General features: G+C 51.7%; 48 protein-coding genes (2 of these 48 running past the window's edge). 25 read left to right on the top strand and 23 right to left on the bottom strand.

The window, feature by feature from the left end:
* Both dnaN and dnaA read right to left on the bottom strand, forming a co-directional pair.
* On the bottom strand, positions 1–229 hold the start of the coding sequence (dnaN, locus tag ACO0LI_RS03330; protein WP_110254682.1) for a DNA polymerase III subunit beta. 878 nt of this gene lie to the left of the window's left edge; 229 of the gene's 1,107 nt are visible here — the first part of the coding sequence; it begins with the start codon at positions 227–229; the stop codon falls past the left edge of the window.
* A gap of 527 nt (positions 230–756) precedes the next feature.
* Positions 757–2,151 (bottom strand): chromosomal replication initiator protein DnaA, encoded by a 1,395-nt coding sequence (gene dnaA, locus ACO0LI_RS03325; RefSeq protein ID WP_422954397.1) that lies wholly within the window; start codon positions 2,149–2,151, stop codon positions 757–759.
* Positions 2,152–2,641: 490 nt separating this feature from the next.
* Here dnaA and rpmH point away from each other — a divergent pair, with 490 nt between their 5' ends.
* From rpmH to mnmE, 5 genes are all read left to right on the top strand, one after another.
* Positions 2,642–2,776, top strand: a complete 135-nt coding sequence (gene rpmH, locus ACO0LI_RS03320; RefSeq protein ID WP_061535510.1) for a 50S ribosomal protein L34 — start codon at positions 2,642–2,644, stop codon at positions 2,774–2,776.
* Between the two features lie 39 nt (positions 2,777–2,815).
* Positions 2,816–3,250 carry a ribonuclease P protein component gene (gene rnpA / locus ACO0LI_RS03315; RefSeq protein WP_162061698.1) on the top strand — a complete coding sequence of 145 codons (435 nt, stop codon included), beginning with the start codon at positions 2,816–2,818 and terminating at the stop codon, positions 3,248–3,250.
* A 20-nt stretch (positions 3,251–3,270) separates the two neighbouring features.
* Positions 3,271–3,567 carry a membrane protein insertion efficiency factor YidD gene (gene yidD / locus ACO0LI_RS03310; protein ID WP_422954398.1) on the top strand — a complete coding sequence of 99 codons (297 nt, stop codon included), beginning with the start codon at positions 3,271–3,273 and terminating at the stop codon, positions 3,565–3,567.
* Between the two features lie 9 nt (positions 3,568–3,576).
* A complete protein-coding gene (gene yidC, locus ACO0LI_RS03305; RefSeq protein ID WP_423030820.1) occupies positions 3,577–5,241 on the top strand; it encodes a membrane protein insertase YidC in 1,665 nt (554 codons plus the stop codon).
* Between the two features lie 318 nt (positions 5,242–5,559).
* Complete coding sequence (gene mnmE / locus ACO0LI_RS03300; RefSeq protein WP_423030818.1) at positions 5,560–6,966, top strand: tRNA uridine-5-carboxymethylaminomethyl(34) synthesis GTPase MnmE; 1,407 nt, start codon at positions 5,560–5,562, stop codon at positions 6,964–6,966.
* A 39-nt stretch (positions 6,967–7,005) separates the two neighbouring features.
* On the opposite strand, the gene ACO0LI_RS03295 is transcribed toward mnmE, so the two are convergent.
* The 3 genes from ACO0LI_RS03295 to ACO0LI_RS03285 are packed head-to-tail and all read right to left on the bottom strand — an operon-like array spanning position 7,006 to position 9,279.
* On the bottom strand, positions 7,006–7,710 hold the full coding sequence (locus tag ACO0LI_RS03295) for a DUF6058 family natural product biosynthesis protein (protein ID WP_423030816.1): 705 nt from the start codon (positions 7,708–7,710) through the stop codon (positions 7,006–7,008).
* A 22-nt stretch (positions 7,711–7,732) separates the two neighbouring features.
* A complete protein-coding gene (locus tag ACO0LI_RS03290) occupies positions 7,733–8,077 on the bottom strand; it encodes an antibiotic biosynthesis monooxygenase family protein (protein ID WP_423030814.1) in 345 nt (114 codons plus the stop codon).
* Positions 8,074–9,279, bottom strand: a complete 1,206-nt coding sequence (locus ACO0LI_RS03285) for a cytochrome P450 (protein ID WP_423030812.1) — start codon at positions 9,277–9,279, stop codon at positions 8,074–8,076. Before ACO0LI_RS03285 ends, ACO0LI_RS03290 begins: the two co-directional genes overlap by 4 nt.
* An 87-nt stretch (positions 9,280–9,366) precedes the next feature.
* Here ACO0LI_RS03285 and ACO0LI_RS03280 point away from each other — a divergent pair, with 87 nt between their 5' ends.
* A complete protein-coding gene (locus ACO0LI_RS03280; RefSeq protein WP_422954404.1) occupies positions 9,367–10,083 on the top strand; it encodes an ArsR/SmtB family transcription factor in 717 nt (238 codons plus the stop codon).
* A 39-nt stretch (positions 10,084–10,122) separates the two neighbouring features.
* On the opposite strand, the gene ACO0LI_RS03275 is transcribed toward ACO0LI_RS03280, so the two are convergent.
* Entirely contained in the window at positions 10,123–10,458 is a 336-nt protein-coding gene (locus ACO0LI_RS03275; RefSeq protein WP_422954405.1) for a hypothetical protein, read from the bottom strand.
* A 279-nt stretch (positions 10,459–10,737) separates the two neighbouring features.
* On the opposite strand from ACO0LI_RS03275, the gene ACO0LI_RS03270 reads away from it, so the two are divergent.
* Positions 10,738–11,529 (top strand): class II glutamine amidotransferase, encoded by a 792-nt coding sequence (locus tag ACO0LI_RS03270; protein WP_422954407.1) that lies wholly within the window; start codon positions 10,738–10,740, stop codon positions 11,527–11,529.
* The gene (locus ACO0LI_RS03265; RefSeq protein ID WP_422954408.1) at positions 11,526–12,452 is read left to right on the top strand and encodes a LysR family transcriptional regulator; all 927 of its coding nucleotides are present in this window, start codon (positions 11,526–11,528) and stop codon (positions 12,450–12,452) included. The genes ACO0LI_RS03270 and ACO0LI_RS03265 overlap by 4 nt, the downstream gene beginning before the upstream one ends.
* Positions 12,453–12,639: 187 nt before the next feature.
* On the opposite strand, the gene ACO0LI_RS03260 is transcribed toward ACO0LI_RS03265, so the two are convergent.
* The 4 genes from ACO0LI_RS03260 to ACO0LI_RS03245 all read right to left on the bottom strand — a co-directional run bounded on the left by ACO0LI_RS03260 (position 12,640) and on the right by ACO0LI_RS03245 (position 17,470).
* On the bottom strand, positions 12,640–13,797 hold the full coding sequence (locus tag ACO0LI_RS03260; RefSeq protein WP_423030810.1) for a BMP family ABC transporter substrate-binding protein: 1,158 nt from the start codon (positions 13,795–13,797) through the stop codon (positions 12,640–12,642).
* A gap of 69 nt (positions 13,798–13,866) precedes the next feature.
* Positions 13,867–14,787 carry an ABC transporter permease gene (locus tag ACO0LI_RS03255; RefSeq protein ID WP_422971846.1) on the bottom strand — a complete coding sequence of 307 codons (921 nt, stop codon included), beginning with the start codon at positions 14,785–14,787 and terminating at the stop codon, positions 13,867–13,869.
* A 6-nt stretch (positions 14,788–14,793) separates the two neighbouring features.
* Positions 14,794–15,861, bottom strand: a complete 1,068-nt coding sequence (locus tag ACO0LI_RS03250; RefSeq protein WP_423030808.1) for an ABC transporter permease — start codon at positions 15,859–15,861, stop codon at positions 14,794–14,796.
* A complete protein-coding gene (locus tag ACO0LI_RS03245; RefSeq protein WP_423030806.1) occupies positions 15,854–17,470 on the bottom strand; it encodes an ABC transporter ATP-binding protein in 1,617 nt (538 codons plus the stop codon). Before ACO0LI_RS03245 ends, ACO0LI_RS03250 begins: the two co-directional genes overlap by 8 nt.
* A gap of 384 nt (positions 17,471–17,854) precedes the next feature.
* Between ACO0LI_RS03245 and ACO0LI_RS03240 the strand changes: the two genes are divergently transcribed.
* From ACO0LI_RS03240 to ACO0LI_RS03220, 5 genes are all read left to right on the top strand, one after another.
* Positions 17,855–18,682 (top strand): AraC family transcriptional regulator, encoded by an 828-nt coding sequence (locus ACO0LI_RS03240; RefSeq protein ID WP_423030804.1) that lies wholly within the window; start codon positions 17,855–17,857, stop codon positions 18,680–18,682.
* A 574-nt stretch (positions 18,683–19,256) separates the two neighbouring features.
* A complete protein-coding gene (locus ACO0LI_RS03235; RefSeq protein WP_422952499.1) occupies positions 19,257–19,982 on the top strand; it encodes an AzlC family ABC transporter permease in 726 nt (241 codons plus the stop codon).
* Positions 19,979–20,299, top strand: coding sequence for an AzlD domain-containing protein (locus tag ACO0LI_RS03230; RefSeq protein WP_422952498.1), 321 nt, complete (start codon positions 19,979–19,981; stop codon positions 20,297–20,299). The genes ACO0LI_RS03235 and ACO0LI_RS03230 overlap by 4 nt, the downstream gene beginning before the upstream one ends.
* A 71-nt stretch (positions 20,300–20,370) precedes the next feature.
* Positions 20,371–21,516 carry a serine hydrolase domain-containing protein gene (locus ACO0LI_RS03225; RefSeq protein WP_423030802.1) on the top strand — a complete coding sequence of 382 codons (1,146 nt, stop codon included), beginning with the start codon at positions 20,371–20,373 and terminating at the stop codon, positions 21,514–21,516.
* Positions 21,517–21,531: 15 nt separating this feature from the next.
* Complete coding sequence (locus ACO0LI_RS03220) at positions 21,532–22,947, top strand: metallophosphoesterase (RefSeq protein ID WP_423030800.1); 1,416 nt, start codon at positions 21,532–21,534, stop codon at positions 22,945–22,947.
* A gap of 58 nt (positions 22,948–23,005) precedes the next feature.
* Here the strand turns inward: ACO0LI_RS03220 and ACO0LI_RS03215 are convergent, their stop codons facing one another.
* The gene (locus ACO0LI_RS03215) at positions 23,006–25,249 is read right to left on the bottom strand and encodes an ATP-binding protein (RefSeq protein WP_423030798.1); all 2,244 of its coding nucleotides are present in this window, start codon (positions 25,247–25,249) and stop codon (positions 23,006–23,008) included.
* 43 nt (positions 25,250–25,292) lie between these two features.
* Positions 25,293–27,005 carry an ABC transporter substrate-binding protein gene (locus ACO0LI_RS03210; RefSeq protein ID WP_423031062.1) on the bottom strand — a complete coding sequence of 571 codons (1,713 nt, stop codon included), beginning with the start codon at positions 27,003–27,005 and terminating at the stop codon, positions 25,293–25,295.
* 402 nt (positions 27,006–27,407) lie between these two features.
* Here ACO0LI_RS03210 and ACO0LI_RS03205 point away from each other — a divergent pair, with 402 nt between their 5' ends.
* From ACO0LI_RS03205 to ACO0LI_RS03180, 6 genes are all read left to right on the top strand, one after another.
* Entirely contained in the window at positions 27,408–29,624 is a 2,217-nt protein-coding gene (locus ACO0LI_RS03205) for a TonB-dependent receptor (protein WP_423030796.1), read from the top strand.
* 342 nt (positions 29,625–29,966) lie between these two features.
* On the top strand, positions 29,967–31,160 hold the full coding sequence (locus ACO0LI_RS03200; RefSeq protein WP_423030794.1) for a hypothetical protein: 1,194 nt from the start codon (positions 29,967–29,969) through the stop codon (positions 31,158–31,160).
* 11 nt (positions 31,161–31,171) lie between these two features.
* Positions 31,172–31,585, top strand: coding sequence for a hypothetical protein (locus ACO0LI_RS03195; RefSeq protein ID WP_423030792.1), 414 nt, complete (start codon positions 31,172–31,174; stop codon positions 31,583–31,585).
* A gap of 217 nt (positions 31,586–31,802) precedes the next feature.
* Positions 31,803–33,518 (top strand): methyl-accepting chemotaxis protein, encoded by a 1,716-nt coding sequence (locus tag ACO0LI_RS03190; RefSeq protein ID WP_423030790.1) that lies wholly within the window; start codon positions 31,803–31,805, stop codon positions 33,516–33,518.
* Positions 33,519–33,587: 69 nt separating this feature from the next.
* Positions 33,588–35,339: a methyl-accepting chemotaxis protein gene (locus ACO0LI_RS03185; protein WP_423030788.1), complete on the top strand. Its 1,752-nt coding sequence runs from the start codon at positions 33,588–33,590 to the stop codon at positions 35,337–35,339.
* Positions 35,340–35,658: 319 nt separating this feature from the next.
* The gene (locus ACO0LI_RS03180; RefSeq protein WP_423030786.1) at positions 35,659–38,553 is read left to right on the top strand and encodes an FAD-dependent oxidoreductase; all 2,895 of its coding nucleotides are present in this window, start codon (positions 35,659–35,661) and stop codon (positions 38,551–38,553) included.
* A gap of 65 nt (positions 38,554–38,618) precedes the next feature.
* On the opposite strand, the gene ACO0LI_RS03175 is transcribed toward ACO0LI_RS03180, so the two are convergent.
* The 4 genes from ACO0LI_RS03175 to ACO0LI_RS03160 all read right to left on the bottom strand — a co-directional run bounded on the left by ACO0LI_RS03175 (position 38,619) and on the right by ACO0LI_RS03160 (position 41,884).
* Positions 38,619–39,374 carry an HNH endonuclease gene (locus ACO0LI_RS03175; RefSeq protein ID WP_423030784.1) on the bottom strand — a complete coding sequence of 252 codons (756 nt, stop codon included), beginning with the start codon at positions 39,372–39,374 and terminating at the stop codon, positions 38,619–38,621.
* A gap of 20 nt (positions 39,375–39,394) precedes the next feature.
* Entirely contained in the window at positions 39,395–40,798 is a 1,404-nt protein-coding gene (locus tag ACO0LI_RS03170) for an AAA family ATPase (protein WP_423030782.1), read from the bottom strand.
* 419 nt (positions 40,799–41,217) lie between these two features.
* Positions 41,218–41,517 (bottom strand): hypothetical protein, encoded by a 300-nt coding sequence (locus ACO0LI_RS03165; RefSeq protein WP_423030780.1) that lies wholly within the window; start codon positions 41,515–41,517, stop codon positions 41,218–41,220.
* A gap of 136 nt (positions 41,518–41,653) precedes the next feature.
* Positions 41,654–41,884 (bottom strand): hypothetical protein, encoded by a 231-nt coding sequence (locus tag ACO0LI_RS03160; RefSeq protein WP_423030779.1) that lies wholly within the window; start codon positions 41,882–41,884, stop codon positions 41,654–41,656.
* Positions 41,885–42,431: 547 nt separating this feature from the next.
* Between ACO0LI_RS03160 and ACO0LI_RS03155 the strand changes: the two genes are divergently transcribed.
* The 3 genes from ACO0LI_RS03155 (at position 42,432) to ACO0LI_RS03145 (ending at position 46,042) form a co-directional block, all read left to right on the top strand.
* Positions 42,432–42,986 (top strand): lipocalin family protein, encoded by a 555-nt coding sequence (locus tag ACO0LI_RS03155; RefSeq protein ID WP_423030777.1) that lies wholly within the window; start codon positions 42,432–42,434, stop codon positions 42,984–42,986.
* A 65-nt stretch (positions 42,987–43,051) separates the two neighbouring features.
* Positions 43,052–44,608: an FAD-binding domain-containing protein gene (locus tag ACO0LI_RS03150; protein WP_423030775.1), complete on the top strand. Its 1,557-nt coding sequence runs from the start codon at positions 43,052–43,054 to the stop codon at positions 44,606–44,608.
* A 33-nt stretch (positions 44,609–44,641) separates the two neighbouring features.
* A complete protein-coding gene (locus ACO0LI_RS03145; protein WP_423030773.1) occupies positions 44,642–46,042 on the top strand; it encodes a DASH family cryptochrome in 1,401 nt (466 codons plus the stop codon).
* A gap of 81 nt (positions 46,043–46,123) precedes the next feature.
* Here ACO0LI_RS03145 and ACO0LI_RS03140 read toward each other — a convergent pair whose 3' ends face one another.
* Positions 46,124–47,266 carry an ABC transporter substrate-binding protein gene (locus tag ACO0LI_RS03140; RefSeq protein WP_423030771.1) on the bottom strand — a complete coding sequence of 381 codons (1,143 nt, stop codon included), beginning with the start codon at positions 47,264–47,266 and terminating at the stop codon, positions 46,124–46,126.
* 372 nt (positions 47,267–47,638) lie between these two features.
* The gene (locus ACO0LI_RS03135; protein ID WP_423030769.1) at positions 47,639–48,172 is read right to left on the bottom strand and encodes a MarR family winged helix-turn-helix transcriptional regulator; all 534 of its coding nucleotides are present in this window, start codon (positions 48,170–48,172) and stop codon (positions 47,639–47,641) included.
* Positions 48,173–48,378: 206 nt separating this feature from the next.
* On the opposite strand from ACO0LI_RS03135, the gene ACO0LI_RS03130 reads away from it, so the two are divergent.
* Positions 48,379–49,638, top strand: coding sequence for a flavin-dependent oxidoreductase (locus tag ACO0LI_RS03130; RefSeq protein ID WP_423030767.1), 1,260 nt, complete (start codon positions 48,379–48,381; stop codon positions 49,636–49,638).
* Between the two features lie 318 nt (positions 49,639–49,956).
* On the opposite strand, the gene ACO0LI_RS03125 is transcribed toward ACO0LI_RS03130, so the two are convergent.
* Genes ACO0LI_RS03125 through ACO0LI_RS03110 form a run of 4 tightly spaced genes read right to left on the bottom strand, consistent with a single transcriptional unit; the run spans position 49,957 to position 53,651 of the window.
* Positions 49,957–51,057 carry a TIGR00266 family protein gene (locus ACO0LI_RS03125; RefSeq protein ID WP_423030765.1) on the bottom strand — a complete coding sequence of 367 codons (1,101 nt, stop codon included), beginning with the start codon at positions 51,055–51,057 and terminating at the stop codon, positions 49,957–49,959.
* Between the two features lie 9 nt (positions 51,058–51,066).
* Entirely contained in the window at positions 51,067–51,747 is a 681-nt protein-coding gene (locus ACO0LI_RS03120) for a TIGR00266 family protein (RefSeq protein ID WP_422952480.1), read from the bottom strand.
* A gap of 9 nt (positions 51,748–51,756) precedes the next feature.
* Entirely contained in the window at positions 51,757–52,416 is a 660-nt protein-coding gene (locus ACO0LI_RS03115; protein ID WP_423030763.1) for a TIGR00266 family protein, read from the bottom strand.
* A 20-nt stretch (positions 52,417–52,436) separates the two neighbouring features.
* A complete protein-coding gene (locus tag ACO0LI_RS03110; RefSeq protein WP_423030761.1) occupies positions 52,437–53,651 on the bottom strand; it encodes a M48 family metallopeptidase in 1,215 nt (404 codons plus the stop codon).
* A gap of 240 nt (positions 53,652–53,891) precedes the next feature.
* On the opposite strand from ACO0LI_RS03110, the gene ACO0LI_RS03105 reads away from it, so the two are divergent.
* Positions 53,892–54,770 (top strand): LysR family transcriptional regulator, encoded by an 879-nt coding sequence (locus tag ACO0LI_RS03105; protein ID WP_422952477.1) that lies wholly within the window; start codon positions 53,892–53,894, stop codon positions 54,768–54,770.
* A 24-nt stretch (positions 54,771–54,794) separates the two neighbouring features.
* Here the strand turns inward: ACO0LI_RS03105 and ACO0LI_RS03100 are convergent, their stop codons facing one another.
* Positions 54,795–55,196 (bottom strand): hypothetical protein, encoded by a 402-nt coding sequence (locus ACO0LI_RS03100; protein ID WP_422952476.1) that lies wholly within the window; start codon positions 55,194–55,196, stop codon positions 54,795–54,797.
* Positions 55,197–55,459: 263 nt separating this feature from the next.
* Between ACO0LI_RS03100 and ACO0LI_RS03095 the strand changes: the two genes are divergently transcribed.
* A protein-coding gene (locus ACO0LI_RS03095) for a DEAD/DEAH box helicase (protein WP_422952475.1) crosses the window boundary here: on the top strand, positions 55,460–57,671 show its 5' portion. 137 nt of this gene lie beyond the right edge of the window; 2,212 of the gene's 2,349 nt are visible here — the first part of the coding sequence; it begins with the start codon at positions 55,460–55,462; the stop codon falls past the right edge of the window.

Raw genomic sequence — 57,671 nt, 5'->3', positions numbered from 1 at the left:
GCAATTTGCGGGCCGCAACTGTCGTGGCAATGCTGTCGCCGCCAGAACCGATGGCTGCCTTGGTCGTGATCTGCACTTCTATGTCGGTCGATAGGAACGACACCTGTTCACCGTCTTTGCGAATGAGGATATTGGCCAGAATCGGCAATGTATGCCGACGCTCGACAATACCACTCACAATTTGCAAAGGCCGGAGCAGGGTGTCCCGGTGGGTTTTAACCAATTGCATTTGAATATCCTCACTATTTTGTTTAAAGGATCGGAGTAAGCTAGCTTGCTCCCTTGCTTCTTTTTTTACTACTTCATCTATTTGCTACTGTCATGCTTGCTGCCTCATAGGGTGCGCCGTGCGCACCTTCAGGGCTTTTGCTACTTTGGTGCGCATGGCGCACCCTACAAATTTGTTCGTCGCTCTGGGCAAACGGTTCTTGCTCAGATGGATCCCAGCCTTCGCTGGGATGACGTTAATACTTTTCTTGTTGCTTTAAACATCTGATACTTCGATGCGATCCGTTTCCTCAAAATCGTCATTCCAGCGCAGGCTGGAATCCCCCGGGCTGGCGCACCAGTGGCGTTCGTTGCTTACGCGTATCGCTGATTCCAGAGCAAAACCCTTGCCAACCCGTAGGGTGCGCCGTGCGCACCGCACTTGTCCGGCTTTACTGCCATGGTGCGCATGGCGCACCCTACAACATTTCTTGCCCGCAACTGAGCACAAAACCATCCCCAATTGCACATCCTACAACATCCAGCCCATCAACCCTTGAGCGTTTGCTCTAATACATGCAGCTCATGATTGCATTCGGGGTTTTTGGTGCGGTCTGCGGTGATCTTGCGGACTGCGTGCAAGACCGTGGTGTGGTCGCGGCCGCCGAAGAGTTCGCCGATTTCTGGCAGGCTCTTTTGAGTCAATTCCTTGGCCAGGTACATCGCAATCTGGCGTGGTCTGGCGATATTGGCCGGACGTTTTTTTGAATACATGTCGGCGACTTTGATGTTGAAAAAATCGGCGACTGTCTTCTGTATGTTCTCTACGGAAATCTGGCGGTTTTGTACCGACAGCAGATCCTTCAGGGCTTCTTTGACCACGTCAATGGTGATTTCTTTACCATGGAAGCGTGAGTAAGCCAAAATCTTGCGCAATGCACCTTCAAGTTCACGCACGTTCGAGCGCAAATGCTTGGCGACGAAGAAGGCGACGTCATCTGAAATATTGACGCCTTCTGAATGGGCTTTTTTGAGCAGAATCGCTACGCGCATTTCCAGCTCTGGCGGTTCAATCGCGACGGTCAGGCCAGAGTCAAAGCGGGAAATCAGACGGTCATCCATGCCGGTGATTTCTTTGGGATAAGTATCACTGGTGATGATGATCTGTTTCTTGGCAGCGATCAGGGCTTCAAAAGCGTAAAAGAATTCTTCTTGCGTGCGGCTCTTGCCGCCGAAGAATTGAATATCATCGATCAGCAACAGATCCAGCGAATGATAATAACGCTTGAATTCATCAAAACCCTTGCGCTGGTAAGCGGTCACTACGTCGCGTACATATTGCTCAGCGTGGATGTAGCGTATCTTGGCGTTCGGGTTATCAACCAGAATCTGGTTGCCGATGGCGTGGATCAAATGCGTCTTACCGAGGCCAACGCCGCCATACAGGAATAATGGGTTATACGATACGCCTGGATTATTTGCCACCTGGATGGCAGCAGCGCGCGCCAGCTGGTTGGCCTTACCGGTGACGAAGCTGTCAAAAGTCAGGTCAGAATTAATACGGCTTTGTTCGCGGCGTGGGGATACTTCTGGTGCAGCAGGTTCAGACATCATTTCTGGCACGCTGCCCTGGGCATCGAGGTCAGCATTCAAGCCTTGCGGGCGTGGCGCGGCCGCTGCTGCGGGAGCAGTTTTTCTGTTACCACGCGGGTCGAGCACGAACTGCACTTCGACATCTTCATCCCAGTACTGGTTAGCCAGGTCGGTGATGCGGTTGGCGAACTGGGCCTTGACCCAGTCGAGTTTGAAACGGTTAGGCGCAGCGATACGCAGCTTGCCGTTTTCAAAGTCAAGCGGTACTAGCGGTTTGATCCAGGCGCTATATTGCTGTGGTGGAAGCTCTTGCTCAAGTTGGGAAGAACAGGCCTGCCAGAAATTTTCCATGTATGACTTTAATTATTAAATGCAAATGCGCGGTGCCGAATTAAATTCTACCCTGGCGATATTTAGTAAGTATTTAGTAAAAATTACTAAGAGGCTGGTAGCCCTATCGCTTGGTAAGTTGTCTGAAAGACATAAAACGGTGCCGCGCTAATCCGCTATTTTAACCCCGCTTGACCGAGTTATCCACAGGTTTGGGTTTAAATTTATTCTTTGCATTGCACCAATAGATGTGCCCTGATTGATTAAAATTTGCGCTAAGTGATTGACACGCAAAGCAAAAATGGTGTCTAATTCAGGGTTCCCTACCCCTCTTTTATTGGTGCGGCTTTAATTATCGGTTTTTTGATGGATTGATGCGCAACACCATGAGCAGCGGTTTTGGGGCAGTAAAGGCGAAAGGCCTGACGAAAATGTGCAAGCCGAAGTCGCACCCAAGACAGCCTTTATCCGTAATTCCGATTTTTTTTATTGCTCAATTAGCGAGACCAACATGAAACGTACTTACCAACCTTCCGTCGTTCGCCGCAAGCGCACTCACGGTTTCCGCGCACGCATGGCAACCCGCGGTGGCCGCGCTGTTCTGAACGCACGTCGCGCCAAAGGCCGTAAACGCCTGGCAGCTTGATTATCAGTTCGTTGATCTGCGCAGCCTTGCTGAATTCGCATGATCAATAATATAACTGAGCCAGTTCAGGCAGGTGCAGGCGGCGCAGATTTTGCCCGCGTCAGGCGCATCGTTAAAACGGATGAGTTTTCATCCGTTTTTCGTTTGCGCCCCGTGCAAAAGACTGCGCATTTTGTGCTTTATACCAGAACCAATGATTTGCCGCATGCCCGTCTGGGTGTGGTGGCCGCCAAGCGTTTTGCGCCACGTGCTGTGACGCGCAATACGATCAAGCGTGTCACCCGCGAGATATTTCGCCATTCAGCCTTGTTGAATGTGGATTGCATCGTGCGGCTGTCTCGCCCTGTTAACAGCAAGGCGGGGCCGGCGACGACCGCCCAGCTCAAGCGTGAGCTCAGGGCGGAAATCTTGCGTCTGTTTGCGGCACCGGCTTGCGCGCCTGTTAGTCATAAGCCACCTGCAAGTAGTACATAAGCGAACTTAGGGCATTTAAGATGAAAACCCTGCTGCTCCTGTTGCTCAGATTTTATAAACTGGCAATTAGTCCTATGTTGGGGCAGAACTGTCGTTTTTATCCGAGTTGCTCTGAATATGCGGCAGAGGCTATCAAAATACACGGTGCTGCCAAGGGTAGCCTGCTGGCAGGCAAACGCTTGTGCAAATGCCATCCCTGGCACCCCGGTGGCGTGGATAACGTGCCGCCCGCTAGTGAAAAATCGCAAACCGCCCCCACATCTGCCCAGTGCTGCCATGATGGCAAGCATAATGGACATTCTTCTCCCCTTTCCTGACATACACAAATGGATATCAAACGTACCGTCCTGTGGGTAATTTTCTCTTTCACGCTGATCATGCTCTGGAATGGTTGGGGCGTGTATAGCGGCAAGCCGTCTATCTTTGCCCCGCCACCACCGAAAGTGGCCAGTGCTTCTGCATCTGCCAACGCGTCTGCCAGTGCATCAAGCGCAGCGGGTAGCGCCAGTGCTGTGACTGGTGCTACGGCAACGGCGGGTACAGATGCTGCCCCTGTCATCAAAAGCGAAACCATCACTATTACTACTGATGTCGTCAAGGCAGATATTGATACCATCGGTGGCGAGCTCAAAAAGCTGGAATTGCTGAAGCATAAAGATGGCACGGACCATACAAAAAACATGGTTCTGTTCGATAACTCGACCAAACGTACTTATCTGGCGCAGACTGGTTTGCTGGGTGGCCCTTTCCCTAACCACAAATCTGGCTTCATCGCCAAACCAGGCGTTCGTACTCTGGAAGGTGGTAACCAGGTACAACTGGTGCTGGAAGCAGAGCAAGGCGGCGTCAAGCTGACCAAGACTTACACCTTCAAAAAAGGTGAATACCTGATCGATGTACGCCATGATGTGACTAACACTGGCACAGCGGCAATCAAACCTTCTTTGTATTTGCAGTTGCTGCATGACGGCACCAAGCCTGAAAGTGGCGGCATGTTCTCTGGCAGCGGTGAATTCTATGCGCCAGCTGTATATACAGAAGCAGAAAAATTCCAGAAACTGGATTTTGAGAAAATCGCCAAGGGTACTGATGGCCATGCCAAAGAATCAGACAATGGCTGGGTAGCAATGCTGCAACATTTCTTTGTGTCTTCTTTCATTCCGCAAGACAAGGTCAAGCGCGAAATTTTCACCAAGAAGGTCGATACGAATCTGTATGCAGTCGGCAATGTCTTGCCTATGGGCACGGTTGCACCAGGCGCAACAGTCAGTATGAATGCGCACCTGTATTCCGGCCCGCAAGAATCTGCGAAGCTGGAAGCGATTGCCCCAGGCTTTGAACTGGTCAAGGATTATGGTGTATTGACACTGATTGCCAAGCCGCTGTTCTGGGTCATGGAACAAATCCACAAAATGCTGGGTAACTGGGGCTGGACTATCGTGGTCTTCACGATTGCCATCAAACTGGCTTTGTTCCCGCTGTCGGCTGCCGGTTATCGTAGCATGGCAAAAATGAAGGTCGTCACACCAAAAATGCAGGCTGTGCGTGAGCGTTTCAAAAACGATCCGCAAAAAATGAACCAGGCCATGATGGAGTTGTACAAAACCGAGAAAATCAATCCTCTCGGCGGCTGCTTCCCTATCCTGATCCAGATGCCTATCTTTTTGGCGCTGTACTGGGTATTGCAAGCCAGCGTCGAAATGCGCGGCGCACCATGGGTGGGCTGGATTACTGACCTGACTTCTCCTGATCCTTGGTATATTTTGCCTGTGGTGTATGCGATTTCCATGTTCATCACGACCAAACTGAACCCGGCCCCGGCTGATCCTGTGCAGGCGAAGATGATGATGTTCATGCCACTGGCATTCTCGGTCATGTTCTTCTTCTTCCCGTCTGGCCTGGTATTGTATTGGGTAGTCAACAATATCTTGTCGATTGCACAGCAATGGGTCATCAACAATAAATTGATACCGCCAGAGCACAAGGCTTAAACGTCAAGATTGAGCAAATGAGAAAGCCCGCAAGTTTGCTTGCGGGCTTTTTTGTTTTTGCAAAGATATGCTCCAACGTAGGTTGGGCTACGGGGTATCAGCCCAACACTGGGCCTCAACAAACGTATACGTCATTTAGATGCCCAGTGTCGGGCAGGAACACGAAGGTAAACGTTATTAAGCGCTGAGTGTTGGGCTGATGAAGCGTAGCCCAACCTACCAGAACAAGTATTTTTGACATACGCCCTGTCGCATTTCCGTCACAAACCCACAGACTAATTTGCACTCATAGTGTGCAAGCACAGATAGAATTTCAACATGATCTACGAACCCATTCCCATCGCTGCCATTGCCACTGCCCCCGGACGTGGTGGCATAGGTGTCGTGCGCATTTCCGGCAAGGACCTTGCGCCTGTCGTCACTGCCCTGTTTGGCACTACCCAATTCAAGCCGCGGCATGCCAGTTACCTGCCGTTTACCCAGGCGGATGGCACGGTAATCGACCAGGGCATCGCGATTTATTTCAAGGCGCCGCATTCTTATACCGGTGAAGATGTGCTGGAACTGCAAGGCCATGGCGGTCCGGTCGTTATGCAAATGCTGCTGTCACGCTGTCTTGAGGCGGGCAAGGATGCAGGTTTGCGGCTGGCAGAACCAGGCGAATTCACCCAGCGCGCCTTTTTGAATGACAAGCTGGACCTGGCGCAGGCTGAAGCCGTGTCTGATCTGATCGAGGCATCGACCGAGGCGGCAGCCAAATCGGCATCGCAATCGCTGTCCGGCGCTTTTTCCAAAGTCATTCATGCCCTGGTAGAAAAAGTCGTGCACTTGCGTATGCTGGTGGAGGCGACGCTGGATTTTCCGGAAGAAGAAATCGACTTCCTCGAAAAATCGAATGCCCGCGGCCAGTTGGCGACCATACAAACTGCCTTGCAAAAAGTGTTTGAGCAGGCAGCCCAGGGTGCCTTGTTGCGCGCTGGTTTGAATGTGGTACTGGCTGGCCAACCTAACGTTGGCAAATCATCGTTGCTGAATGTGCTGGCAGGCGATGATGTCGCCATCGTCACGCCCATCGCAGGTACTACCCGCGACAAGGTGACCGAGACTATCCATATCGAAGGCATACCGCTCAATATCATCGACACGGCAGGCATACGCCATGATCATGATGAAGTTGAAGAAGGCCAGGTCGCCAATGCGATTGATACAGTAGAACGCATAGGCATAGAACGCACCTGGGCAGAAGTGGAAAAGGCCGATGTCATACTGCATTTGCTCGATGCCAGCCGTGGCCCTACGCGTGCTGACGATGCCATCGTCGCCCGTTTCCCGGATGGCGTACCAGTCATACGTATCTGGAACAAAATAGATTTGTCCGGCCACCATGCCAGCGTCGATGAAATGCCAGATGCGACGCATATTTATCTGTCAGCACATGAACACATAGGCATAGATTTGCTGCGCAAGGAATTGCTGCGCATTGCCGGTTGGGAGCAAACTGGTGAATCACTTTACCTGGCACGCGAACGCCACCTGATCGCCCTCAAGCATGCGCATGAACATCTGCAAAACGCAGCAGAGTACGCAGCGCAAAATGATCAGTCGCTGGATTTGTTTGCTGAAGAACTGCGTTTGACACAAGACCGTTTGAACAGCATCACGGGTGAATTTACGTCTGATGATTTGCTGGGTGTGATTTTCTCGCGGTTCTGTATAGGTAAATAAGAAATAGGGCAGGTAGAGCGGACAGCCTGCCCATCACATTTATGCCGCCATGGCAGCTTGCAGTCTTGGCCGCAAATCATCCACCAACCGTTTGCGGCTGCAACGTGGATATTCTGCCGGTGAAAACCACATCGCAGTTTCTGCAAAAGCATCGACTACAGACAGTAATTCTTTTGCTTCGACAGAAGTAAAATTTTCCTTGTTGCCATTGCCAGTAAGATGGGAAAGTTTTTCCTGCAAAATCTCTTTGCGCACTATCGCTGAGACAGAAACAGGATGGGCGACACAAAGACCAAAAGTGCCCAACAAAAAATGCTGCCATGAAAATTCTGCGCGTTGCATGAGGCCAGAAACTATAGGCTGGTCGTCGGCAGTAAAACAATCATCCAGACGCCATGTGCTGTGATGCATGTCAGTCAATGCAGCAATAAAATCCCTGATGAAATTTTCTTTCAGGATAGCTGGTGCGGCGTTTAGACCATGCTCGTCGATAAGCTGCAGTGCCAGCGTATACCAGACTGCATTGGCCGGATGAAAATAAGCACCAGCGCTGGTATTGTCAGCGTCCATCTCACCAAAAACAGCAGAGTGAATTTTTGCATTGTCCGTGACAACATAGGATGGTGCAGCCAGTAGCTGTGCCTGTATCAGTGCATCAATATCAGTCTCTTTGCATAGGCAGGCAGCAGCAAACTGTGCTTTGTTCAGGTAGTGTTTTTTCAGGTAAAGATCAAGTGCTGACATGGTGAGTTCCTGATGAGTTTGATTAGCCATGCACCTGGCGGCTGTCTGCCGGTGCCTGTTCACGTTCAAGCAAACCATAGTCGCGCACAACAGATGCGATGCGCAGACGATAGCCTGCAAAGATGTGACCACGTCCTTGCGACTGCGCTGCCCGGTGCTCTTCAGTATTACGCCAGTTGGCGACTGCCGCTTCATCACGCCAGAATGACAGGGACAAAATCTTTGCAGGATCGACCAAGCTTTGGAAACGTTCTATGGAAAAGAAACCATCCATCTCTCTGAGCAAGGGTGCCAGTCCAGCGGCGATATCCAGGTATTCCTGCTTGTTTTCTGCGTGTGGTATGACTTCAAAAATTACAGCAATCATGTGTTCTCCTGGTTTTGTATATTGGGGGTAAATACAGGGATACGGCCATTCAGTGAAGGCCGGTATGTCCAGCGCAAGGTAGAGAAATCAAATGCAGGCATATTCAGAAAGTGATGCAGGCAATTGCCTGTGATTTGTTCTGCAATGTGCTGGCCAGGGCAGGCGTGGCGACCGTGGCCGAAGGTGAAGATTTTTCTGTCTGGCCTGTTCAGTTGCAAGGCATCAGGATCAGGATTGACTGCCGCATCACGGTTGGCAGCCGCCAGCAAGACGACGATGACATCACCCGCTTGCAAAGCCTGCCCGCTGATTTCGCAAGCCTGAGTGACGAAGCGTCTGGTGTTTTGTACAGATGCATCATGACGGGCGACTTCGGCTACCAGTTCACGCAATTTTTGTGGCAAGTCAGCCCCAGCCTCACAAATGCTTTTCAGTATGTCAAAGTGAGTTTGCAACGCGGTGAGGCTATTGCCCGCCAGGCCAGCAGTGGCTTCATACGTTTGCGACAGCAAGCCTATGAGGTTGGACAAGATGCCGTCAGCATGCTGCCAGCCACATAGCTCAGCTTCGGTTTGCAGGCCCGCCAAAAATCCATAAGGTTTCGACTGACTGTCTTGCAGCAGTTGGCGGAAGCTATTTTGCAAAACCTTGGCTGCCACATGTGCCGCATCAATTTGTTCTGTTGTACTCAAAGGAGAAAGGCAGCGCACGAAATCTGCCATCCAGTTTGCCAGGGCGGGTAAGGTATCTTCTTCAAATCCCAATACACTGCCCATGACATGGATGGGCAAAGCTAACAGGTATTGCGTCAGCCCATTTCCTGTCCTTACATCATATTTGCTCGTGAGTTGAGCAGCATGCTGCTGCGTATATGCAGCGACGCCAGACAAATCCAGCTTGCGCAGCGAGCTTTGTATGACTTGCTTGGGCACCGCATGTGCCCGGCCTTCATTCATACGCACCAGATATGAAAATATTTCTCCCGCTGTGCCACCCGCAATATTGCGCGGCACCGGTTCTGTCACCGGCCTGACGGCGCAGGCCGGAGATTCGAGTACTTGCTGCACGACGGCGGCCCGGCTGGCAATCCAGCATTTGAGTTCAGTATCAAAAACTAGAGCTGGCCCTGCACGCAGGCTGGCGTAATACGGGTAAGGATCTGGGTGGCAAGCGGCGTTCAGGATAGAGATTTTATGTGTCATGGCAGGCTTGATGCTAAGTTTGGTGGCTAAGTAATGAAATGCAGTATAGGACTTGTTTGCATTGAACAATTCGCTTACCATCAAACTATGAATGCAGAAAATTCCACCAATATAGAATACGCAGATACCCAATTAGCCAAGCTGGCCGGGGCCATTGCCGAACCTGCGCGCTCGCGCATGCTGTGCAGCCTGATGGATGGGCGCGCCCGTACCAGTACCGAGCTGGCTGTTGTGGCCGAAGTCAGCCCCTCCACTGCCAGTGTGCACTTGAGCAAACTGCTGGAACAGCATCTGGTGAATGTAGTGGCGCAGGGTAAGCACCGCTATTACCAGCTTGCCAGTAATGAAGTGGCGATTGCACTGGAATCGCTGTTGTTGATCGCCGGTTTGCCCAAGTCACGCTTTGTCCCGAATACACCAGACCGCCTGCGCAAGGCACGTACCTGCTATGACCATATGGCGGGCGAGGTAGCAGTGGGTGTGCATGATTACCTGATGCAGCAAGCCTGGATCAGGCCGGTGGACGGTGAAGAAACCGCTTATGAATTGACAACAGCAGGCAGCAAGGGCCTGGAAGAACTGGGGCTGGATATCGCCACTACCCGCAAGGCAAGGAGGCGTTTTGCCTGTTCCTGCCTGGACTGGAGTGAGCGCACACCTCATCTGGGTGGCGCTTTGGGTGCGGCTTTATTGAATTTGCTGCTGAACCGCGCCTGGCTGGAACGTGACCTGGATAGCCGGGCACTGGCACTGACCAGCAAGGGCAAACGTGAATTTCAAAAAGTGTTTGCCATAAAAACTTGAGGCTGGAAGCCTGAGCTTCGCTTATTTGGTTTACTCGGCTTATTCTTTTGTACCCAGCTTGATCTTGGCAAGGCGGTCTATGATCGCAGGCTTCAACTTGCGAAAGTACACCAGGTCTATCGCAAACATGGAAATCAGGGCCAGACCCACAGTCAGCACGCAACTGATCCATATCGAGTCCGGAGCAGCGATACGGTTGGACAGATAAACAGCCGCAAATATTGTCAGGCCCGTCAGGAATTCACGCCAGAATGGCTTGCGTGTCTTGAATGTTTTCTGCGCTGCCAGCAATACCAGCTCAGGGTAGTGCTTGGGCGCAACATCCTTTAATTCAGGTACGGCCAGTAATAAGGCATCAGTGCTGAAATTGTGCATGATTATCCATCCTTTGTTCACCTGATATCAGGTCTCACAGATTATTATCGGCTTCAATATCAACTTAGTCCACGGTCAAAATGTAAAACATTTACCACTGGCATCTTTAAAGCACCATTTTTCCCTGCGGGTATTGTCTGCGTATGCCACCGAACGTTGTTTTGCCATCAAATCTGGTCGCAAATAACATAAGCAAACTTCAAAATCTTATAAAGATGGGAATAATAAGCGGGTTTGCCTATGGTAAGGTATGTGCAAACTGTTTTCACTATATGCATCATGTGTCAATTACTAGGAATGAACTGCAATACCCCGACTGATATAGTCTTCAGTTTTACCGGGTTTGCAACACGCGGCGGTTTGACGGACGAGCACAAGGACGGCTGGGGTATCGCTTTCTTTGAAGGCAGCGGCGTACGCCTGTTTGTTGATCATCAGTCAGCCGTGGAATCACCCGTGGCTGAGCTCATCAAGCGCTATCCCATCAAATCCAAGAACGTCATCGCCCACATCCGCAAGGCCACGCAGGGCCAGGTCAGCCTGGAAAACTGTCACCCCTTTGTGCGTGAATGCTGGGGGCGTTACTGGGTTTTTGCCCATAATGGTGATTTGAAGGAATTTGCACCTGTGCTCGATGGCAGTTTCCAGCCGGTTGGCAATACGGACAGTGAGCGGGCATTCTGTTATTTGCTGCAACGCATGCGCCGCCATTTTGGTGAGCAATTGCCATCGGTGCAACAACTGGCGCTATTCATGCATGAGATCACTGCAGAGATTGCCACGTATGGCACCTTCAACATGATGCTGTCGAATGGCGAAGCCCTGTTCACCCATTGTTCCACCAAGCTGTACTACATCGTGCGCCAGCATCCTTTCAGGACCGCAGCATTGACGGATGAAGACGTGGCCGTGGATTTTTCTCAAGTCACCACCCCTGCCGACAAGGTCGCCATCATCGTCACCGAACCCCTGACCACGAATGAAAGCTGGACCCAATGTGAGTCTGGCCAGATGCTGGTGTTTATTGATGGTGATGTCTTGCCTTTGACAATGCCGAAGGCCGCAGCATGAACCAGCGTTTGATGGACCAGCTCGACACCAATCTCTTGCGCGTCTTGCATACCCTGTTGACCGAGCGCAGCGTCACCCGCACCGCCATGAAGCTGGGGCAATCACAACCAGCCATCAGCAATATGTTGAAACGCCTGCGCGAAATCACGGGCGACGCCATCTTGGTACGCGGCAAGAATGGCATGACCGCGACAGAGCGTGGTGAAGAACTCTTGCTGCTGGCACGCCAGGGTTTGAATGTGCTGGAAAGCATCGCCAGCCCGGCCCCGGCCTTCATGCCTGCCTCAAGCCAGCGCATATTCCAGCTCGGAGCACCGGATTACCTGAGCGCTCTGCTGATCCCGCTCATCATAGAAAAACTGCGCGAGCAGGCACCCAATGCTGGCCTGACTGTACATGCCCTGAATGCCGGTTTTGATTATGCCGCTGGTCTCGAAAGTGGCGAACTCGATTGCGTCATCGGCAACTGGCCAGACTTGCCACCGCACCTGCATCTGGCGCAATTGTTTGAAGATGAAGTGGTGTGCATGGTGAATCGCAAACACCCGGTTGTCAGCAAGGGTCTGTCGATTAAATATTATCTGGAAATGGCGCATCTGGCCCCCACGCCTTATATGATGGGGCACCGCAGCATCATCGACAGCGCACTGGCAGAGCAGGGCCTGAAACGCAAGATACAGATGACCATCCCCTACTTTGGCATGGTCCCTTACGTACTCTCACGCACCGACCTCATCTTCACCACCAGCCGCAGCTTCGCCGTGCAATGCGCTAGGGACTGGCCGATAGAAGTCTTGCCCATGCCGATTACCGTACCCAAGATGAAGTTCTTCATGCTCTGGCATGAACGCGCGCATGCGGCGGCGGAAGTGCAATGGTTACGAAGGATAGTGGCGGAGGCTTCTGCCAAGGTGATGGTGTAGGTGAGATGGTTGGCAGGATTGTAGGTTGGGCTACGCCTTATCAGCCCAACACTGGGCCTTTGCAAACGTATACGTTATTTAAACGCCAAGTGTTGGGCTGGTAAACCGTAGCCCAACCTACAGATCTAACCCTCCCCTTGAAGGGGGAGGGAACAGAAACATGGTCGGTACGACGACTGTTCCGGAATCAACCCGGCACTTTCCCCTCCACACCCTCGACATAAAACTTGATGTCATGCAGGAACTTATCATCAGCCACAGCATCCTTGCCCAGCACTTCCTTACCGGTATTGTCCTTGATAGGTCCTTTCCAGATCGGGCCTGTGCCGTCAATGACGCCCTGGCGTTTGTCGGCGATGAGTTTTTTGACTTCGTCTGACAGGCTGGCGTTGAAGGCTTTCAGGTCTATCATGTTTTCTTTGAGACCCCACCAGGTGGTGTCTGATTTCCATGTTTTGTTGAGTACTTCATCGACGCGCTTGGTGTAATACACACCCCAGTCTATGACGGATGCAGCGAGATGGGCTTTGGCGCCGAACTTGCTCATGTCACTGTCCCAGCCAAAAGCATATGCGCCTTTTTCTTCTGCGGTTTGCACGACGGCAGCAGAGTCAGTGTTTTGCATGAGTACATCAACGCCCTGGCCTATCAGGGTCGTGGCGGCTTCGCGTTCCTTACCTGGGTCAAACCATTTATTGACCCAGACTACCTTGGTGGTGGCTTTGGGGTTCACCGAGCGGGCACCGAGGGTGAAGGAGTTGATATTGCGCAGCACTTCAGGAATAGGCAGGGAGGCAACTACACCAAGTTTGCCAGACTTGCTCATCTTGCCGGCAGCGATACCGGCGAGGTAGGCGCCTTCATAAGTACGCACATCATATTGCGCGAGATTTTCAGCAGTTTTATAGCCGGTGGCGTGTTCAAACTTCACATCGGGGAAATCTTTGGCGACTTTGAGCATGGCTTCCATATAGCCAAAGGTGGTGCCGAAGATGACTTTGTTACCCTGAGTTGCCAGGTCGCGGAAGACGCGTTCTGCATCGGCAGCACTTTCAGGAATGCTTTCAACAAAGCTGGTTTTGACCTTGTCGCCAAACTTGGCCTCAACAGCCTTGCGGCCTGCATCGTGGGCATAGGTCCAGCCTGCGTCACCGACCGGGCCTACATAGACGAAAGCGACTTTCAGAGGTTCTGCCACAGCAGGTGCGGCAGCGGTGCTGGCTGGTGCAGGCGTTGCTGCGCTAGCGCTGGCGGACTTGTTTTCTTCTTTCTGGCCACAACCAGCAAGACCGACAATAGCCAGGGACAGCGCGGCTGCCAGGGTTTTTCTGCGGGTAATTTTCATGGGTAGCTTCCTTCGTCTGAATTTCAGTTGTAATCAAAAAAACGCACAGCAAATGACATCTATAGATGCTTAAGCAGACCCCGGGCGGAAAGGCTTGCCCAGGGAGGCTGGCATGTTCAGGCGTATCCAGTCAGGATTACGCGAAATCAGCACCAGCACGATAATCGTTGCCAGGTAGGGCAGCATGGATAAAATTTCCGATGGGATGGCGATGCCTATCGCCTGGAAATGGAACTGCAAAATCGTCACGCTGCCAAACAGTAAAGCACCCAGCAAGACCCGTGCCGGACGCCAGGTGGCAAAGGTCGTCAGCGCCAGTGCGATCCAGCCACGCCCCGCGACCAGACCTTCCACCCACATCGGCGTATACACGACAGACAGGTAAGCACCAGCGATACCGCAGCAGGCTCCACTGAACAGCAGCGCCAGATAACGTATCTTGCGCACGGGGTAACCCAGTGCATGGGCAGATTCTGGTGATTCCCCAACCGCCTTCAAGACCAGGCCAGCGCGGCTACGTTGCAGAAACCAGATGATGCCCGCACACAGCAAAAGGCCAAAATACACGGCCAGATGCTGGTCAAAAAAGGCTTTGCCGAGGAAGGGGATATCCGATAAAAAGGCGACGCCATGTGGCCCGGCAGGCAGTGACTGGCCGACAAATGACTGTCCTATGAAGGCTGACAAGCCGGTACCGAAGATGGATAAGGCCAGGCCCGTTGCCACCTGGTTGGTTGCCAGCACCAGTGCCAGCCAGGCAAACAGTGTGGCCATCAACATGCCGGCAACAGCGCCTGCGACAAAACCCAGCCAGGGCATATGGGTCTGGTGGGCCACGGCAAAACCGGTGATGGCAGCCACAAGCATCATGCCCTCGGCACCAAGATTGAGCACGCCTGCACGTTCATTGATCAGCAAACCCAAAGCAGCGATCAGTAAGGGTGTGCCAGAGTTGATGGAGGCGGCGATCAGGGCAGCAAAATTTTCCATGATTGTTTATTTCTGCCAGCGCAGGCGGTAATTGATCAGGGTGTCGCAAGCCAGTAGCAAAAACAGCAGCATGCCCTGGAACAGGCCAGTGATGGCAGAAGGCAGGCCCAGGCGCGATTGCGCCATTTCGCCGCCGAGGTAAAACAGCGACAGCACCAGACCACCAAAGATGGTGCCTATGGGATTCAGACGACCAATGAAAGCGACGATGATGGCGGCAAAACCATAACCAGGCGAGATGGAAGGCAAGACCTGGCCTATCGGCCCGGCCACTTCAAACGCACCCGCCATGCCAGCGAAACCACCGGATATCAGCAATGAAGTCCACAGGGCGCGGCGGCTGGAGAAACCCGCATAACGTGCTGCCAGCGGTGCCAACCCACCTACCGTCAGGCGATAACCAGCAAAGCTACGATACACAAACACTGCCATCAAGCCACTGGCGACCAGCATGACGATAAAGCCTATATGCAGGCGGCTGCCCGAGAACAGGTGGGGCAACAGATAATCACTGGAAAACACCTTGGACTGCGGGAAGTTCATGCCATGCGGGTCTTTCAGCGGGCCATTGACGGCATACATCAGCAGCAATTGCGCGATATAGGTCAGCATCAGCGACACCAAAATTTCATTGGCATTGAAACGGTCACGCAGCAAGGCAGTGATGGATGCCCACAATGCGCCACCAAGCACACCCGCGCAAGTTGCCAGCAGCAAGACCATGCCGCCCGACAGTCCTGGCGTGCCAGTATCAAAAAACAAGATGGTGCTACCAGCAGCCAGGCCGCCGGCGATCAACTGCCCCTCGGCACCGATGTTCCAGACATTGGCACGGTAACAGACCGACAGCCCCAGCGCGCACAAGACCAGCGGCGTGGTCTTCAATAATAATTCGGCGATGGCAGTCTTGCTGCTTATCGGTTCTATCAAAAAGACCTGCAGGCCAGTCAAAGGATTTTTGCCCAGTGCCATGAATAACAGGGCACCCAAAAAGATCGTCAGCAGCAAGGCCAGCACAGGAGAAAGGTAGGCCATGCTGCGCGAACTGGCGGCACGCAATTCCAGCTTAAGCATGCTCACCCCGCTCGTTGTTGTATGGTTTCTTTTTGCGGCTGCCGCTGCCACCGGTTTTACCGAGGGATACGGTTTCTGCTGTTGTCCATTCTTCCCACAAACCACTCATCCACAATCCTATCTTTTCCCTGGTCGCGCTGGCTGTTGCTATCGATGGCGACAAACGGCCCTTGGCGATGACATGCATGCGGTCACATAATTCAAACAATTCATCGAGTTCTTCCGAGATCACCAGCACCGCGCAACCAGCCTGCTTGAGCTTGCGTATCTCATCATGGATTTGCGCTGCCGCCCCTACATCGACACCCCAGGTTGGCTGAGCGACGATGAAGACATCGGGCTGGCGTGTAATTTCACGGCCAACAATAAATTTTTGCAGATTACCACCCGACAGGCTACGTGCCAGTGCTGCAGGCCCACCAGCCTTGACGCGGAAGCGGGCGATGATATCTGCCGCCGCCTGTATCGTATGACGAAAATTGATCATGCCCTTGTTGACGAAAGGCGCGTGCTGGTGTGACAACAGCATATTGGCAGTCAGGCCCATCTCGGGTACTGCGCCCCGGCCCAGGCGCTCTTCCGGTACAAGACTCTGGCCCAGCTTGCGCCTGCTCTCAGGGCCACGGTTGCCAACCGGTTTGCCTTTGAGTTGTATCATCAGCGGCGCGGCGCGCCTGTCTTCGCCGGACAAGGCGGCCAGCAGTTCTTGCTGGCCATTGCCGGATACCCCAGCGATGCCAACAATTTCACCACCAAATAATTCCAGTTGTATGTCTTCAAGCGCCGTGGCAAACGCATGTGCCTTGGGCAGGCTCAATTGCCTGATGCGCAAGCGCGATTCACCCAGGGTCACTGGTTCGGTATGTGCAGATGGCGGTAAGTCTTCACCTATCATCATGCGCGACAGGCTGGCGGCAGTTTCCTGCGCAGGGGCGCAATGCCCGGTAACCTTGCCCGCCCGCATGACGGTAGCGCTGTGGCAAAGTTCACGGATTTCATCTAGCTTGTGGCTGATATACAGGATGCTGCAACCCTCAGCGGCAATCTTGCGCAGGGTGACAAACAGTTTTTGTACGGCTTGCGGCGTCAATACCGAGGTTGGTTCATCGAGTATCAGCAATTGCGGTTTGGTCAGCAGAGCGCGCACGATTTCCACGCGTTGCCTTTCACCAACTGACAAGGTATGTACATGGCGGTGCGGTTCCAGCTCCAGGCCATAGTTTTCACCGGTCTGGGCGATCTGCTCGGCCAGTTCCAGCATATTCACATGCTGGTCCAGACCGAGGGCGATGTTCTCGGTAACGGTCAGGGTATCAAACAGGGAAAAATGCTGGAACACCATGGCGATGCCCAGCTTGCGTGCATCCTGTGGTGTCGCTACCCTGACCTCCTGGCCGTTCCAGCGCACCGTGCCTGAATCTGGCTTGACGGCACCAAAGATGATTTTCATCAACGTCGATTTGCCTGCGCCATTTTCACCGAGTACCGCATGGATTTCTCCCGGTGCCACCTGCAGATTGACACCATCATTGGCAACCACCGCCGGATAGCGTTTGCAGATGTTGTTCAGTTCCAGCCTGGGTACTATGGGCGCATCAGCAGAAGTCACTTTGACCTTTCCATCCGGTATTCAAGATTCTAGAGTAGGGAGTAAGCCTGTTGCTGTACATCACGGCAACAACATGGCGGACATACGCCTGACATTATAAGTGGCGGCAGCGCACAATTTCAAAATCTATCTGTCATTTAGTACAAGTTGGAATTTGTTTGCCCGATATCAAATTGGAAGAAATCATTTAAATTTTTCATGTGGCTGTTTTGCGTTGTTTTCCAGCATCAGCAAAAAATGTATGTGCGCTGCCTGCAAACCTGCATACAAAATTTTGCCAATGCACAGGTTTCAGGCAAATGTATGGTGGTGCCAAATGTAAGATTAGCCGACTAAGTATAGAATAGCCCTTAATAATCAAACCTTTACAGCATTTCTTTGCGTATGGACAAACCAGCCACCTTCCGTGACGACGCCCACTTCTGGCGCAGCCCACTGCTGCCGGATGCTGAGTTGCTGACGGCTGAATACTTCGCGCAAGAGTTTGCCCCACACTGGCATGAAGGCTTTTCCATCCCCGTCATACAGTCAGGCGCACAAACCTACCGCTATCGCGGCAGCCGTTGCCTGGCCTCGGTTGGCTGCATCGCTGCCATTAATCCCGGTGAAGTGCATACAGGTGAAAGAGCAACCGAGCATGGCTGGGCCTACCGCGCCTTTTACCCCTCAGTAGAATGGATGCAGCAACTCGCCAGTGACATGGCAGGTAGCGCAGCCGGCGTACCATGGCTACCAGACGGTGTCATTGAGGATGCCGAAGTCTCTGCCCAACTGGCCTTTGCACATCGCCTGCTGGAAGCCGGTAGCGATCCGCTCGCTGCCGAAAACGCCCTGACCGCAGGTTTTGCCCTGATGCTGTCGCGCTACGCCCGTAGCCGCCCGACTGTACAAGCTGTCTTACCTGATGCCACCAGAGTAGAAATGATGAAATCCCGGCTCAGCGAAGACCTCAGCGCCGCGATCAGCCTGACCGAGCTGGCGCAAGAGGTAGGTTTGTCGAGCTTTTACGCCGCTCGTTTATTCTCCCGCACGACGGGTATGCCACCACATGCCTGGCGCAATCAACTGCGACTGAACCGTGCGCAGAGTCTGCTGCGGCAGAATTTGTCGGTGACTGAGATTGCGACGATGACGGGGTTTGCGGACCAGAGTCATTTCACGCGGCATTTCAAGAGGGCGTTTGGGATTGCACCGGGGAAGTGGCGGGTTTGAATGGATTATCTTTAGATAAGCATTCTTGTAATCATGTGAATATGGGTTGCATTGACGTTGTTGTTGATTTTCGCAGTTCCCATGTGTAGCCGCCGTTTGTGCGGTACAGAAAATGGATTAAGAAGAGCCGCTGTTTGAGCGAAGCGAGTTTCGGATCTTCCCATTTTTTGTATTGCACAAACGGGAACCCCTTTAGGGGCGGCTATGCCTGGGTCGCCTTCTTTTGCTTCCTTTTCTTGGCGAGACAAGAAAAGGGAGTAGCCGCCGGGCTACCCCCGGCCTGTAATCTCAAATGATGTGTGCAGGTAATTCAAAAACAAATGCATAAAACATTTCGAATCTGAAGTTAATGTAGTTCACGATATGCCGCGAACGCCGCTGGATTCCAGCTAACCCCACGCTGGAATGACGCCAATAATATTGGCAGTAGCTTAAGATTCAGTCAGCCAGGTTGATGGCGTAAGTAAATTCTTTATTTCAAATAACGCCCCCAAACCGCAAGAACGTACAAGCCCATTCCCCAATTAACAGGCAAGATCCCATTCAATCGCCATCCGCAATATGGAATCACCCCATGCCCTCAAGCACAAGAATGAAGCACTTCACCGCCGGTATCCGCGACACCGTCCCCATGCTGGTCGGTGCTGCCCCCTTCGGTATGATCTTTGGCACCCTCGTCGCCACCGCGCAAATGCAAGCCTGGCAGGGGCAGTTGATGTCGCTGGCGGTGTTTGCCGGGTCCAGCCAGTTCATTGCGACTGGCCTCATCGCCAGCCACACGGGCATGCTGGTGATCTGGCTGGCGACTTTTATCGTTAATTTGCGGCATATGCTGTATGCGGCTGCCCTGATGCCACACGTCAGGCATTTGCCAAGACGCTGGCGCTGGGGGCTGGGTTTTTTGCTGACTGACGAAACCTTTGCCGTGGTTGACGGCTATTACCGCCAGCATCCGCAGGATGTTTTGGGGCATTGGTATTTCCTGGGTTCCGGCTTGTCCATGTATGCCAACTGGCAAGTCTGGACGCTGACAGGCCTGATGTTCGGGGCGATATTCCCGCAGTTGCAGACCCTGGGTCTGGATTTTGCCATGGTGGCAACTTTTATTGCGATCGTCGTGCCGCAATTGTTCAAGCGCCCGCATCTGCTGGCAGCCATCGTTGCTGGCAGTACAGCCTATGCCTTGCAACACCTGCCTTATAAATTGGGTTTACTGGTGGCAATTGCTGCCGGGGTGGCGACCGGCATGCTGGCGTCCCGTTTTTATAAACCAGAACAGATCACTGCGGAGCAGGCATGAATATCACTTTGACCATACTCGGCATGGCTGTCATCACCTTTCTGGTAAAAGCCCTGATCTTTATCCTTGGTGACCGCGTGGCATTTTCCGGTAATCTCAAAAAGGCGCTGGAGTTTGTGCCGGTGACCGTGCTGACAGCCATCATCGTCCCCATGATCTTGTCGCCGCATGGCAAGGAGCTGGAATTGAGCTGGCGTAATCCGCAACTGGTGGCGGCAACGGTGGCAGCCTTGCTGTGCGCGGTGACCAGACATCAACTGGCAACCATCATCGTCGGTCTGACCGTATTCTTTAGCTGGCAGTATATGTTGAGTTGAGGGTAGGATATACCCTTTGTAGCTTCAATATCTGGTAAATGACTTACGATTTCAGCCCAATCAACGCGGCGATGCAAAAATATGTCGACAGGCAAATCCTGTCCGGTGTCTCAACCGCTGTGCTGGTCGGGCGTGAATTGGTGCACCAGCACTGCACAGGCTGGGCAGACCGCGAAAGCCAGACAGCAATGCGCGATGACCACTTGTTCCGCGTGTTTTCGAATACCAAGCTGATTACCTCGGTGGCAGTGCTGCTGTTGATGGAAGACGGCAAGCTGGAACTCGACCAGCCTGCCGAAGAATTCCTGCCTCAGCTCGCGCACCTGCAGGTGCTCAAACCCGGTGCGACGCGCATTGACGATACCGAACCCGCACGCAACAAGATCACCATCAGGCATTTGCTTTGCCATACCGCCGGTCTCAGTTATGGCTTGCTCGATCATGGCACGGTCATGTACAAGGCCTACAATGAAAAGCGGGTCATGAATGCCTTTACTACGCTGGCTGAGATGATGGATGTACTGGCAGAATTGCCGCTGAGTTTTCATCCTGGTGAGGCCTGGGAATATTCTATCGCCACTGATGTGCTGGCGCGCCTCGTCGAAGTGGTCAGTGGCATGAGCTTTGACCGCTTCCTGCAGCTACGCATACTCAATCCCCTGGCCATGCATGACACCAGTTTTGTCGTGCCTGAACATAAGCTGGACAGGCTGGCGTCTTACTATGCCGGCACAGACCCGCAAAATATTCTGCAGCGTGGCTTGCGCAAGCTCGACAAATCACCTTACCCCGGTGCTTTCACGACGCCAGTGGCACGCCTGTCTGGCGGCGGTGGACTGGTATCGAGCATGCAGGATATGCTCTCGCTGATGCGCAGCTTCATGCCCGATGGTGATACCTTGCTAAGGCCCGAGACGATCAAGCTAATGATGCAAAACCATTTACCCGCAGGTACAGGCATTGCATTCCCGGGCGTTGGTGATGTGCCGGGCAAGGGCTTTGGCCTCGGTGGCGCAGTAACACTTAAGCCTTCTTCTATAGACCCACCGGCATCGGTGGGTGAATTTGAATGGGGTGGTATCGCTGGCACGCATTGGTGGATATCACCACGCCACAATATCGCCGGGGTATTGATGACACAAAGATTGATGAGCTTCTGGCATCCCTTCTCTTTTGACTTCAAGAGACTGGCCTACGAAGCATTGGGATTGAAATAAAAGATGGAGAACAACATGCACACACATAGCTTGCCAGGACGACGACTGTTCGCTATCGCTGCCATCAGCAGCTTGCTGGCCGCTTGTAGCAGCCTGCCTACGCAACACGATGCAAAAATACAGGCTGCCTGGGTAGTATTGGGTGAAAATGGTCAGGCAATGGCCCGCGCTGTCACGACAGACAATATCTGTCCTGCCCTGGTACAGGATGGCAACATGGTTGCGATGAACCACAGGGCAGGGCCAAGTACTCTGCCTTTGCGCAAGACAGCCAGCAAACCGGAGGACAGCAAGCCTTCCGATTTTCCTGTGCTGACTTGTGAAGCACCCTTGCTGCCTGCGACCAGGACAGCCAGTGTAGGCGGACGGGATTTACCGATACCAAAACCTGTCGCACAAAAAATCATCGTCATTGGTGATACCGGTTGCCGTTTAAAAGTAGCAGACAATTACTTCCAGTCCTGCAATGACAGCGAGAAATGGGCTTTCCGTGAAATGGTGGAAACCGCAGCACGCTTCAAGCCTGATCTGGTTGTGCATGTCGGTGATTATCACTACCGCGAAAATGCCTGTCCCGAAGGGAATAAGGAATGCGCGGGCAGCCCCTGGGGTTATGGTTGGGATACCTGGCAGGCAGATTTTTTTACACCTGCGCAGGCCTTGCTGAAGGCCGCACCCTGGGTAGTCGTGCGCGGCAATCATGAAACCTGTGTCCGTGCAGGCCAGGGCTGGTGGCGCCTGATGGACCCGCGCCCTTTGAAGAGAGAGCGTGACTGTGTCGATGAATCAAATGATCTGCGTGGCGACTATAGCGACCCTTATGCCGTACCGCTGGGGCGTGTAGGAAGCGAGCAGGCGCAACTGATCATCTTTGATTCAGCCAAAGTGCCTATCAAACCACTAGCAAAAACCGATGCTGCTTACAAGTTGTATATGGAGCAGTTCAAGACCGTCAACAAGCTGGCAGAAAGTGCGGACTTCAATATCTTCATCGACCATCACCCTGTGCTGGCCTTTGCTGCTGAACGTAAAAAAGACGGACCGCTGAATATCTTCCCTGGCAATCTCGCCATGCAGGACATCATGCAGACCCTGAACACCACGCGACTGTTCCCGTCCAAAGTACAGGCGACTTTGTCCGGTCATGTGCATCTGTTTGAAGCCCTGACTTTTAGTACTGATCATCCTGTGCAATTTGTTTCAGGCAATGGCGGCTCTTCGCTTGATACGCCGCTGCCTGTGCCACTGACCGCCAATTCCACACCGTATACCGAGGCAAAACTGGATTACTTCAGCAATTCCAATGAAGTCGGCTTCATGACTATGGAGCGTGAACAGCAAAGCTGGAAAGTCCAGGCCTGGAACAAGCAGGGCAAGCTGATCACCGAGTGCCGCATGCAGGGCAAGAAAACGGAGTGCAGCAACAAATAAGTAAAATCAGCTAAGCAGTTTGCACCATTGCGCCACAGTCCCTGCTCCAGATTCAGGATCAAGACTGTGGCGTAGTTTTTTCTTCAACGGCGGGTGCAACTAAAGGCACGATGACAGTAAAGCAGCTACCCTCGCCAGCTTCGCTATGTACCTGTATTTTCCCGGCCAGTATCGTCGTGACGAGGTTATAGACGATATTCATGCCCAGACCCGAGCCGCCCTGGCCAAACTTGGTGGTGAAGAACGGGTCAAATACCTTGCTTAAATGCTCTTGCGCGATACCGACTCCATTGTCCCTGAATTCGAGTTTGACATGCTCCTGATCCAGCAGACTGGTACTCAGGCACATGATGCCGCTGCTGCGCCCTTCAAAACCATGCCGGATGGAGTTGGTCAAAAAATTTCCTATGATTTGTCCAAAGGCACCCGGAAAACTATCCATCTGGATACCAGCCTGCAAATTAGTCTGCATTGCAAAGCCGGTCTTGGCATACAGGGATAAATTGGTCAACAGGATTTCTTCCACCACCTGGCTCAAGTCAAACTGCCTGCGCATATCACTGGACTGATCGACCGCCACATGCTTGAAGCTGCGTATCAGTTCAGAAGCGCGCTGCAAGGACCGCAGCAAGACATCAGAGCCAAAAATGGTACTCTCCAGGAAGGCATTGAAGGCACTTCGTTTGATCGCCCCTTGCTGCAATTCGCCCTGCAATACTCTGGCCTGGTCTTGCAGGGTACTGGCAACGGTCACGCTATTGCCTATCGGGGTATTGAGTTCATGTGCGACACCTGCCACCAGCGAACCCAGCGAGGCCAGTTTTTCCTGGCGTATCAATTCGCCTTGCATGAGTTGCAGCGAATTGAGAGCTTCTGCCAGTTCTGCATTTGAACGCTCGAGGTTTTCAGTACGTCTGGCAACCCGGTCTTCAAGCGAGGCATTCAGATTCAGCAAGTCCTGCTCGGCGGCGAGCTGGCGTGTCACGTCCTGCGGGGTAACGATGTAACGGGCTTCACCATCCGCCATATATGTACGAGAAGACAGCAGGCACACCTTGATGCTGCCGTCAGCATGCCTGAACCTGGCCTGAAAATGATCGACCTGGGGTTCGGTACGCAAGAGCGAGATGAATTTGCGCATCTCCTCTTTATCTACCCAAAAAAGTTTCTGATATTCTTCACCAGCACCGACGATGTCATCGTGACGGTAACCAAATAATCGTATCCAGGCATGATTTACGGCATCAATTTTTCTGGTGTGCAGATTGACCAGGGAAATCGCCAGTGGCGAACGTTCAAAAATTTCAGAGAATTTATATTCGGCATTCCTGAGGGTCGCTTCAGACACCCGCAATTTATGGAATTGCCTGGCCAGCATGGCCATGACACCGAGCAGCAACAAGACCACCACAGCAGTGAAGATGGCCCTGGTCTGCAGGCGCTGGTACCAGGGGGCGAGTATGCTTTCAAGATCACGCCCATACACGACACTGAGCGGGAAACCGCTGACCTTGCGATACGCATACAGGCGCTCAAATTCATCATCGAGCCAGTCGGGGTCAGTGAAGCTGCCTTCCTTGTCCTGGCTGGCCAGCCTGCCCGTCGCAGGCTCCTTGCTGATATCACGGTTCACATAGCGCGCCTCAAAAGGGGAGCGGACGATGATAAAACCGGCATTGGCGATCAGGGCCAGCATCGCATTATTTTCTTTTGCCACATTCGCATACAACTCGGCAAAATAGGCGATGCGCAGGTCAGTGCTGATCATTGCCACCTGCCTGCCTTTCTTGTCAAACACATTGCGGGCGATAGGCAACACCAGCTGGCTGTCGTAGCGGCTTTCATACGGACTGCCTATGACTACCTCTTTATACTCGGGATGTTGCATGAGGAAATGGATATCATCCCTGCCAGCAACCGACATCTGATGCGATGGAAAGTCAGGCGAGCTGACCCAGCTATTACCAGCCAGGTCTATGTAGCGCAAGGCCTTGATGTAGCGGTAATCCTGGGCATCATAGCTGTTCAAAAAATGCTGGATATCGACACCGACATCCGTGAAAGAAGCGGCGGCAATCGCTGCAGTACCGAGTTTTTGCACGCCGTCCTGCATGGTCTGGGCCACATGTTCTTCAAGCAGGCGCACGGCTACATGGGCATTGCTGCGCTCTGCTTCCAGCGTCAATTCCCTGTCTTGCCTGGCACTCCAGTATGACTGCGCCAGGATAGCTGACACGATCAGTATCGTGACGGTAATCAGGCTCAGATTTTTACGCAGGAACACAGCTTCCCTTTCTTTCATTACTCCATCCATCACCAGCCTGACCGATGTGATTTAAGGCATATTATTTAACGCGGCCCTCGCGCCAGGCTTGCAATAACTTGTCATAGGCAATGGTTTCACCTTTGGGTTTTTCCACCGCTATCTTCTTCCACGGCGCGCCCTTGTCGGTCAGGTATTTTGCCGTATCACGCACGGGATTAAGTTTTGGTGGGCAATTCTTCATGCCCTTGCTTTGCAGTTCCGCCATGACCTGGTCTATCTGTCCGGCCAGTTTGTCGAGTGCGGCCTGTGGGCTGGTCTGGCCCTGTACTACGGGTGCGATATTGCTCCACCACAGACTCGCCAGCTTTGGGTAATCCGGCACATTATTCCCTGTCGGCGTCCAGGCGACTCTGGCAGGGCTGCGGTAGAACTCGATCAGGCCGCCGTAACGATAGGCATTTTTTGTGAAGTACTCATGACGTATGTCGGATTCGCGTATGAAGGTCAGGCCGACGATGGATTTTTTCAAAGACACGCTTTTTGAAGTGACGAACTGCGCATACAGCCAGGCAGCAGCCTTGTGGTATTCTGGGGTGGATTTGAAGAAGGTCCATGAACCCACATCCTGGTAACCATTTTGCATACCGGTTTTCCAGTAAGCACCGTGCGGTGAAGGGGCCATGCGCCATTTGGGGCTGCCATCAGCATTCATGACGGGCAAGTCAGGCTTGATCATGGCGGCGGTGAAAGCGGTATACCAAAAGATTTGCTGGGCAATCTGGCCTTGCGCCGGCACTGGCCCGGCCTCGGTGAAATTCAATTGCCGGGCTTGCGGCGGCGCGTATTTGTTCAGCCATTCCAGGTATTTGCTGAGTGCATACACAGCCGCCGGTGAATTGGTGGCACCGCCCCTGCTGACACTGGCACCTACCGCCGTGCATTTGTCACTGGCCACGCGTATGCCCCATTCATCGACAGGCAAGCCATTTGGTATGCCACGGTCTGCCGCGCCTGCCATCGACAACCAGGCATCGGTAAAACGCCAGCCCAACGAAGGATCACTCTTGCCATAGTCCATATGGCCGTAGATAGCTTTGCCGTCTATGGTTTTGACATCCTTGCTGAAGAATTCTGCGATGTCTTCATAGGCCGACCAGTTTTGCGGTACACCGAGTTCATAGCCATATTTTTGCCGGAATTGTTCTTGCAAGTCCTTGCGGGCGAACAGGTCAGCCCGGAACCAGTAGAGATTGGCAAATTGCTGGTCTGGCAGTTGATAAAGTTTGCCATCGGGTGCTGTCGTAAAGCTGGTACCGATGAAGTCCTTGATATCGAGACCGGGATTGGTAAACTCCCTGCCCTGGCCCTTCATATAATCCGACAAGGGCTCGATGACGCCATAGCGGTAATGCGTGCCTATCAGGTCAGAATCCGAGATCCAGCCATCGTAGCTGCTCTTGTCTGCATACATGGCTTTTTGCAGGCGCTCAACCAGATCACCTTCGGGCATGGTTTCATGGATGACCTTGATACCGGTAATCTCGAAAAAAGCTTTTGCCAGCACCGCAGATTCATAGGCATGGGTATCGATGATTTCAGACGCCACCCTGATCTCGCTGACGCCGGCCCGCTTCAGTTTGTCTGCCGCTGCGATAAACCAGCGCATCTCATCCATCTGCTGCGTAGCAGTCAGGCTGGATATCCTGAATTCTTCGCGCATCCATTTTTCAGCAGCTAATTGGTCTGCATGCGCAGTCAACCATGGCAGCATCAGCAATATTGCCAGCGACATTACTGATATGGTGCCAGATTTCTGGATTGCAGCCATTCATGGACTCCATCTCAAGGACAAACAGCTTTCTGCTTTGGCTTTCCTTTGGCTTTCTATACTCAGGGCAGCCGCTGTGGGCAGATAAGGTGAGGATGCTCCGTATAAATCATTTATTAAAACTGCAATCACACTCAAACTGATTGCAAGAAGGAAATATATTTATGCATCTGCCGCAGACCAAGAAGATACAACGATCGGCCAGGCATGAGTGACGATTCATCATGAGTTGAAGATTTTTTACCTTTTTTTCAATCGTGGTCTGTTGTCACGTCATCAAACAGTCACACTGTTTACACTATCTTGTCACATGCACTTCCTACACTTGCGGGTTTTCTACCCACCAGGCTCATTGGAAGGCACATGATGACACGCAAGCAAGTTCAATTTTCCATGCATATCATGACGGCGCAGGTGTTGCTCGCCATCGCATGCATGACACAGCAGCACGCCAGGGCACAAGCCGTTGCTGCTCCTGAAACTGTTCAAGAATCCCCGTCCGCACTCGATGCGGATGCGATCAAATCGCGTGTTGTCATCAGTGGCTCTTCAATAGGTAACCGGGCACCAGTACAAACGTCGCTGAAAGCAACTCAGCCACAGTCCGTGATCACGGCAACCTTCATAGAACAATCAGTGACGCCACTGGCAGATTTTAATGCGGTGGCACGTATTGCCCCCAGCGTTGGTGCCGGTGTATCGCCGAATGGGCCAGGCCTGGCAGAAACCAAGGTAACGCTGCGCGGTTTTCAGGATGGTGAATATAACATCACCTATGATGGCATCCCTTTTGGTGACACCAATAATCCCACCCATCATTCCACTTCGTATTTCCCGGCACGCATCATCGGTGGCATGGTCATAGAACGTGGTCCTGGCAATGCCAGCAATCTGGGGCAGGCGACATTTGGTGGCTCGGTCAATCTGTTTTCCAAAGAGTTGTCGCAAGATTTTCATTTCTCACCGTACGCCACATTTGGTTCCTGGAATACCAGGATGACTGGCGTGCAAATCGACAGTGGCACCAGCTTGTATTTTGGCGATACCCGTTTCATGTTCAATGGTTCGCGCCTGACGACAGATGGCTACCTGACTTATAGCGATGTGACCGAAGACAATTACCAGTTCAAACTGCAGCGCAGCCTGGGCAAGGAGACCACGCTGACCGTGTTCTCGACCTTCAACAAAATCACCAGCTATGCTGCCGACAAAGGTGGCGTGACCCTGAACCGGGTAGCGCAGTTCGGCAAGAACTATGCACTCAATAATGATCCCAAGAGCCAGAATTTTTACGGCTACAACTTCAATAACAAAAACACGGATTTTGATTACATACGCCTGCAGTCAAAACTGGCAGGCTGGGGTATCGACAATACCCTCTACACCTACTCCTATACCAATGATACTTATTCCGGCCAGGACGCCAGCGGCGCGACTGCGAATGGCACCAAGGCTGGCGTAACAGGCAATCTGAATGTTCCCGGTTATAACAAGCTCAATGCCTACCGTGTGAATGGCGATATCCTGAAAGCGAGCAATCAATTTGATGCTGGTTTGCTGCGTCTGGGCATATGGATGGAAAATGCCAGTACCAACCGCCATACCTATGACTTTGACTGGACCCTGGGTGTCGCCAACCCGAAAGAATCAACAGCGCCCAAGAATGTCGCTTATGAGCAGGGCTCGAACTGGAGGCAATATCAGCCCTTCGTCGAATTTGAATGGGCCGCCATGCCAGACCTGACGATTACCCCAGGTTTAAAATATGTCAGCTTCCAGCGCTCACTTGATGCCAAGGTCAACCAGACCACCCGCATCCCGACCGTTACAGAGCAAACCTATACAACGACCTCGCCTTTCCTGACTGCCAACTACAGCATCAACAAGGAATGGTCTGCGTATACGCAAATCGCCCGCGGCTTTCTGGTGCCTGACTTGTCCATGTTCTATGTCAACACGCCCAGCCTGAGCGCACCAAAGCCGCAGACATCCACCAATTATCAGTTGGGCATGGTTCATCAATCCAGAGATTTGACCCTGGATGCCGATGTGTATTACATAGACTTCAACAACAAGATCGCATCCACTGGCACAGGCAATGATGTCGTGTATTACAACCAGGGTGGTGTCATCTACAAAGGTATAGAAGCTGCGGCGACTTACTATCTCGGTAGCGGTTTCTCAGTGCATGCGAATGCTTCGCTGAATAGTGCCAAGACAAAAGATACAGGCTTGCAGGTTGCCAAGGCACCAGAATCCACCTCTGCTTTTGGTTTGCTGTACAAGGCTAATGGCTTGCATGCTTCATTGATCGCAAAAACCACGGGTCAGCAATATGCGAAGGATGGTGAACCGGCAGCCTACAAAATAGCGGCCTATACCACGACAGATTTCACGCTGGGTTATCGCTACAAGACAAATGGACTCATGCTCAAAAATCTGAAGGCGCAGTTTGGTATCAATAATCTGTTCGACAAACAGGATGCCACGTCCATTTCCGCAAATAGCAAGGGTGCAGCATTTGATCAATATACTTTTGTACCATCCCGCAGCTGGAATTTTTCAGTGACAGCGGATTTTTAAACAAATTTGCCCGCACTGATTTGGTGATGGCAGGCCGTTTTGGCCTGCCATTTTTGCTTTTTAAGCATGCGTATTGTCGGCATTTCGCCACGGAAAGTGCAAGAAATGGTGAAATGACTTTTTGTAAGTCCGACCATCACCTAATTTGAAAGGGCGGGCCTTTTGTTTATGTTTCCGTCAAGCATCTCCTAGTAGGCATCAAAAAATCGTATATCAGATTACTAATTTTTTGCCACCCGTCGAATTGCCACTATGCAATTGTTTTGCGGATTTCCCTGAGGAAATAGTCTAAATCTGTCTGTTCAATAAAACTTACAATGAAGAAACTTTCAAGGAGATAGCATGAAATTGAAGCCTTTTATCACTGTATTAGCGATGACATCCGCAGTATCAGCCGCCTGGGCTGAGGATACGTCCAACATCACCATCAGCGGATTTGGCACTGCCGCACTGACACGCAGCAATACTTCTGACGCAGAATTTGCCCGCCCAAATCAATTGGCTGGCGTCACCAGTGGCGCAAAAACTGGCGTGGATTCCAATCTTGGTTTGCAAGTCACGGCAAAAATGAATGACTGGCTGTCTTTTACGGGGCAGGGTCTGGTGCGTAAAAACGTCACGGACAATTTTGGTGCAGAACTGGCCTGGGCCTTTGCCAAAGCCAAGGTATCTGACAACCTGAACATACGCGTGGGCCGCGTTGGTCTGCCTGTGTATATGATTTCTGATTACCGCAATGTTGGCTATGCCAACACCATGTTGCGCCCACCGGTAGAAATGTATACCCAGGTCACGCTGGAAAGCCTGGATGGTGCCGATGTGCTGTACCAGACCAATCTGGGTGATACTGCCGTGACTGCACAAGTTGCCTATGGCGTGACTGACTCAGACAACCGCGGTGGCTTTACAGCGAAATTCAAAAAGGTATCCAGCATCAATATCGTTGCTGAAAATGGCCCTTTCACTTTGCGTTTTGGCCGTGTCGATGCGAATGTCACTGTCGATAATTCCACTAACCTCAATACCCTGGTTTCTGGCCTGACGAAGTTTGGTTTTGCCTCTGCTGCGAATGCCATTGCGGTGAATGACACCAAGGCTTCTTTCACTTCTGTCGGTCTCGGTGTGGATTGGAAGAGCATGGTAGTGCAGGCCGAATATGGCAAGCGTAAATCTGCCAGCCTGTCTATTGCAGACACCACTTCCTGGTACACCATGTTTGGTTACCGCATGGGCAGTTTCTTGCCGTATGCGGTCCATGCATCCGCCACCCAGGACAGCCCACGTACAGTCGCCGGTTTGCCAACTACTGGCCCGCTGCTGCCTTATACCCTCGGTGCAAACTCACTGGCAACTGCCTCACCAATACAAAGCAGCAACAGCATAGGTGTACGCTGGGATTTCCATAAATCTGCCGCTTTGAAGTTGCAGCTCGACAGGATGTCACCCGACAATGGCCCAGGCGTATTCATCAATGCCAAGCCGGGTTTCAAAGGTCCTGTGACCGTGTTTGCAGCAGCAGTTGATTTTGTATTTTGATGGGAGGCGTGATGAATAAGCTATTGACACATTTATTGTTCGCCGCCACTGTCATGACTGGCACTGCAATGGTGCAAGCCGCCGAACTGGTCGTGATCGTGAATACTGCCAACCCGGCAACCGCCATGACAGCGACCCAGGCTTCGCAGTTCTTCCTGGGTAAATCTCCAATGTTTACTCCGGTGGATTTGCCGGACAATTCACCACTACGTGCCGAGTTCTACAAGAAAGTGGCCGACAAGGATTTGTCTGAAGTAAAGACAATCTGGTCCAAGCTGGTGTTTACCGGCAAAGGTACGGCACCGAAGGAATTGCACAATAGTGCAGAAGTGAAAAAAGCTGTGGCTGCCAATCCTACCGGCATAGGCTATATAGAAAAATCAGCGGTGGATGCCACGGTCAAGGTCGTGACTTTCTTGCCCTGACCAATTAGTCGGTTAATTGTCAAAAAGAAAGCTGCTGGTCAGCTTTCTTTTTTTTTGCCACGCTTTTCTCAGCTGCACCGCAAATTACTAACAAGAAATTTGCATTCTGCAACACTTACTTCTACAACTAGATATATAGTCATACTATCCCCCCGCCTCTGTTTCTGGCTTCCTGATCTCCGCAATTTTGTTGTTCTTTTCTAATAAAGGACTCACCATGAAATTGTTTTATGACCTGAGGATTTCTGCCAAGTTGTTTGTTGGCTTCATACTATTGCTATTACTTACCGTTTTTCTGGGTGGTTTTTCAGTATTTCAATTATCAAGGGTAAATGCCACTGCACTGGAATTGGGCACTAACTGGATGCCCAGCGTGAACGCTGCCATGGGCATCAAGGAAAGAATATCGCGCGTGCGCACCCAGGAAATGCAGATTGTCCTGTCGGCAGGTGATGAAGCGAATTTGAAGAAATACGAAAAGCGCTGGAATGATTATGTTGCCGAACTCAAGAAGTATGAAGCAGATTACGTCAAACTGATCACCACGGAGGACGAAAAAAAGTTCTTTGCCGACTACAGCAAACTGTGGGAGCGCTATGTAGTCGAGGCAAAAAAACTGACAGCCCAGGCCAATGCCGGCAATATGGAAGAAGCGCGCACCACCTTGCGCGGCGAGTCGTCAAAACTGAATGCAGACATGCTGGCGCTGACCGACAAGATGGTACAGGTAAACGCCGATGGTGGTATCGCTGAATACCACACAGGTGAGCAAATTTATGCAAACTCCCGCAACCTGATACTCGGCCTCATCGTCGTGACAATTGCGCTTGGCCTGTTACTCGCTTACTGGATAGCCAGGGTAGTCGCAAGACCCTTGCAGGAAGCAGTCAGGGTCGCCAAAACCGTGGCTTCTGGCGACCTGACCAGTGATATCCAGGTCACTACAACGGACGAGACTGGCGAACTCCTGCAAGCCCTGAAAGACATGAATGCCAGCCTGTTATCGGTAGTCAGCGAAGTGCGTACCGGTACTGACCTGATCGCTACCGCTTCGACGGAAATTGCCAATGGCAATATGGATCTGTCAGGAAGGACAGAAAGCCAGGCCGGCTCGCTCGAAGAAACAGCATCGTCCATGGAAGAGCTGACTTCTACCGTCAAACATAATAGTGATAATGCACGCCAAGCCAATCAGTTATCGCATTCAGCTTCTGCCGTAGCGCAAAAAGGCGGCAGCGTGGTATCGCAAGTGGTGGATACCATGGGTTCCATCAGTGCATCGTCCAAAAAAATTGTCGATATCATTGCCGTTATTGATGGCATTGCCTTTCAGACCAATATCCTGGCGCTGAACGCTGCAGTAGAGGCTGCACGGGCTGGCGAGCAGGGGCGCGGCTTTGCCGTGGTCGCATCAGAAGTGCGCAACCTCGCACAGCGCTCTGCCAGCGCCGCCAAAGAAATCAAGACACTCATCAATGACTCAGTCGAAAAAGTCGATCTGGGTACACGCCTGGTCGATGAAGCAGGTATCACCATGAAAGAAGTGGTCGATAGCGTCAAACGTGTCAGCGACATCATCAGCGAAATCACCGCAGCCGGTGCCGAACAAAGCTCAGGCATAGACCAGATCAATACCGCCATCATACAAATGGACCAGGTCACCCAGCAGAATGCCGCATTGGTGGAAGAGGCAGCCGCAGCAGCAGGGGCCTTGCAAGAACAGGCAGCAAACCTGAGCCGTGTTGTTGCGGTGTTCAAACTCCACAATGTGCAGCCTGCCTCAGGTTTTCAAAGGCAGGTAGCCAGGCCCGCCGCCAGAATTCCTGCACAAGCCGCTAAACCTGCAACGACTACACGCAAGCTGCCACCAGCAAAAGCAGTAACAAATAAGCGTGAACCAGCTAAAACAGAGCAAGACTGGGAAGAATTCTGAGATGTCTGACCCGGCCCGTATTACTGGCTTTTTTTCGACGTATTGTCGTCCCTTTTACCGGGAGTTGTGATGAAGATTTTTTATAACCTGAGAATTTCAGCCAAGCTGTTTGTGGGCTTTGGCTTGCTGTTGCTGTTGACGATATTCCTTGGCATATTTTCGATTACCATGCTGGCCAAGGTGAACCAGAACGCCTATGAACTGGGCACCAATTGGATGCCCAGCGTGAACGCCGCCATGGGTATCAAGGAAAGAGTATCGCGCATACGCTCACAGGAAGCACAACTGGTTTCAGCTGAAAATGCTGAAGAGGTCGAAAAATATATAGGCCGTACTAAAGAAGCCATCACCGGCCTCAAAGAGAACGAGGCCGAGTATTCACGCTTGATTTCTGATCCTGATGAAAAAAAGCAGTTTGAAGAATACAGCAAGTCTATGACCGAGTATTTGCAAATCTCGGACAAGATGGCGGCATTGGCGAAAGAGGGTAACAGCAAGGATGCCATGGCCTTGATGCGTGGAGACTCTTCCAAGCTCAATACCAAAGTACGTGCTCTCGTCGATAAAATGGTCAAGACCAATGTCGAAGGTGGTGTTGATGCCTACAAGCGTGGTGCGGAATCTTATGAGTCTTCACGCACCCTGATTATCATCGTCCTGGTCAGCAGTATCGCCCTTGGCATTTTGCTTGCGGTCGCGATTGCGCGCATAGTGTCACGCCCCTTGCAAGATGCCGTCAGGGTCGCTCAGACCGTGGCCGCTGGTGACCTGACCAGCCATATCGAATCACACACCATTGATGAAACCGGCCTGTTATTGCAAGCTTTAAAAGAAATGAACCAGAGCCTGCTGAAGGTAGTCAGTGAAGTACGTCAAGGCACAGATGAAATTGCTTCGGCGACGAAAGAAATTGCCGAAGGTAATATGGACTTGTCCAACCGCACTGAAAACCAGGCCAGCTCTCTCGAAGAAACCGCGTCTTCGATGGAAGAGATTACCTCTACCATCAAACACAATAGCGATAATGCACGCCAGGCCAATCAGTTGTCGCATTCTGCATCTGCAGTGGCGCAAAGAGGTGGTGATGTGGTGTCACAGGTCGTTGATACCATGGGTTCCATCAATGAATCCTCGAAAAAAATCGTCGATATTATTGCCGTCATCGACGGCATTGCCTTCCAGACCAATATCCTGGCCTTGAATGCCGCGGTAGAAGCTGCTCGTGCCGGAGAGCAGGGGCGCGGCTTTGCCGTGGTGGCATCAGAAGTGCGCAACCTCGCGCAACGCTCCGCCAGTGCCGCCAAGGAAATCAAGGAACTCATCAACGATTCTGTCGATAAAGTAGGGCAAGGTACCCGCCTGGTGGATCAGGCCGGTGAAACCATGAAAGAAGTCGTCGATAGTGTCAAACGCGTCAGCGACATCATCAGTGAAATTACCGCCGCTGGCACCGAACAAAGTGCCGGTATAGAACAGATCAATGTTGCCGTTACCCAGATGGATGAAATGACCCAGCAAAATGCGGCCCTGGTAGAACAGGCCGCAGCCGCGGCAGGTGCCTTGCAAGACCAGGCCGAAAACCTGAGCCGCATAGTCAGTGTCTTTAAACTTGACCACAACCACGTCATTACGCCCAAGTCTGCTTCAAAACCGGTCGCAGTCGCCAGCGTTTCTGAAAAACCGCTGGTACGCAGGCTGTCCACACCCGCAGCTAGACCTGTAGCTAAGTCTGTCAATAAGTCTGCCGCCAAAACCACAAAACCAGCAACCCCCAGAAAAGAACCCGTGGCCACAGCGACCGATGACTGGGAAGAGTTTTAAGCCTTCAATAAAAATTCCTCAGCAAACTTGAACTGAACCCAAAATTGGAGCACCAGATTTTGGAGTTCAGTTTATTTTTTTAAAGACTCAATTCAAGACCTGGGCTAGCAGGAATAAACCTGCCGGTAATTGTCTGCCTGCTGATATCACAAATACCCGCCTTACCACGCCGGAATGTCTGTTTTTTTATACAAATGCTATCCCGCCCGCAGTTAGCTTGCCCAAGACCAACAGACTGCCAGCATAATACCTGCTGAATAATTACCCACTTAATGGCGGACAGGCTTATCTCCGCGACCTTATCCCGGGAGACAGCTCGTTGAAGCAGACTAGAGTATTGATTGCAGGCGCAGGTATAGCAGGTTTGACGGCAGCGCATGAGCTGGCCGAGCGTGGTTATCTGGTGACGGTGGTGGAGGCGCTGGCTGCGCCGGGTGGCAAGTCGCGCAGTATTCCAGTGGAGGGTTCAGCCGCTACTGGTCAGCAAGAGCTGCCGGGTGAACATGGCTTTCGCTTCTTCCCCGGCTTTTACCGGCATATCCCTGACACCATGGCGCGCATACCCTGCGTGCTGGCGGATGGGTCGTATGGCAGCGTGGCAGACAACCTGGCGCATACTTCGCGCACGCTGGCGCTGTCCAAGAAAGGACGTTGGGAAGTACCCAACCAGTTACGTTCATCATCACGCGATGCGGCCTCGCTGCTGTCTTTTCTCTATGATCTATTTGTGGGCGTGGGCAGCGGTGTCGATGTACCGCGTGAAGACATGCTGCATTATGTGCGCTGCGTGTTCACCATGCTGACCAGTTCAGACGAGCGCCGCTTTGGCGAATTTGAAAATATCTCGGCCTGGGATTATTTCCAGGCACCGTCGCGCTCTGAGGCTTATCAGAAATATGTCATCAATGCCGTGACGCGCACGCTGGTGGCATGCCGCGCGGCAGACATGAGTGCACGCTCCAACGTGGTCGTGGGCATACAACTGCTCAGCGATATCTACCGCAGTTGCGCCGATCGTGTATTGAATGGCCCGACCAGTGAAGTATGGATAGCGCCATGGGTCACGCACCTGCAACATCTGGGCGTGAAATTTGTCCAGGGCGTGTCGGTAGAAAATGTATTGTGGGATGGCGACGCTGCAAAGGCGCTGCAACTCAGCGATGGGACAGAGCTGGCAGCCGACCACTTCATCCTCGCGCTACCGCTTGAAGCCTTGCAGGCCATCAGCAATGAAGACATGCTGGCGAGAGCACCCAGCCTTGCAAGGCTGGATGAACTCAAGACTGAGTGGATGAATGGCATCCTGTTTTATCTCGGCCAGGACATAGAGCTGAATCACGGACACACCATATTTCTGGATGCGCCATGGGCTTTGACCTCGCTATGCCAGCAACGCTTCTGGCCACGTGGCCTTGCCCAATATGGCGATGGCACCGTGCGCGGCATACTGAGTGTTTGCATCTCTGATTTTGATGCGCCGGGTGACTACATACGCAAGCCTGCAAAGGATTGCACACCCGCGGAAATACAGGAAGAAGTCTGGCAACAAATCCTGGCGCACCTTGCCCCTGCAGACCGCGCAGAGCTGGAAGCTGCCGGAGTCATCGCCTGCTCGATAGATCCATCCTTGCGCTGGACAGAACAGGGCATGGAAAACGATGCGCCACTGTTCGTCAATACCGCTGGTTCATGGGCGGCGCGCCCTGAGGTGGATATAGGCATCAGCAATCTGTTTGTCGCTGGGGATTTTGTGCGCACAGCCACCGACGTGGCAACCATGGAAAGCGCGAATGAATCAGCGCGTCTTGTCGTCAACCGCATACTTGATCTGACTGCATCAAGTGCCGCACGCTGCCAGTTATTCCCACTGGAAGAACCGACAGCATTGACGCCACTCAAGGTCATAGACAAGCTGCGCTTTGAAGCAGGCTTGCCGCATCTACTGGACCTGGTGCCAGTATTCTCTGGCGAAACCATCGCCTGGCTGGGTGGCATGACCAGCCGTGTTGCCGAGTATTCTGTGAAGGCTGGCGACATCGTGCGCCAGCTCGGCTGGGACCAGCGCCTGCCCGAATTTGAATCCAAGGCCATGCGCTTTATCAACAACCTCAGCAGGGGCGTGGCACCGGTATCCAAGTGGGCCAGCAATGCGCCTGACTCGAAATCAGGTACAGCAGAAGCACAGGCGAATACATCCGGTGTCAACACGCTCATCAACGATATCGTCGGCTCCATCAATGACAAGGCACTGGCCGACGACCTCGACAAATTGCGTGCGCGTTTAATCAGCGCACTGGACCAGACCGATAAGCACTTCAGAGAATACGGCGCCAGCCACCAGCGCCATCTTATCGATGGCGTACTGGCAGATTCGCTATTCCAGTCCGGCAAACGCCTGCGCGCAAGCTGCGCCCTGCTGTGCTCCATGCTCATGCGGCGCTTCTTGTCAGAAGAAGCGGTACAGGTCGCCATCATCACCGAATCTATACACGCCGCCACCCTGCTACACGATGACATCATCGATGAAGCAGACCAACGCCGCGGCCACCCCACTGCATGGAAAAAATATGGCGTCGGTGCCGGTGTGCTGGCTGGCAACCTGCTGGTCTCACGTGCAGTGCGCTCACTGTACCGCATAGGTTATAACGGCCTCGCAGACGACTTGTTTGAAGTCATAGAATCCATGATCGCCGCCGAGTCCGACCAGCTATCAGGCCGCCGCAACCTCGAAGCCTGCGAACAGGACTATCTGCGCATCATAGACGGTAAAACCGCCGGCCTGTTCGCCTGGTCCTGCCGCGCCGGTGCCACCGTAGGCGGCTGCAACGCCGCTACAGTCACCGCCACCGCCAATTTCGGCCGCCACATGGGCCTGGCCTTCCAGCTCATCGACGACATCATCGACCTCGCCCCAGATACGAATGACACCGGCAAAACCCGCTACACCGACCTTAGCACCGGCCTGCTGACTTACCCCTTGCTACTGGCCCGCCAGCGCGACCCAGAAGGTTTTGATGCAGTGGCAGCGAATGGTTTTGCAGATGCCGCCGAAGTCAGCGCATGGCTGGTCGCGAATGAGGCGCTGGAGGATACGCGGGCTGAGGCTGCGAGGCAGATTGCGATGGGGGTAGAGGCTTTGCTGCCGGTGCGACACTCTGCGGCGAAGGTGACGTTGATTGAGTTGGCGCGGGCTTCTACAAGGCGGTTGCTCTAGGTAAATTTTATACCTTCAGTTAATTTAACTTTCAAGGAAATTTATATTTTTTGTTACTTCAGTTTTTAGCAAATTTCATTTGCTAAAAGGGCTAACATTTTTTGTCCTTTATTTTTTCGAGCCTCACAAATTGCATCTATGATAACAGCACGTTCAGCTTTCAATTTTCTTGCTACTTTAATTTGAGTGGCAATAACTGACGCTGACGTTTTAGGAAAGGCACCAATCAATTCAAGTATCGCGGTAAATAAATCTACGGAAGCAATAGCAAGTTCATACATTGCTCGTTTTTCAATAGTGGTGATGCTAGCTAGTTTACAAACCTCTATGACTTTAAGTGCTCTTTTCCTTTTCAGCTCGTCATGTTTCGTTGCAACAAAAAATAAACCTTCTTTTATCGTTATATGCTCGCTGTATTTGTGAATATATGGGTGAATCCAGTTCCAATCATCCACCTTCATTGGATAAGTTTCGGGAAATTTCTGACAATTGGCTGCAACAGGATCATATTCTCGTTTCAACCAGTTACAACGTTTACAGGATGCTACTAAATTGATTTTTGTATAGGTGAATTTCGGATGTAAACTTTTTGGGATAACATGATCAATTTCATGACCCCCGATACTTGAACTTATTTTACGTCTACAATAAGAACATCTATACTTTTGCTGTAACAATACATCTTCACGCAGGCGTTTTCGAAGAGTTTGAAGATTCTTCGCTTGCCATTGGGATGCTCTGCCCTTAAATTTAGATATGAGTAGTCCACTGTCCTCTACAGTCCAATTTGTAGCTATCAAAATCTCAAATCCAGGCACCATGGTAGTTACAATAATTTATTTCAATTTTTATTAACTTTTTCTGAAATATTCAATATTGACTGAATTATGCGTCTGCCTATATCGTCTTCTGGCAGAATGTCCAAATACTTGGACAACTTCTCAGCAACTACTTCCAATTTTTTCTTATTTTCTTCGACTCCGTTTGCAATTATTCCCAGAGCGCGATCAACTAATTGAGACAGTCCTACAGATCGTGTGGTCGGCAGTTCAAACGCATTTTCAAGAACATCATTAACTGTCCACCCGTCTGGAGCATCCAAAAATTGTCCATACACATCGTTTCCTATGTGTGACAACCTAACTAAATGATCATGCCCGTAGCGCAATGATGAGGCAATATGTGGCGAATGAGTGGCTACAAAAACATGGCATCCTTTTGTCCCTTCAAGGCTATTCATAATATCCCCCAGATATTCCCTTTGCCATCGGGGATGCAGGGTATTTTCTGGCTCATCAATAAGTATCAGGGTGTTATCTCCTGCATTAAGACAAAGTGATACCAAGGACGAAAATAAACCCCATTGACCAGCACTAGGGGCATGAATGTTTTTGTGTTCATCTGTCCCCATAAATAACACGGGCAAATTTAATATCCCAAGAGTGATACCCCAAAAAAGTGCTGCCGCACTGGCCCCATGAATATCAACTGAGCCATTTTTAAGATCTATATGCACGGCAAACGACCAGCGTCCCGTAGGTGCGCGATCAGATGTATATCCTACTGATTCACTTACAATCCGAATATTAAGTTCCCGATAGTAATTTTCTAATTCTTCATAAAATACTTGGTTTTTTATTTTTGTTTTTAACCATTTTGGCATTTTTGATATTCTGTCAATAACTTTATCAAACGATTCAATTTTATCGCTCGCATTCATCCTGCTAAATTTATTATTTGCTGAATTGTCGTTAATTGCAAATACCAATGAATCAGGCATGCCTGTTTTCTCTGCTATTGACCTAATGAATTTTGATTTCTTTATAACTCTCTCAGGAAACTCCAAGATTGCCATTAAAAGTTCTAAAACACTATGATTTCTACTTATGATGTTTCTTGAAGTTCTTGGTCCAAGGTAGCGATAGAAAGGAAGATTATATTTGGATGAAAATTCTCTAATTTGTGGCTTGGACGGAAAGCGGTCTGTTGGAGCGGCCGAAATTGCTATCATTTTCTCTGGTAGCTTATAAAATATCGTCGAATGCGATGACATGTACATATCTATCAAGTCATCAGCCAAGTAACTAGTTAAAGTGTCATCCAATATCTTACGGAGTATCAGGCTCTTTCTGGTGCCGTTTTCTCCTAACAAAACAGATAAAACAGGCTTTGAAGATTTATTTCTAGGCAAGCTAATTGCCGAGCCTGAAGAAAACGGAATTTTAAATTCTGAAATTAAAGCCATATTCTGATTGCACTCGGAGTTAGTTAAAATAGATAATTTTTTAATATTTTAAATATACCCAATTTCAGAAAGAAATTGGATATTCCTAATTTGTTTATTCGTGCATTTGAGTGAAATTTATTGGCATTTTCCGAAAATTTGAAAGCACGCTGCCATTGAATGCATAGATTTCGCTTTAGTGACTTATATTAATTTACCTGTTTACTCAATTCATTAAGGTCGAATCGACTTCCAATTCTCATCCTGTATCGTCAACATCGCCCTCGCTTTTTCTTCCGAGCCAAAATGGTCATTCGCAGTGCCATGCAAGACACCTTAAGCAATAGGATATCTATTTCAGAATCCATCACTTCTTTTAGTACACTGCGGAATTTCTACGAGCCGAGTTTGGCTTTTTAAGGACTAGGTGATGACGCGATTCAGTAGCAGGCAGGCGACGTAGCCGTGAGTGGAGAACTAGTTTCTGGTTCATTTGCGGTATTGTTTTCATAGCGACTGGTGAAGTCTGTGGCAAAGTGTTTTAAAGGATCATTTTCTAGCAGCAGTTCGGGCAGGATGACGAAACTTGCGATGACAAAAGCAGCTTCAGCAGTTGCTCCTTGTTTATCAGCAACGCAGTTGAAGCTTCCAGGCCTTGGTATGTAGTTGCGGAAACAGTAGTCCACAGATTCGAGCACCTCAAATGTCCCCACAACGGTTTGCTCTTGCCTTGCATCCATGCTGCAATAAGAATAAGCCAGTTAGCTATCATGGCCGGCTTTGTTTGGCGGCAGCGGCCCGCCTACAGACGTTGTCCAAGAGCCGCATCGGGGAACTGCTGCCGCATCAGTGAATGTCAGTTGACTATACTTTCCCTCATGGCAAGCTCAAATCCAAACCGAACATCCTGGCAAGTACTAAGGTGAGATACCCCAGGCCCAGGAGTGATAGCATGAAGATTGCAGCTACCTTGCCGCCTGCACGTAGCACCGCATTCGTCCCCAACTTCTTCCCTTGGTCATAATGCCACTTGATGGCGAAGAACATGCCTATCGCGAGTACCAGAAGTTTGAATGTCACCAGGACTATAGGGATCCAATCCATCATTTTGAGTATTTCCAGGTTGTTAATGGCACTAACTATCGTGTGGACAGCACTACCGTAAAACGCCGCTCCAGCAGCTTCGTTTTTTCAACCATTCCCCTCAGGCATACAGCATAGTGATTTGCTGAATGCGGATGAGAAATGAGCAGGCGTCCACAACTGTCACGCAACAATGGTGTTGCTGTGCGCCCTGATGCATACTACCTCAAAGCAGTTTCCCTACATGAGGACAAAATGTCTCAGTTGAAAAACATGCAATATGAAAATTTGCCAATCTGGTTACCGAGTTTGCATATTGGAGCGGCGCCATGATTGCAGTGGCATATGAATTCCAGAGTGGCGCCAACTAGTACATACAGTTGCATGAGACAGGGTAGATCATGACAGATGATCGCTGGTAAATACCCGAGCTTGCCCAAGGTCTGTGAGCGTCTTCCAAATTAGCTGTATATTGGCATGTCCCGCAAGCATCGCCAGCATATTGCGCTTCAGTTGTCGGCGCACCGCCGTTACTGAGCTGCAATTGCCATGAAATCATTTGGAGTATTTAATGAAGAAGAGAGTCTTCTGCGCGCTACTGTTTGCATTAAGCCTGAGCGCGAATGCTGCCGACGCGCCGCAAGTTGCTGCCAAGCCTGTTGTGACAATTGCCGCACTGGATGTGCCGCGCTACATGGGTACCTGGTATGAAATCGCGAAGTTTGAAAATCGATTCCAGAAGAAGTGTACGGGCTTCACCTCGGCGACGTATTCAGCATTACCGGACGACAATGTACAGGTCACCAACCGTTGCCAGGGAAGTGGTGGCGAGGTCATCGAGGCTATAGGCGAGGCCAGGCAGGTGGGCAACTCAAGCTCACCGAAGTTGAAAGTGCGCTTTGCGCCAGCGTTTTTTTCTTTTCTGCCTATGGTGTGGGGTGATTATTGGGTCATAGATCTGGATAAGAATTATCAGTTGGTTGCCGTCAGCGAAGCCAAGCGCGAGTTCTTGTGGATATTGTCACGCACAAAAAAAGTTGATAAAGAAAAGTACGATGCCCTGGTCGCACGGCTGGTGGCTCAAGGCTTTGATGTAAGCAAGCTGGTGCCCACTAAACAGGAGTAGCAGGCTTGCGTCCCAGTTTTTGCGCATGCCGGATAAAAATAAACAGGCGTTGATATAATGCCCGCATGACATATAGCATCGTTTGGTTCAAACGCGATCTGCGTTTGCATGATCATCTTGCGCTACATACAGCAACCAGCAAAGGGCCGGTGCTGTGCTTGTACGTGGTCGAGCCGTCTTTGTGGGCGCAGGCTGATGCGGCGAACCAGCATTACCAGTTCTTGCTTGAGAGCTTGCGTGAGCTTTATCTTGTGTTGCGAAAAAATGGTGGTCAACTGCATATCCTGACAGGTGAAGTCACTGAGGTCTTTGCGCACATTTTTGCACACCAGCCATTCTCGGCTATTTATTCACACGAAGAAACTGGCAACAATTTCACTTACCAGCGCGATAAGGCGCTGGCGCGCTGGTGCCGTGCGCAACAAGTGGAATGGCATGAGTTTGCCCAGTTTGGTGTGGTGCGACGATTGCAAAATAGGGATGACTGGCAAGCCAGCTGGAATGCGCATAATGACTTGCCCTGTGTAGCGCTGCCGCCCTTGAGCGCCGCCAGTTTTGCACCAATGACACCTGCAATTACACTCCCGCGATTGCCGCCTTCAGTACAGGAGTTGCATCTGGCCCCTTATGATCCGCCTGAGCGTCAGCGTGGTGGCAGGCAGAATGGCTTGATGATACTGGATAGTTTTTTGCGTGAGCGCAGCCATCAATACCGGGGCGGGATTTCATCGCCCTTGTCGGCACCCACCGCTTGTTCGCGTCTGTCGCCTTACCTGGCATTTGGCTGTATTAGTTTGCGAGAAGTGGTGCACGCGACACGGCAACAACGCATAGAGTTGCCCGTCACGGCTGATCGTCAAAAAAAGGGACTGGATGCCTTTATCAGTCGCTTGTACTGGCATTGCCACTTTATTCAAAAACTGGAGAGTGAGCCAGAAATTGAATACCGCAATATGCATCGTGGCTATGACGGACTGCGTGAGCAGGAATTTAATCAGGCGCATTTTGACGCACTCGTTTCTGCACGCACTGGCTGGCCGCTGGTCGATGCGTGTGTAATGATGTTGCGGCAAACAGGCTGGCTTAATTTTAGAATGCGTGCCATGCTGGTTTCTGTCGCAGCCTATCCTTTGTGGCTGGACTGGCGACCAGTTGGGCACTGGCTTGCGCGTCAGTTTCTGGATTATGAACCAGGCATACACTGGAGCCAGATGCAGATGCAATCAGGCACTACGGGGACGAATGTGCCGCGTATTTATAATCCCATCAAGCAGGCCAGTGACCATGATCCCCATGGCCATTTCGTGCGGCGCTGGCTGCCTGCGATGCGGCGCGTACCTGACACATGGTTATTTGAACCTTGGCGCATGCCACCAGATGTGCAGGCAACTTGTGGTGTCAAAGTGGGTGTCGATATCCCTGAGCCTGTTGTCGATCTGGAACAGGCGACCCGCATTGCCAAGACCCGGCTGTTTGATTTGCGCAAGCAGCCTCACATGCAGGCTCCCAAATTAGCCGTCATAGAAAAACATGGTTCGCGCAAAAAGACTCCCGGCAAGATGCGCCAGCAGGCTGCATCCAGCAAACAGCCTGTCAGCGTGCAATTGGAACTGGACTGGTGAGATGAAAAAAAAGGTTAAAGAATAGGGATGGCGATGAGTGATAGTTCATATTTTTTTTCAGAGCAATCTCAAGAAGGCAGCCCTTCCAGCACGCAAGGCACTGTGATTTATTGGTTTCGCAATGACCTGCGTTTGGCAGATAACCAGGCTTTGGTTCATGCCTGCCAGCATGCGGAAAGACTGGTATTTGTCTATTGTCATTCACTCTCCACTGTGCAGCCACAGCGCTGGAACTTGCCTCACTCTGGGTTGCATCGCCAGCGCTTTGTGGCATCTGCTTTAGCTGATTTAAGGGATCAGTTAAACGCAATGGGCAGCCAGCTACTTGAGGTTAACATGAGTGCCGTGGAATTTCTGCCGCTGCTCGCAAGTGAACTAGGTAGTAAGGTGGTTTACTGTGAAGAGATTGCTGCACCTTATGAGCAAGACGATATCCTGGCATTAAGAGCAGCAGGTTTGACGGTGCATACGCACTGGCAATCCACCTTGCTTGAACCAGTACATTTGCCGTTCAAGCCAGATGCACTTCCTGATGTATTTACGCAGTTCCGCACTCTCATCGAAGGCAGTGACTTGCAGCCGCCTGCGCCGCTGCCAGCACCAAAGTGCTTGCCAGCTCTGCCAGACAATTTTGGCCAGATTGCAAAGAAGTGGGGGATTGACTCACACGCTGGCGCGGTAGAGGCAAGTGCTGAAGCATCAGCACTGCTGAATGATGATCGCTCATCATTCCCCTACTTTTTACCTGAATTTTCTGGTGGTTCAACTGCAGCTTGCGCGCATGTAGAAGACTATCTGAAGCGTAAGCTACCGCATACCTACAAGCAAACCCGCAATCAATTGTCTGGGCTGGACTATTCGACCAAATTTTCTCCGTGGCTTGCCTCTGGTGCGATATCAGCACGCCAGATTTTTAGTGCGCTGAAAAAATTTGAAACGGAACATGGTGCAAATGAAGGCAGTTACTGGATCTGGTTTGAATTATTGTGGCGTGATTATTTTCGCTTGCTGCATCTGAAATACGGGCGCCGCTTATATTTCGCCAAGGGCCTGACTGATTTACCGGCACCGCCGCATGACGCAGAAAAATTCACCAACTGGTGTCTGGCCAAGACAGGCAATGCGTTTATTGATGCGGCGATGGCAGAGCTCGCCGCAACTGGCTATTTATCGAACCGTATGCGTCAGGTGGTTGCCAGCTATCTTATTCATGAGCTGGCTTGCGACTGGCGTGCTGGTGCAGCATGGTTTGAAGCTCAGCTCATTGATTATGACGTGTATAGCAATCAAGGTAACTGGTTGTATATCGCAGGGCGTGGCACAGACCCGCGCAATGGCAGGCGTTTCAATATTCAAAAGCAAGTCAATGACCATGATCGTGATGGATCATATCGACGACTATGGGGCAAACCTGGCAACGCGGCAAACGATTAATCAAGAATTAAAGAAGCAAGAGCCGCATCAGGCGGCGCTTGCTAAGACATCAGAGCCTCGCTCCAGGTTTCGCCCTGAATATCAAGGGCCTACGGCTTTCCAGTTCCCACCTTGTATCGTCAGCATCACCCTCGCCTTTTCTTCCAGGCCAAAATGGTCATTCGCGGTGTAATGCAAGACACCCTGGGTGATAGGGACATCGATCTCGGATTCCATCGCATCTTTCAATGCAGTGCGAAATTCTGGCGTACCGGGTTTGGCTTTTTTTAGGGCCAGGGGGATGACGCGGTTCAGTAGCAGGTAAGCGTCGTAGCCGTGGGCGGCGAACTGGTTTCTGGTGCCCTCGCCATATTGTTTTTCATAGCGGTTGGTGAAGTCTGTAGCCAGTTGTTTTGACGGGTGGTTGTCTGGCAGCAGTTCGGGCAGGATGGCCAGGCCTGCGACGACGAAGGCACCTTCTACGTCTTTACCACCGAGGCGTATGAGGTCACGCGAGGCGGCGCCATGGGTTTGGTAGATTTTGCCTTTGTAGCCGCGTTCTATCAAAGCCTTGTGTGGCATGGCGGCGCCGCTGCCGGACGCACCTATGAGTATTGCATCTGGTTTGGCGGCCAGTATCTTCAGGGTTTGTGCGGTGACACTGGTGTCGGGGCGGTTGAAGCGTTCTGTGGCGACAGATTGCAAGCCATCTTTGGCGGCTGCGGCGGTGATGGCTTTGAACCAGGTTTCGCCATAGGCATCAGAATAACCGAGGTAGGCGTAGGTTTTGACGCCTGTTTTTTTCATGTGGTCGGCCACGGCGTGAGCCATGAGCGGGGTCGATTGGGCGACACGGAAAGTCCAGGTGCCTTTGCCAGGTGCGACCTCAACCGGGGAGGTAGAGATTTGCGGTGTCTTGAGTTCGGACGCGACTTCTGCCAGGGCAACGGAGGCGGGTGTGGCGGTAGAGCCGACGATGACATCGACCTTGTCGTCGGTGATGAGCCTGCGAGCGTTCTTGCTCGATTGGGTGGTGTCGGATGCGTCGTCGAGAATAATCAGTTTTACTTTTTCACCACCTATGGTTTCTGGCCACAAAGCAATGCCGTTTTTGGTTGGGATGCCCAGGCCAGATGCGGGACCAGTCAGTGGCAGGCTGACGCCTATGGTGATGTCGGCATGGGCCATACCTGTGGTAGCGGCTATCAGCAAGGCCAATAAGCTGGGTTTGATTTTGATTTGCATTGCGGTCTCCTGAATTATTGTTGGTATTGCAGATGCGTGGTGTGGCGTATTGTTGCTTTTCGTTATTGGCCTTGTTGTTGGCCGGGCTAGCAATTTTGTTTTTTTATTGCGACGCAATATTGTTATGTCGCATAACAGTTATTTAATATAATAATTTTTTGGATGGGATGCAAGCGGGGATTTGGATTTTTTGGTAGCGTGTTAGCCACGACGACGCAGCCATTACAGCACGAAAACGTGAACTCGTATCCCGTAGGTTGGGCTACGGGTTATCAGCCCAACACTCGGCCTTAACAAACATGTACATTTTTTATGCGCCCAGTGTTGGGCTGATGAAGCCTGGCGAGGCGCGGCCCAACCTACGCAAAACTATTACTTCGGCTCCACACACAACTTCCCCAGCAAGGCACGCAACTGCTGCCTTTCCTTCGCGCTCAGGTGCTGGCTAACTCTGTCATCGTGTTCTTTCACGGCCTGCTTGTATTTCTCTAATTGCTTCTGGCCTTCTTTGGTCAGGTGCAGGTTATAGGCTCTGCGGTCGCCGGAATCCTGGCGTTCCAGCAGGCCTGCCTGTTCAAAATTATCGATAATGGCGACCACGCCTGAGCGGGCGATGCCCATGACTTCTGCGAGGCGGGTTTGGGAGATGCCTGGGTTATTGCTGACAATCACCAAGGATGAGAAGCGCTGGGGGGTGACGTCATACGCACCGAGGCTGGCACTGAAGTCTGCATAGATGGATAGCTGGGCGCGGCGGACGGCGTAGCCAGTCAGTTCATCAAGGATGCCATAGTCTATGCCTTCTATACGGGCGTTGAAAGTGGGCAGTTGCGCTGTGCTGGGCTGACGCTTGGGTGCTGTGGCCCTGGTTTGCACTTTGGGCTTGTCTGTTTTTTGTTTGGGCATGGTCGGGCAATATGAATGAGCTTGTTCGTTGAAGTATTGTACATGTTGGGTTATTTTAAATTAGCTAATCCACATTGCTAGTGTACAAAAAGCAGGAAAATGGAAATTTGCAACAAGGCTTGTATTACTCTGAATAATTGTTATACAGTAGAACAATATAGCCGTATTTAAAAACGTGCAGTATCATCAATTTGCTGGAGGAAGACATGAAAGTGGTAATCGCTGGTGCCGGAATAGGGGGCCTGACTCTTGCCTTGATGTTGCATGAGCGTGGGATAGATGTTGAAGTCTATGAAGCGGTCAATGAGATCAAGCCGCTGGGCGTGGGCATTAATTTGCTGCCACATGCGAGCCAGCAATTGTGCCAGTTGGGGTTGGAAAGCTGCCTGGCTGAGCTGGGTATAGAGACTTCATCATTGTCTTATTTCAATAAATTGGGACAAAAAATCTGGCAGGAGCCACGTGGCCGTGCGGCTGGGTATGACTCACCGCAATACTCGATACACCGTGGTGAATTGCAGATGACTTTGCTGCAAAATGCCGTAGAGCGCCTGGGTGCGGAGTGTATCCATCAGGGTCATGCATTCACGTCTTTTGAGCAGGTGGCGGACAAGGTGATTTCTACTTTCACCAGTCAGGCAGATAAAGCGGCGGTGACGGTGGAATCTGATTTGCTGATAGGTGCGGATGGCATACATTCAGCAGTGCGGCGCTTTTTGTACCCGCAGGGTGACCAGCCGCGGTTTTCTGGACGCATGCTATGGCGCGGCGTCACAGAAGCTGCGCCGTATATGGATGGGCGCAGCATGTTCATGGCCGGGCACCAGGACCAGAAATTTGTTTGCTACCCTATCTCTGAGCCTTTGCGCAAACAAGGCCGTTCGCTGATTAACTGGATTGCCGAGTTGCGGGTGCCGGGTGGCGAATTGCCCGCCTCGGACTGGAACCGCAAGGTCGATAAAGCCACCTTCAGCAAACCCTTTGATAGCTGGAACTGGGGCTGGATAGATATCCCTGCGGTTATTGAGGCTGCAGAGGTGGTGTATGAATTCCCGCTGGTAGATCGTGACCCTTTGCCACGCTGGACTTTTGAGCGTGTGAGTTTGCTGGGTGATGCTGCCCACCCCATGTACCCTATAGGCTCAAACGGCAGTGCGCAGGCAATACTTGATGCGCGGTATTTGAGTGATTGCCTGGCTGATTGCCTGCGTGGTGAAGCAAGTATCTTGTATGCCTTGCGTGAGTACGAAGCTGAACGTTTGCCGCGCACGACAGGCATAGTATTGCGCAACCGCATGAACGGACCTGAGCAGGTGATGCAGATGGCAGAGGAGCGTGCGCCCCAGGGTTTTGCGGACGTGACTGAGGTCATTGCGCAGTCTGAGCTTGAAGCAATTTCTTTGCGGTATAAACGGCTGGCAGGGTTTGATAAAGATGCTTTGCGTGTAGCAGGGAAGATTGCCTGATGCATTTGAAAAAATAGCAACTGGATTAGTATTTCTATCTCCTACAAGGAGAGGATGTCAGGGTTTCACAAAGCATGTTTTGCAAAACCCTGCCACCATCATCTAAAGGTTGGCACCGTCGCTGCAAGACAAAAAATGGGAGAGCCCGACAATTCGCCTGCAGTCTTTCTTTTTCCATTTTCTGCCTCGCAGCAAAAGACATCGGTATATCGGAGCTGTAAAAATTCAAAACAGCTCCGATATCAACACAGCCATTAATCAACACCGCGATTAATCAAACCGTCAATCAAGTTTCTTAGACCTGCGTTTTGCCTTTGCTTAATCCTTAGTCGGACGATACTGCCCTGCCCAGCCTGCAAATGCGCCGACGCTGCGTGTCTGTATCCACAGTTTGCCTTCGCCCTTGAAGCGGCAGACGAAGCCTTCGCCAGAGAAAAATAAAGATTTGTAGCCGCCAACTTTGCTGATGCTGTATTCCAGGCCTTCGGTGAAGGCGACGATATTGCCGGTATCAACGACATAGCCATCTTTGACATCGATTTCTATGATGGCGCCGTAGCTGTTGAGCCACAAATCGCCTTCGCCGCTGGCGCGTATCAGGAACAGGCTTTCGCCGGAGAAGAAGCCTTTAGTAAAGCCCTGCCATTTGGTTTCTATATTGATGCCAGGGGTGCTGGCAACAAAGGCACCGCTTTGCAGGTACAGGGTTTCGCCGCGCATGTAGCGGTGGATCAGGTCGCCGGGTGTCGCTGGGGCGATACCGATTTCACCAGGGCCGTTTTCAGCAGTGAATTCATTGAGAAAGAGATTTTCACCTGACAGCATGCGCGAGATGCCGCCTTTCATCTTGGTCTTCATGACCAGATTGGTATCCATGGTGGCCATGGCGCTGGCTTCCACTTTCAACATTTGTCCGGGTGGTAGCTGGACGGTGACGAAGCCAAAGTCAGGGCTGCCATCGATCTTGAATTTCAAGCCGGCGAAATCGGTTGCTGCAACTGGCTGCGCTGGAGCCAGCGCTGTAGTGGCGGTGCTGATAGCAGCCTCTTGACTGGCTATCGCTGGAGGTACTGTTTCTACAGCGGCTTGTACCACAACTGCTGGCGCAACTGCAGTTGCGGGTACAGGCGCTGCGGATTCTGTTACCACATCAGGCGCAACAACTTCGCTTTTCACCGCAACATCTGCATCACTTTGCAAGCGTACCTTCAGGCCATTTTTTTCTATGGTCAGCCGGTATTTTTCTGCCGTCTCGCTATCAAGACCACGCTTGATGACACGCGGTGCGGTTTCCAGTAATTGCCTGGCTTGTTCTGCCGGGAGCTTGAACAATTTTTCGACTGTAGCGCAAGCCTGCTCAAAACTGATGCCATCAGCCAGTTCACCGGTGAGGACGATATCTATCATCGTGTTATTCATTTTTTGTCCTTATCCACGGGCTTTGAGTTCAGGGCCTAGCAGGCTGCCAAAGCTGTTTTCATTATGTGACTGGCACCAGACTGTGCCCCGGCCAGAAAATTTACAGACCAGGCCTTCACCACCTAGCATGGATTGCAACCAGCTCTTGCCAGCCTTGGTGATAGAGAATTGCAGGGTTTCGCTAAAGGCGACGATGTGGCCGGTATCAACGATGTAATCGCCATCGACTTCTATGGGGTAAATGGCACCAAATGAAGAGATCACTGCCGTACCTTTGCCCTTGAGCTTGAGCCAGAAAATGCGTTCGCCAGACAAGAGGGATTTAAAGCCTTGCCAGCCCAGATCGACTTCTATGCCTTCATCGCATGCCAGGAAAGAGCCCCCCTGCACGATGAGGTTGTCGTTGTTTAATGGCAGTACCAGCATGTCACCAGCGAGATCAGTACCCAGCCAGACTTCGCCTGGCGTATTCTGTGGTTCGAAGTGATTCAGGAATAATGATTCACCGCCGAGCAAACGCTTGGCTGCCTTCAGTAATGAGCCACCCTGTTTTTTATGGGTGGTCGTGGTGATCTGCATATTGCTGCTCATGGCCAGCATGGCACCAGATTCTGCAGTGCAGACTTCACCAGGACGCAGGCTGACTTTGGCCGCGGTATTGCCAGGCTGATTGACTAATTCTACGTGCATGATGCGTCCTTACAATTTTGGATTGAGCCAGCCAGCCAGGCTGGAAATACTGCGCGTCTGTATGATGATCTTGCCTTTACCGCTGACGCGCGTTACAAGACCTTCACCACCAAAGAAGCTGGAAAACAAACCGCCGGCCAGTTGCAGATTCAGGCGCAGCGATGGGTCGTAAGCCACCAGGTGACTGGTATCGACGATATATTCGCCATTGACTTCTTTTTCCAGCAATGCGCCATAGGCACCAAACCAGACTTTGCCATGACCGCTGACCTTGATGCGGAACAGGCCTTCACGCGCAATCCAGGATGCAAAACCGGCAAAGCCCAGGCCTATCTTGATACTTTCTTCACAAGCCAAAAAAGCGCCAGGCTGCATGAAATACACTTCATCATTGAGTTCCTTGCAGAGGATTTCACCCGGTGTAGGCTGCACGATGGTCATGCTGCGTGGTGCCGGGGTTGCATTGTGAAAGCGGCTGATGAACAATGATTCACCACCCAGGTATTTGCGCAGCAAACCCTTGATCAGGCCACCATTGAAATGCGCCGTCAGATCGAGGCTGGCATCCATGCTGGACATGGCATCGGGCTCGGTCATGATGCTCTCACCGGGTGCGAGTTCTACCTCGACGTAGGAGAAGGCATGGCCCCCTTTGATATTTGCTTTCACTGATTACTCCTTTTTGTGTTTCAGGATTGTGGTGTTGAGGACGGGCCTGCTGGCTTGTCTTTGGACTCGGTAGTTGCTGGCTTGGCGACAAATTTTTTGACGACTTCCTGCAAATCCTTGAAGGCAGCCTCTTGATTAATGTACGACCCTTCAGGTTTACCGATGAGTTCACGTAAATGCGCCATGCGTTTTTCGCTGGTGGGGTGAGTGCTCAGCAAACCCATGGCTTGCTTGTAGGCTTCACGCGCCTGTTTGTTGTCGATTTTTTCGAGAGCGGCTTTTTCTTCTGCAATCATGCGCTCAAAAAAAACTGGCAAGCCTGCCGGATTGATGTTGGCACGCTTTAATAGCAGTACACCTTTTTCATCGGCATCGGTTTCAAAGCGGCGCGAATATTGCTGGCTCAGCAGCATGGGCGCGGCATTGCTAAAGACCGCCAGCAAGCCGCTGACGTCTCCAAACACGGCACTGGCGACCAGGTAAATCCCGGCATTGCCGATGATATTGCGTGTGCCATGTCGTTCTTCTACATGGCTGATTTCATGTGCCAGCACACCCAGTAATTCTTCCGCACTACCTGCCTTCAGGATCAGGCCAGAATGGATGGCGACATAGCCACCAGGCAGCGCATAGGCATTGGTGCTGCTGTCATTGACGATAGAAATAGAGTAGCGATACGGCGAATTTGGCAAGGCTTGCAGCAAGGGTGTGGTGAGCGGCTTCAACACCACATCAGCCTCAGCTTTAGGCATGCGACGGTTTTTCAGGTCATCCTGGGCGGCCACACTGGCACCGAGTTTTTCTTCCCATTCTACCGGCACCTGTTTGGCGGCATAGGCAGACATGGTATCCATTTGCCACATCAGACCTACCGGCACGGCTATCAGCAAGAGGCTGAAACCTATCAATGCTCCCCAACCATAGGCACGTTTGCGGCCCGCCGCAGCGATCTGGCGCGAGCATTCAGGGTGGGCAAGCAAGACCGGGTTTTTCAAGATGCTGAGGTCGCTGGTATACAGCACCAGGTCAGGCTTGTGGGCATGCTTGATGAACACCAGTTTATTGGCTGCACCACCCAGTGTCAGTTCCAGCTGGGCAAATGGCAGAGTGCCCAGCAAGGACGCCACCTGATAACTGACCCCCAGTTGCGACAGGCTCAGTTCACCAGTATCCCGGCCACCGGGCAGGGATGCGTGAAAAGCGTGGCAAGGGTATTTGCTGGAAGCAAGCTCCATGTTGATCCTGAAGTAATATAAAAAGCTGTCTATAGCTTGCTGAAGAAACAAGCAAATTTAGTCAGGGCGTCAGAATTATAAAGCAGCGATCCGTATTTTTTGTTTAAGTTTTTAAACCTGACAAAACATGGTATTGACGCTGCGGGGGTATGGCTGTTAATGCATCGTAGTGCATCACCGGCAAGTATTATGTTTCCCTGTGCCGATATAATGCAGGTCATTAATCAAAAGGTTCTTGCAATGTCACCAGACTTGAATGATTTACTGGCTTTCGCCCGCGTTGCGCAATGTCGCAGCTTTCGCCAGGCTGCGCAAGAATTGCAGCTCACCGCTTCTGCTCTCAGCCATACCTTGACAAAGATGGAAAAGAAGCTGGGCATGCGTCTGCTGCACCGGACTACCCGCAGCGTCAGCCTGACACCGGCGGGTGAACGCTTGCTGCAGAGTCTGCAACCGGCGCTGCAGGAAATCCAGGGTGCCCTGGAAAGTCTGAATGAACTCAGGGACAAGCCAGTTGGCCGCTTGCGCCTGAATGTGCCGCGCCCGGCGGCGCAACTCACACTGGCCCCTGTCATGGCTGCCTGGCATGCTGCTTACCCTGAAGTTGAACTCGAAGTCGTCAGCAGCGATGCCCTCATCGATATCGTGGAGCAGGGCTTTGATGCCGGCCTGCGTTTTGGTGAAAGCCTGCAGCAGGACATGGTGGCTATCCCGGTGGGGCGCGAAATCCGTTTTGTCGTTTGTGCCTCTCCTGCCTATTTGCAAAAACACGGTGTGCCTGAAACGCCGCATGAGCTGTTGCAGCATCAATGCATACAATTCCGTTTCCCCAGCGGGCAAAGATATCGCTGGGAATTCCAGCGCGGGCAGGAAAAGATGGAAGTTGCCACTACCGGCGCGCTGGTGTTTGATGACTTCTATGTGGCGACGCGGGTCGCCTGCGATGGCGCCGGGATTTGCTATACCTATTGTGGCTATGCCGATGAGCTAGTAAAGCAGGGGAAATTGCAATACGTGCTGGAAGACTGGTGGCCGGCGCCTGAGCGCAGCTATTTATACTACCCCAGCCGCCGCCATCAGTCGGCGGCTTTGCGGGCTTTCATTGATTTTATGAAGTGAGTCGCTAGCGTATTTCGATGTCATTCATTTGGGAATGGTCGTAACTTCCCAGGAAAAACTGCCGACTTTTGATCTAACAGCTTCATACAAGGCACTGACCTGCTTGTCTGCATTGTTGTCCTGAGCGGCGACTTTGTTACTGATTTGTAGTTTCCATTTTTTTGTTGTGGCTTTATCGCTCGATGCAGAGAAGCTATACACCAATTCGTAGCGCAGCCCCAGATCGTCAGCAGCCTTACGAAATGTGTCTATGTCTGCCTGGTCTTTAGTCTCATAAGAGATTTTCAACAGCACATCGACCTTGGGATTTTTCGCGTACAAACGAATAGCGTCAGAGGGCAGGTCAACAGCACTGGCCGTACTGGGGGTGAGGGCCGTGCCTGCAAGACAGATAAAGGCGTATGCAACTACGAAATATTTTTTCATGATGTACTTTTTCCTGAGCCTGGTTTTTCAGTTTTAGTCAGTTTTAGTCAGTTTTAATTTGGATTACACATCAGATAAAGTGGCAAACTGACATCCAATAATATCAAAAATATAATTTAAAAGTAAGTAAAAATTAATAAGATTTTTATTTTTTGTCAAGCATCATTGGCAGGTATTTCCCCTGACTTAGCCACAGGAGAGTAAACTATAGGGATAACCATCTTGTCGCATCCTGCGATACGAGCGAACGAGCGAGCATCGCCATGTCAGAAAACACACCTCCGATTACTTTTGAAGACCTGCAACTGAGTGCGCCTATTCTGCGCGCCTTGCAGGATGTAGGCTATGAAACACCGTCGCCGATACAGGCGGCCACCATCCCGATTTTGCTATCCAACCGCGATGTTCTGGGTCAGGCACAAACCGGTACTGGTAAAACTGCTGCCTTTGCCCTGCCCATCCTGTCACGCCTGGACGTGCGTCAGACTACTCCACAGGCGCTGGTGCTGGCACCAACGCGTGAGCTGGCAATACAGGTGGCAGAAGCCTTCCAGACTTATGCACGCCATATCCCTGGTTTTCATGTCCTGCCTATCTACGGTGGCCAAAGCTATGGCCCGCAACTCTCGGCCCTGCGCCGTGGTGTGCATGTCGTAGTTGGTACTCCTGGCCGCGTGATTGACCATCTGGACAAGGGCACGCTGGATTTATCCGCGCTGAAAACCCTGGTGCTGGATGAAGCTGATGAAATGCTGCGCATGGGCTTTATTGATGATGTAGAACGCATCCTGCAAGAAACACCAGAAGGCCGCCAGACTGCCTTGTTCTCGGCCACCATGCCTTCAGCCATCAAGCGCATAGCCCAGACTTATCTGAACAAACCAGCAGAAGTCACGGTTGCTGCCAAGACCGGCACTGCCGACAATATCCGCCAGCGTTACTGGCTGGTCAGCGGCATGCACAAACTTGATGCCCTGACACGCATACTGGAAGCCGAAACTTTTGACGGCATGATCATTTTCGCCCGTACCAAACTCGGTACAGAAGAACTGGCAGCCAGGCTGGATGCAAGAGGCTTCTCGGTTGCCGCCATCAATGGCGATATCAACCAACAACAGCGTGAACGCACTATCCAGCAACTGAAAGACGGCAAGATAGATATCCTGGTCGCCACGGACGTTGCTGCCCGTGGTCTGGACGTAGAGCGTATCAGCCACGTCATCAACTATGACGTACCTTATGATCCGGAAAGCTACACCCATCGCATAGGCCGTACTGGCCGTGCCGGCCGCAGTGGTGAAGCCATCCTGTTCATCACACCACGTGAAAAGAATTTGTTGAAAGCGATAGAACGGGCAACCCGCCAGCCAGTGTCACCACTGGAATTGCCGACCATACAGACCGTCAACAATGTCCGTATCGCCCGCTTCAAGGACCAGATTTCTGCCACACTGGCACAAGGCGGCCTGGAAGAATTCACGTCCCTGATCGAAGATTTTGAGCGTGAGCAAAATATCCCGGCAGTGGAAATTGCTGCGGCGCTGGCCAAAATGGCGCGTGGCGATGAACCTTTGCTGCTCGATAAAAACCGTAAAGAAACCAAGAACGACGATAGCTGGCGCGATGAACGTCCTGCCCGCGCTGAACGCGGTGACAGAGGCGACCGTAGTGACCGCGATCGTGGTGACAGGGGTGACCGGGGCGATAGATTCGAACGCGCACCGCGTGAAGACCGTGGCGCACGCCGCGAACACAGCCCGCGTACGCCAGAACCAGGCATGCAGACTTTCCGCATCGCGGTCGGTCATGATCATGGCGTCAAGCCAGGCAATATCGTTGGCGCGATTGCCAATGAAGCCAATATAGAATCCAAGTTCATCGGCCGTATCGATATCTATGATGACTACACCATCCTTGATTTGCCAGACAATCTGCCTGGCGACATGATGGAACATCTGAGTTCAGTGCGTGTGGCTGGTCAGGCCCTGCGTATCAGTGCAGAAAAAGGCCAGAGCAGCAGTGCGCCAGCATCCCGCCCGGCACCACGTGCAGCGCGTGAAGAAGCGCCTCGCGAACGTGCTCCACGCACCCCTAGTGTTGCTGAAGCCGCACCTGGCAGCAAGCTGAATCAGGTCGTAGATCGTGCTGCCCGTGCGCCTTTGGATGAAGAGCGCCCGGCCAAACCTAAAAAAGACAAGGCTGACGGCAAAGGCAAGGTCGGCATCCCCATGCTGACTTACCGTATCGAAGTCGGCAAGGCAGATGCAGTAACGCCTAGCAATATCGTTGGTGCGATTGCCAATGAAGCCGGTCTCGAAGCCAAACATATAGGCCGTATCGATATTTTTGACGACTACAGTACGCTGGACCTGCCAGATGGCATGCCCAAGGAATTGCTGAAGCAGTTGAAAGGCGTCTGGGTCGCAGGCAAGCAAATCCAGATCAGCCCGGTTGGTGAAGACCATGTGCGCAAGC

This window comes from Undibacterium sp. Tian12W, from assembly GCF_049339405.1.
Taxonomy (GTDB): Bacteria; Pseudomonadota; Gammaproteobacteria; order Burkholderiales; family Burkholderiaceae_D; genus Undibacterium.
This window is presented reverse-complemented; position numbering and strand designations above follow the sequence as displayed.

Excerpts from the sequence above, each read along its gene's own strand:
- dnaA (WP_422954397.1), bottom strand. The coding sequence starts at position 2,151 with ATGGAAAATTTCTGGCAGGCCTGTTCTTCCCAACTTGAGCAAGAGCTT.
- rpmH (WP_061535510.1), top strand. The coding sequence starts at position 2,642 with ATGAAACGTACTTACCAACCTTCCGTCGTTCGCCGCAAGCGCACTCAC.
- rnpA (WP_162061698.1), top strand. The coding sequence starts at position 2,816 with ATGATCAATAATATAACTGAGCCAGTTCAGGCAGGTGCAGGCGGCGCA.
- yidD (WP_422954398.1), top strand. The coding sequence starts at position 3,271 with ATGAAAACCCTGCTGCTCCTGTTGCTCAGATTTTATAAACTGGCAATT.
- yidC (WP_423030820.1), top strand. The coding sequence starts at position 3,577 with ATGGATATCAAACGTACCGTCCTGTGGGTAATTTTCTCTTTCACGCTG.
- mnmE (WP_423030818.1), top strand. The coding sequence starts at position 5,560 with ATGATCTACGAACCCATTCCCATCGCTGCCATTGCCACTGCCCCCGGA.
- ACO0LI_RS03295 (WP_423030816.1), bottom strand. The coding sequence starts at position 7,710 with ATGTCAGCACTTGATCTTTACCTGAAAAAACACTACCTGAACAAAGCA.
- ACO0LI_RS03290 (WP_423030814.1), bottom strand. The coding sequence starts at position 8,077 with ATGATTGCTGTAATTTTTGAAGTCATACCACACGCAGAAAACAAGCAG.
- ACO0LI_RS03285 (WP_423030812.1), bottom strand. The coding sequence starts at position 9,279 with ATGACACATAAAATCTCTATCCTGAACGCCGCTTGCCACCCAGATCCT.
- ACO0LI_RS03280 (WP_422954404.1), top strand. The coding sequence starts at position 9,367 with ATGAATGCAGAAAATTCCACCAATATAGAATACGCAGATACCCAATTA.
- ACO0LI_RS03275 (WP_422954405.1), bottom strand. The coding sequence starts at position 10,458 with ATGCACAATTTCAGCACTGATGCCTTATTACTGGCCGTACCTGAATTA.
- ACO0LI_RS03270 (WP_422954407.1), top strand. The coding sequence starts at position 10,738 with ATGTGTCAATTACTAGGAATGAACTGCAATACCCCGACTGATATAGTC.
- ACO0LI_RS03265 (WP_422954408.1), top strand. The coding sequence starts at position 11,526 with ATGAACCAGCGTTTGATGGACCAGCTCGACACCAATCTCTTGCGCGTC.
- ACO0LI_RS03260 (WP_423030810.1), bottom strand. The coding sequence starts at position 13,797 with ATGAAAATTACCCGCAGAAAAACCCTGGCAGCCGCGCTGTCCCTGGCT.
- ACO0LI_RS03255 (WP_422971846.1), bottom strand. The coding sequence starts at position 14,787 with ATGGAAAATTTTGCTGCCCTGATCGCCGCCTCCATCAACTCTGGCACA.
- ACO0LI_RS03250 (WP_423030808.1), bottom strand. The coding sequence starts at position 15,861 with ATGCTTAAGCTGGAATTGCGTGCCGCCAGTTCGCGCAGCATGGCCTAC.
- ACO0LI_RS03240 (WP_423030804.1), top strand. The coding sequence starts at position 17,855 with ATGGACAAACCAGCCACCTTCCGTGACGACGCCCACTTCTGGCGCAGC.
- ACO0LI_RS03235 (WP_422952499.1), top strand. The coding sequence starts at position 19,257 with ATGCCCTCAAGCACAAGAATGAAGCACTTCACCGCCGGTATCCGCGAC.
- ACO0LI_RS03230 (WP_422952498.1), top strand. The coding sequence starts at position 19,979 with ATGAATATCACTTTGACCATACTCGGCATGGCTGTCATCACCTTTCTG.
- ACO0LI_RS03225 (WP_423030802.1), top strand. The coding sequence starts at position 20,371 with ATGCAAAAATATGTCGACAGGCAAATCCTGTCCGGTGTCTCAACCGCT.
- ACO0LI_RS03220 (WP_423030800.1), top strand. The coding sequence starts at position 21,532 with ATGCACACACATAGCTTGCCAGGACGACGACTGTTCGCTATCGCTGCC.
- ACO0LI_RS03215 (WP_423030798.1), bottom strand. The coding sequence starts at position 25,249 with ATGAAAGAAAGGGAAGCTGTGTTCCTGCGTAAAAATCTGAGCCTGATT.
- ACO0LI_RS03210 (WP_423031062.1), bottom strand. The coding sequence starts at position 27,005 with ATGTCGCTGGCAATATTGCTGATGCTGCCATGGTTGACTGCGCATGCA.
- ACO0LI_RS03205 (WP_423030796.1), top strand. The coding sequence starts at position 27,408 with ATGACACGCAAGCAAGTTCAATTTTCCATGCATATCATGACGGCGCAG.
- ACO0LI_RS03200 (WP_423030794.1), top strand. The coding sequence starts at position 29,967 with ATGAAATTGAAGCCTTTTATCACTGTATTAGCGATGACATCCGCAGTA.
- ACO0LI_RS03195 (WP_423030792.1), top strand. The coding sequence starts at position 31,172 with ATGAATAAGCTATTGACACATTTATTGTTCGCCGCCACTGTCATGACT.
- ACO0LI_RS03190 (WP_423030790.1), top strand. The coding sequence starts at position 31,803 with ATGAAATTGTTTTATGACCTGAGGATTTCTGCCAAGTTGTTTGTTGGC.
- ACO0LI_RS03185 (WP_423030788.1), top strand. The coding sequence starts at position 33,588 with ATGAAGATTTTTTATAACCTGAGAATTTCAGCCAAGCTGTTTGTGGGC.
- ACO0LI_RS03175 (WP_423030784.1), bottom strand. The coding sequence starts at position 39,374 with ATGGTGCCTGGATTTGAGATTTTGATAGCTACAAATTGGACTGTAGAG.
- ACO0LI_RS03170 (WP_423030782.1), bottom strand. The coding sequence starts at position 40,798 with ATGGCTTTAATTTCAGAATTTAAAATTCCGTTTTCTTCAGGCTCGGCA.
- ACO0LI_RS03165 (WP_423030780.1), bottom strand. The coding sequence starts at position 41,517 with ATGGATGCAAGGCAAGAGCAAACCGTTGTGGGGACATTTGAGGTGCTC.
- ACO0LI_RS03160 (WP_423030779.1), bottom strand. The coding sequence starts at position 41,884 with ATGATGGATTGGATCCCTATAGTCCTGGTGACATTCAAACTTCTGGTA.
- ACO0LI_RS03155 (WP_423030777.1), top strand. The coding sequence starts at position 42,432 with ATGAAGAAGAGAGTCTTCTGCGCGCTACTGTTTGCATTAAGCCTGAGC.
- ACO0LI_RS03150 (WP_423030775.1), top strand. The coding sequence starts at position 43,052 with ATGACATATAGCATCGTTTGGTTCAAACGCGATCTGCGTTTGCATGAT.
- ACO0LI_RS03145 (WP_423030773.1), top strand. The coding sequence starts at position 44,642 with ATGAGTGATAGTTCATATTTTTTTTCAGAGCAATCTCAAGAAGGCAGC.
- ACO0LI_RS03140 (WP_423030771.1), bottom strand. The coding sequence starts at position 47,266 with ATGCAAATCAAAATCAAACCCAGCTTATTGGCCTTGCTGATAGCCGCT.
- ACO0LI_RS03135 (WP_423030769.1), bottom strand. The coding sequence starts at position 48,172 with ATGCCCAAACAAAAAACAGACAAGCCCAAAGTGCAAACCAGGGCCACA.
- ACO0LI_RS03130 (WP_423030767.1), top strand. The coding sequence starts at position 48,379 with ATGAAAGTGGTAATCGCTGGTGCCGGAATAGGGGGCCTGACTCTTGCC.
- ACO0LI_RS03125 (WP_423030765.1), bottom strand. The coding sequence starts at position 51,057 with ATGAATAACACGATGATAGATATCGTCCTCACCGGTGAACTGGCTGAT.
- ACO0LI_RS03120 (WP_422952480.1), bottom strand. The coding sequence starts at position 51,747 with ATGCACGTAGAATTAGTCAATCAGCCTGGCAATACCGCGGCCAAAGTC.
- ACO0LI_RS03110 (WP_423030761.1), bottom strand. The coding sequence starts at position 53,651 with ATGGAGCTTGCTTCCAGCAAATACCCTTGCCACGCTTTTCACGCATCC.
- ACO0LI_RS03105 (WP_422952477.1), top strand. The coding sequence starts at position 53,892 with ATGTCACCAGACTTGAATGATTTACTGGCTTTCGCCCGCGTTGCGCAA.
- ACO0LI_RS03100 (WP_422952476.1), bottom strand. The coding sequence starts at position 55,196 with ATGAAAAAATATTTCGTAGTTGCATACGCCTTTATCTGTCTTGCAGGC.